The organism is Salinisphaera sp. C84B14 (genome assembly GCF_040361435.1).
GTDB lineage: Bacteria > Pseudomonadota > Gammaproteobacteria > Nevskiales > Salinisphaeraceae > Salinisphaera.
Genome location: NZ_APNL01000003.1, coordinates 115,344 through 173,014, shown reverse-complemented (window position 1 = coordinate 173,014; position 57,671 = coordinate 115,344). Strand labels below are relative to the sequence as shown.

The 57,671-nt window shown below is 63.3% G+C and carries 43 protein-coding genes and 1 pseudogene (2 of these 44 cut by a window edge); 28 read left to right on the top strand and 16 right to left on the bottom strand.

Translation table 11 applies throughout. The annotated features are described in order from the left end of the window. From C84B14_RS03640 to pelG, 8 genes are all read left to right on the top strand, one after another. Positions 1 to 455, top strand: partial view of an MraY family glycosyltransferase gene (locus tag C84B14_RS03640; protein WP_353221923.1) — the 3' portion only. 598 nt of this gene lie to the left of the window's left edge; 455 of the gene's 1,053 nt are visible here — the last part of the coding sequence; its start codon lies beyond the left edge, outside the window; its stop codon occupies positions 453 to 455. 589 nt (positions 456 to 1,044) lie between these two features. After that, positions 1,045 to 3,900, top strand: a complete 2,856-nt coding sequence (locus C84B14_RS03635) for a bifunctional glycoside hydrolase/polysaccharide deacetylase family protein (RefSeq protein ID WP_353221921.1) — start codon at positions 1,045 to 1,047, stop codon at positions 3,898 to 3,900. Next, on the top strand, positions 3,893 to 7,543 hold the full coding sequence (locus C84B14_RS03630) for a tetratricopeptide repeat protein (RefSeq protein WP_353221919.1): 3,651 nt from the start codon (positions 3,893 to 3,895) through the stop codon (positions 7,541 to 7,543). The genes C84B14_RS03635 and C84B14_RS03630 overlap by 8 nt, the downstream gene beginning before the upstream one ends. 56 nt (positions 7,544 to 7,599) lie before the next feature. Continuing rightward, a complete protein-coding gene (locus C84B14_RS03625; protein ID WP_348766084.1) occupies positions 7,600 to 8,124 on the top strand; it encodes a hypothetical protein in 525 nt (174 codons plus the stop codon). 44 nt (positions 8,125 to 8,168) lie between these two features. After that, a complete protein-coding gene (locus C84B14_RS03620; protein WP_353221917.1) occupies positions 8,169 to 9,533 on the top strand; it encodes a PelD GGDEF domain-containing protein in 1,365 nt (454 codons plus the stop codon). After that, entirely contained in the window at positions 9,520 to 10,512 is a 993-nt protein-coding gene (locus C84B14_RS03615) for a tetratricopeptide repeat protein (RefSeq protein ID WP_353221915.1), read from the top strand. Before C84B14_RS03620 ends, C84B14_RS03615 begins: the two co-directional genes overlap by 14 nt. Next, positions 10,509 to 12,092: a GT4 family glycosyltransferase PelF gene (gene pelF, locus C84B14_RS03610; protein WP_353221913.1), complete on the top strand. Its 1,584-nt coding sequence runs from the start codon at positions 10,509 to 10,511 to the stop codon at positions 12,090 to 12,092. Before C84B14_RS03615 ends, pelF begins: the two co-directional genes overlap by 4 nt. Before the next feature lie 4 nt (positions 12,093 to 12,096). After that, entirely contained in the window at positions 12,097 to 13,479 is a 1,383-nt protein-coding gene (gene pelG, locus C84B14_RS03605) for an exopolysaccharide Pel transporter PelG (RefSeq protein ID WP_353221911.1), read from the top strand. Positions 13,480 to 13,556: 77 nt separating this feature from the next. On the opposite strand, the gene C84B14_RS03600 is transcribed toward pelG, so the two are convergent. The 9 genes and pseudogenes from C84B14_RS03600 to C84B14_RS03560 form a co-directional block, all read right to left on the bottom strand. Further along, positions 13,557 to 13,700 carry a hypothetical protein gene (locus C84B14_RS03600; protein ID WP_353221910.1) on the bottom strand — a complete coding sequence of 48 codons (144 nt, stop codon included), beginning with the start codon at positions 13,698 to 13,700 and terminating at the stop codon, positions 13,557 to 13,559. Further along, positions 13,701 to 13,886 (bottom strand): annotated as a pseudogene (locus C84B14_RS03595) (transposase); the annotation flags it as partial. 3 nt (positions 13,887 to 13,889) lie between these two features. Beyond that, on the bottom strand, positions 13,890 to 14,546 hold the full coding sequence (locus C84B14_RS03590; protein ID WP_353221908.1) for an IS110 family transposase: 657 nt from the start codon (positions 14,544 to 14,546) through the stop codon (positions 13,890 to 13,892). Positions 14,547 to 14,959: 413 nt separating this feature from the next. Next, positions 14,960 to 15,505 carry a pilin gene (locus C84B14_RS03585; protein WP_353221906.1) on the bottom strand — a complete coding sequence of 182 codons (546 nt, stop codon included), beginning with the start codon at positions 15,503 to 15,505 and terminating at the stop codon, positions 14,960 to 14,962. Positions 15,506 to 15,898: 393 nt separating this feature from the next. Next, complete coding sequence (locus C84B14_RS03580; RefSeq protein ID WP_353221904.1) at positions 15,899 to 16,363, bottom strand: pilin; 465 nt, start codon at positions 16,361 to 16,363, stop codon at positions 15,899 to 15,901. Positions 16,364 to 16,524: 161 nt separating this feature from the next. Continuing rightward, positions 16,525 to 16,743 (bottom strand): translation initiation factor IF-1, encoded by a 219-nt coding sequence (gene infA / locus C84B14_RS03575; RefSeq protein ID WP_293625426.1) that lies wholly within the window; start codon positions 16,741 to 16,743, stop codon positions 16,525 to 16,527. Positions 16,744 to 16,831: 88 nt separating this feature from the next. Further along, entirely contained in the window at positions 16,832 to 17,572 is a 741-nt protein-coding gene (gene aat, locus C84B14_RS03570; protein WP_353221902.1) for a leucyl/phenylalanyl-tRNA--protein transferase, read from the bottom strand. Beyond that, positions 17,569 to 18,711, bottom strand: a complete 1,143-nt coding sequence (locus C84B14_RS03565; protein ID WP_353221901.1) for a GNAT family N-acetyltransferase — start codon at positions 18,709 to 18,711, stop codon at positions 17,569 to 17,571. Before C84B14_RS03565 ends, aat begins: the two co-directional genes overlap by 4 nt. A 940-nt stretch (positions 18,712 to 19,651) precedes the next feature. After that, positions 19,652 to 19,987, bottom strand: a complete 336-nt coding sequence (locus tag C84B14_RS03560) for a hypothetical protein (protein WP_348766907.1) — start codon at positions 19,985 to 19,987, stop codon at positions 19,652 to 19,654. A 221-nt stretch (positions 19,988 to 20,208) separates the two neighbouring features. On the opposite strand from C84B14_RS03560, the gene C84B14_RS03555 reads away from it, so the two are divergent. The 5 genes from C84B14_RS03555 (at position 20,209) to C84B14_RS03535 (ending at position 26,947) form a co-directional block, all read left to right on the top strand. Further along, on the top strand, positions 20,209 to 22,653 hold the full coding sequence (locus C84B14_RS03555) for a DNA translocase FtsK (protein WP_353221899.1): 2,445 nt from the start codon (positions 20,209 to 20,211) through the stop codon (positions 22,651 to 22,653). 132 nt (positions 22,654 to 22,785) lie between these two features. Then, positions 22,786 to 23,427 (top strand): outer membrane lipoprotein periplasmic chaperone LolA, encoded by a 642-nt coding sequence (gene lolA / locus C84B14_RS03550; RefSeq protein WP_353221897.1) that lies wholly within the window; start codon positions 22,786 to 22,788, stop codon positions 23,425 to 23,427. A gap of 89 nt (positions 23,428 to 23,516) precedes the next feature. Then, positions 23,517 to 23,831 carry a VanZ family protein gene (locus C84B14_RS03545; protein WP_353221895.1) on the top strand — a complete coding sequence of 105 codons (315 nt, stop codon included), beginning with the start codon at positions 23,517 to 23,519 and terminating at the stop codon, positions 23,829 to 23,831. Beyond that, a complete protein-coding gene (locus tag C84B14_RS03540; RefSeq protein ID WP_353221893.1) occupies positions 23,800 to 25,197 on the top strand; it encodes a replication-associated recombination protein A in 1,398 nt (465 codons plus the stop codon). The genes C84B14_RS03545 and C84B14_RS03540 overlap by 32 nt, the downstream gene beginning before the upstream one ends. A gap of 505 nt (positions 25,198 to 25,702) precedes the next feature. Then, a complete protein-coding gene (locus C84B14_RS03535; protein WP_353221891.1) occupies positions 25,703 to 26,947 on the top strand; it encodes an EAL and HDOD domain-containing protein in 1,245 nt (414 codons plus the stop codon). A gap of 432 nt (positions 26,948 to 27,379) precedes the next feature. On the opposite strand, the gene C84B14_RS03530 is transcribed toward C84B14_RS03535, so the two are convergent. Beyond that, positions 27,380 to 28,051 (bottom strand): haloacid dehalogenase type II, encoded by a 672-nt coding sequence (locus C84B14_RS03530; RefSeq protein WP_353221890.1) that lies wholly within the window; start codon positions 28,049 to 28,051, stop codon positions 27,380 to 27,382. A 288-nt stretch (positions 28,052 to 28,339) separates the two neighbouring features. Here C84B14_RS03530 and C84B14_RS03525 point away from each other — a divergent pair, with 288 nt between their 5' ends. Continuing rightward, positions 28,340 to 29,011: a response regulator gene (locus C84B14_RS03525; protein WP_353221888.1), complete on the top strand. Its 672-nt coding sequence runs from the start codon at positions 28,340 to 28,342 to the stop codon at positions 29,009 to 29,011. A gap of 9 nt (positions 29,012 to 29,020) precedes the next feature. Here C84B14_RS03525 and C84B14_RS03520 read toward each other — a convergent pair whose 3' ends face one another. After that, positions 29,021 to 32,461 (bottom strand): PAS domain-containing hybrid sensor histidine kinase/response regulator, encoded by a 3,441-nt coding sequence (locus C84B14_RS03520; protein ID WP_353221886.1) that lies wholly within the window; start codon positions 32,459 to 32,461, stop codon positions 29,021 to 29,023. Between the two features lie 266 nt (positions 32,462 to 32,727). Between C84B14_RS03520 and serS the strand changes: the two genes are divergently transcribed. Then, positions 32,728 to 34,002, top strand: a complete 1,275-nt coding sequence (serS, locus tag C84B14_RS03515; protein ID WP_353221884.1) for a serine--tRNA ligase — start codon at positions 32,728 to 32,730, stop codon at positions 34,000 to 34,002. Between the two features lie 354 nt (positions 34,003 to 34,356). On the opposite strand, the gene cysB is transcribed toward serS, so the two are convergent. After that, on the bottom strand, positions 34,357 to 35,337 hold the full coding sequence (gene cysB / locus C84B14_RS03510; RefSeq protein ID WP_348766917.1) for an HTH-type transcriptional regulator CysB: 981 nt from the start codon (positions 35,335 to 35,337) through the stop codon (positions 34,357 to 34,359). Between the two features lie 125 nt (positions 35,338 to 35,462). On the opposite strand from cysB, the gene C84B14_RS03505 reads away from it, so the two are divergent. Next, positions 35,463 to 36,275 carry a sulfite exporter TauE/SafE family protein gene (locus C84B14_RS03505; protein WP_348766918.1) on the top strand — a complete coding sequence of 271 codons (813 nt, stop codon included), beginning with the start codon at positions 35,463 to 35,465 and terminating at the stop codon, positions 36,273 to 36,275. Between the two features lie 44 nt (positions 36,276 to 36,319). After that, complete coding sequence (gene cysG, locus C84B14_RS03500; protein WP_502949885.1) at positions 36,320 to 37,699, top strand: siroheme synthase CysG; 1,380 nt, start codon at positions 36,320 to 36,322, stop codon at positions 37,697 to 37,699. Between the two features lie 298 nt (positions 37,700 to 37,997). Here the strand turns inward: cysG and C84B14_RS03495 are convergent, their stop codons facing one another. Beyond that, a complete protein-coding gene (locus C84B14_RS03495) occupies positions 37,998 to 38,669 on the bottom strand; it encodes a Bax inhibitor-1/YccA family protein (protein WP_348766920.1) in 672 nt (223 codons plus the stop codon). A gap of 71 nt (positions 38,670 to 38,740) precedes the next feature. On the opposite strand from C84B14_RS03495, the gene C84B14_RS03490 reads away from it, so the two are divergent. The 5 genes from C84B14_RS03490 to C84B14_RS03470 all read left to right on the top strand — a co-directional run bounded on the left by C84B14_RS03490 (position 38,741) and on the right by C84B14_RS03470 (position 45,902). After that, positions 38,741 to 39,682: a DNA/RNA non-specific endonuclease gene (locus C84B14_RS03490; protein WP_353221879.1), complete on the top strand. Its 942-nt coding sequence runs from the start codon at positions 38,741 to 38,743 to the stop codon at positions 39,680 to 39,682. Positions 39,683 to 39,860: 178 nt separating this feature from the next. Next, a complete protein-coding gene (locus C84B14_RS03485) occupies positions 39,861 to 43,376 on the top strand; it encodes a response regulator (RefSeq protein ID WP_353221877.1) in 3,516 nt (1,171 codons plus the stop codon). A gap of 3 nt (positions 43,377 to 43,379) precedes the next feature. Beyond that, complete coding sequence (locus tag C84B14_RS03480) at positions 43,380 to 44,243, top strand: CheR family methyltransferase (protein ID WP_353221875.1); 864 nt, start codon at positions 43,380 to 43,382, stop codon at positions 44,241 to 44,243. Beyond that, a complete protein-coding gene (locus C84B14_RS03475; RefSeq protein WP_353221873.1) occupies positions 44,240 to 44,821 on the top strand; it encodes a chemotaxis protein CheB in 582 nt (193 codons plus the stop codon). Before C84B14_RS03480 ends, C84B14_RS03475 begins: the two co-directional genes overlap by 4 nt. 4 nt (positions 44,822 to 44,825) lie before the next feature. Next, positions 44,826 to 45,902, top strand: coding sequence for a two-component system response regulator (locus C84B14_RS03470; protein ID WP_353221871.1), 1,077 nt, complete (start codon positions 44,826 to 44,828; stop codon positions 45,900 to 45,902). Between the two features lie 133 nt (positions 45,903 to 46,035). On the opposite strand, the gene C84B14_RS03465 is transcribed toward C84B14_RS03470, so the two are convergent. Then, positions 46,036 to 46,323 carry an exodeoxyribonuclease VII small subunit gene (locus C84B14_RS03465; protein ID WP_348767970.1) on the bottom strand — a complete coding sequence of 96 codons (288 nt, stop codon included), beginning with the start codon at positions 46,321 to 46,323 and terminating at the stop codon, positions 46,036 to 46,038. 182 nt (positions 46,324 to 46,505) lie between these two features. On the opposite strand from C84B14_RS03465, the gene parE reads away from it, so the two are divergent. From parE to htpX, 4 genes are all read left to right on the top strand, one after another. Then, entirely contained in the window at positions 46,506 to 48,413 is a 1,908-nt protein-coding gene (parE, locus tag C84B14_RS03460) for a DNA topoisomerase IV subunit B (RefSeq protein WP_353221869.1), read from the top strand. Between the two features lie 457 nt (positions 48,414 to 48,870). Further along, positions 48,871 to 51,093: a DNA topoisomerase IV subunit A gene (gene parC / locus C84B14_RS03455; protein WP_353221868.1), complete on the top strand. Its 2,223-nt coding sequence runs from the start codon at positions 48,871 to 48,873 to the stop codon at positions 51,091 to 51,093. A gap of 150 nt (positions 51,094 to 51,243) precedes the next feature. Continuing rightward, positions 51,244 to 51,462 (top strand): hypothetical protein, encoded by a 219-nt coding sequence (locus tag C84B14_RS03450; RefSeq protein ID WP_353221866.1) that lies wholly within the window; start codon positions 51,244 to 51,246, stop codon positions 51,460 to 51,462. Positions 51,463 to 51,616: 154 nt separating this feature from the next. Further along, on the top strand, positions 51,617 to 52,513 hold the full coding sequence (gene htpX, locus C84B14_RS03445; RefSeq protein ID WP_353221864.1) for a protease HtpX: 897 nt from the start codon (positions 51,617 to 51,619) through the stop codon (positions 52,511 to 52,513). Positions 52,514 to 52,882: 369 nt separating this feature from the next. Here the strand turns inward: htpX and C84B14_RS03440 are convergent, their stop codons facing one another. Continuing rightward, positions 52,883 to 54,979 carry an EAL domain-containing protein gene (locus C84B14_RS03440; protein ID WP_353221862.1) on the bottom strand — a complete coding sequence of 699 codons (2,097 nt, stop codon included), beginning with the start codon at positions 54,977 to 54,979 and terminating at the stop codon, positions 52,883 to 52,885. A gap of 16 nt (positions 54,980 to 54,995) precedes the next feature. Next, entirely contained in the window at positions 54,996 to 56,072 is a 1,077-nt protein-coding gene (gene epmB, locus C84B14_RS03435) for an EF-P beta-lysylation protein EpmB (RefSeq protein WP_353221860.1), read from the bottom strand. 87 nt (positions 56,073 to 56,159) lie between these two features. Here epmB and efp point away from each other — a divergent pair, with 87 nt between their 5' ends. After that, positions 56,160 to 56,732, top strand: a complete 573-nt coding sequence (gene efp, locus C84B14_RS03430; protein WP_348767925.1) for an elongation factor P — start codon at positions 56,160 to 56,162, stop codon at positions 56,730 to 56,732. A gap of 33 nt (positions 56,733 to 56,765) precedes the next feature. Next, positions 56,766 to 57,671, top strand: partial view of an EF-P lysine aminoacylase EpmA gene (epmA, locus tag C84B14_RS03425; protein WP_353221858.1) — the 5' portion only. 39 nt of this gene lie beyond the right edge of the window; 906 of the gene's 945 nt are visible here — the first part of the coding sequence; its start codon is at positions 56,766 to 56,768; its stop codon lies off the right edge, out of view.

The following is a 57,671-nucleotide window of genomic DNA, read 5'->3' as shown; positions in this document are numbered from 1 at the left end:
TTCGTATGCCCTGGCAAAAGCATGCCCGCATTTTCCTGGGCGACGCGGGGTCTCTGGTGCTCGGCTTCATTCTGACCTGGTTCACTATCCAGGCAGCCCAGGGCCCGCATGCGGTCATCGAACCCATTACGGCTGTGTGGTTGTTCGGGCTGCCGCTGGCCGACACGGTGTATCTGATGGTTTCGCGGGTGATGCGCGGCAAAAGCCCGCTGGCAGCGGACAGCTACCATTTTCACCATCTGCTACAGCGCCTGGGGCTGAGCCCCGGCTGGGCGCTTTATGCGTGGCTCGCCGTGGCTGGCGCGTTCATGGGCACGGGACTGGTAACCCAGGGGCTCGGCGTGAGCGAGTCGGCGCGATGCGCCGTGTTTATGGTGGTCTTTGCCTGCTATTGCCTTGCCACGAACGCGCTCTGGGCGCGCGTGCGCCAGCGCGTTGCGGCGCCCGCCGTCTAAGGGTTAATACTGACGACAAGAATCGTCAGTTTTATGACCGAAACTGTCACTTTGGCGTCAATCGTGGGTGCTGCCTAGCTCGCCCACGGGGTTTAGCCCCGATCCCGTCCTAGAAAAGTCATATTTTCTTTTTCTGCAGTGCGTTTCCGTTTGGGTTTCGTGCTAGATTGTTGGCGTTGGGTATCAGCAATACCCGACGGTTTGGGGGACATCACAGAAGAGGCAATGATGGCGGACGGCTTTGATCTGGCTGGGTCGCGAGGTTGCACGTCGGTGGGTGGCAATAACTCGCAGGCTGGGCGGTGCGACGTTAATCGTTCGTGGCTCTCGCTTGATTTGTCGATCCATCCCGCTGGTTCTGGCTCCGTGCTTATTCCCGTGAGCAGCGGCAGGAAATCACGGTGACTATCGCTGTGGCGATGACATCGAATGCACGTGGTGATCGGGCAAGGCGGGGCGCCTCTGCTGAAAGTTTTTCGTGCGCGCGATCCTTTGTTTTCGCGCCGAGGTTGAGAGCGCGGTACACGCGCGTATCGCTGGCGCTGGGCGGATGTGTTGCCGGGCGCGGTTTTTGTGACGGAGTTCGTGCGTGAGCACTTTTCGCCCGTTCTTAGACGAAACGTGTGCCGACGCCCACCGTGCTCGCACATGGCAGCGCATGGGGCGGGCCCTGTTCGTTGCCCTGGTGGCGATGCTTGTGGTGACCAACGCGCACGCCGATGTCGACGACCAGCCGAGTGTGGCGATTTACTACGGCAACGATGTGCCCGTGGATATGCTCGCGCAGTACGACTGGGCCGTGGTCGAGTCGGAGCATATGGCTGAAGGCCAGCTCGACGAACTCGAGAAGTACGGTACCCAAGCGTTCGCCTATGTAAGCCTCGGCGAAGCCGAGCACTGGCGGGCTGGCGAGAGCCTGCCCAGTGAGGCGCTCAAGGCACGCAATGAGGGCTGGAACAGCCAGGCCGCGGATCTTACCCAGAAGAAGTGGGGCGACTACATCGTTAATGAGCGCATTCGCCCGCTCTGGAACCAAGGCTACCGCGCGCTGTTTCTGGATACGCTCGACAGCTACCGGCTCTTTGCCACTGACGAAAAGTCGGCGGCCGAGCAGCAGCAGGCGCTGGTCGCGCTGATCAAACGTATTCGTTCAGAATTTCCGGGTATCAAGCTGCTGCTCAACCGCGGCTTCGAGGTTCTGGATCGGGTGCGCGGCGATATCGTCGGTGTGGCAGCCGAATCGCTGTACCAGTCGTGGGACGTGCGTACGCAAAGCTATCGCGACGTCAAACCGGAAGACACGCAGTACGTGCTCGACCGCCTGCGCGAGGTGCGAAACGACTACGGCCTGCCGGCAATCGCAATCGACTATGTCGCCCCGGCCGACCGCGAGCTCGCCCGACAGACCGCGCGCCGTATCGCCGACGATGGCATCGTGCCCTGGGTGAGCAATGGTGCGCTCAACCAGGTAGGTGTGGGCTCGATCGAGCCGATGCCGCGCAAGGTGCTCGTGCTCTTCGATGCTTCGGAAGTCGAGTACAACGAGGTCGCGTATTCGAACGCGCACCTTAATATCGCCATGCCGCTCGAGTACCTTGGGTACGGCGCAGTCTATAAGGATGTGGACGGCCCGCTGCCGGAAGATACATTGCGCGGCCGCTACGTCGGTGTGGTGAGTTGGCTCAACGGGCGCGTGGGCGCGCAGTCGGCCTACCGCGACTGGCTTCTCAAGCAGATGCGCGATGGTGTGCAGGTGGCCATGTTCGGCTCGCCCGGCATCCCGGTGACCGGCGAACTGTCTGACCTGACCGGTTTGCAGGTGGTGCCGTCGATTTCCGACGAGGGGCTCGAGGTCGTCGACCATGACGACATGCTCGGCTTCGAGGGCATGCCGAGTACGCCGGCCACCAATGAAACGGGCTATGAGCTGGTCGGCGACGGTCTTACGGCGCATCTGTCCATGCGCGACGGCAACGGTGCGAACTTCGTGCCGATCGCCACCGGCAGCTGGGGCGGCGTGGCGCTCTCGCCGTGGCTCGTCCAGCAAGGCATGGCCGATCAGGCGCGCTGGATTCTCGACCCGTTCGCATTCTTGAAGCGGGCCCTGGCGCTGCCGGATATGCCCGTTGCGGATGCGACCACCGAAAACGGTTCCCGCTACTGGATGACCGAGGTGGACGGCGACGCGTTCATGAACCGGGCCGCGTTTCCGGGCAACCCGTTCACCAGCCAGGTCATGCTCGATCGCATATTCAAGCAATATCGCGTGCCGACGACGGTATCGGTGATCGAGGGCGAGCTGTCGCCGGAAGGGCTGTATCCGGAACTGTCCAGCCAGCTGGAACCCATTGCGCGCGAGATCTTCAAGCTGCCCTGGGTCGAGATTGCATCGCATACCTTCAGCCACCCGTTCGACTGGCCTGCCTTGGAAGAAGGCGACCTCGCCGGCGAGGGGCGGACCGCGGCCGGGTTTGCCTACAATCTGCCGATCAAGGGTTACCGCTTCTCGTTGGAGAAAGAAGTCGCCGGCTCGACGCGTTACATCAATGAAAACCTGGCGCCGCCCGGGAAGCGGGTCACGACGGTGCTGTGGAGCGGCAACGCACTGCCGCCGGAAAAGGCGCTCGCGATCGCGGACCGTCTGGGGCTCGAAAATCTCAACGGCGGCAATACGCACATCATGTCGGATAACCCGACGCTGCTCGACGTCACCCCCATGTTGCGGCCGCAGGGCAAGCACATGCAGGTGTATGCCCCTGTAATCAACGAAAACGTCTATACCAACGACATGACCGGGCCCTACTGGGGTTTTCGGCGCGTAATCGAGACGTTCAAGCTCACCGACGAGCCGCGGCGCCTCAAGCCCATCGATATCTATTACCATTTTTACTCCGCCGGCCGCCCGGCCTCGCTGAATGCGCTCAAGGATGTCTATGCCTATGCGCGCAGTCAGCGCACGCTGCCGCTGTTTGCCAGCGAATACAGTCGTATCGCACGCAACTGGTATGACGCCGGGGTTGCCCGACGCCTCGACGGCGGCTGGCAGATCACCGGTGCCACGCATATGCGTACCCTCAGGCTGCCCGCATCTCTGGGTTGGCCGGATATGGCGGCCTCCAGTGGCGTTGTCGGTGTGAGCGATCTGCGCCCCGGGCGCTATGTGTCGCTTTCGGGCGAGCCGCGGGTGACGTTGCAGCTGCAGCAACGCGAGCCGTCGACACCGTATGTGCGGCGCTCGAACGGACGCATCACGCAATGGCGTAACGCCGGCGGCGACGTAACCCTGGAGATGGCCGCGGAGCACGTGCCACTGGAGATCGAGTTGGCCGGCACCACGGGGTGTCGGGTCTCGGCAGACGGCGCATCGCGTCGGGGTGGGGGCAATACGGTAACGCTGCGCTATACAGGCAGCACGTCGGGACCTGTAAGGATCGACTGTGGCTGAACACAATCAAGAACAAGAGCCGACAAAACGCACCCGGTTTGTCCGGCCGCTGACGCTGCTGATCATCACGGCGGTGCTGGTGGTGGCGCTGGTGCTGCTGTTTCCGGCCCGACGCTTCCTGTCGCTCAGTCAGGACGACACGGGCAAGGATGATCCCTCCAGCGTTTCGATCACCTATCTCGAAGCGCTGCTGGAAGCCAACCCCGGCGACGACCAGCTGCGCCTGAAGCTGGCGCGCCAGCTCGCCGCCGCCGGCAACATTCCGAAGGCGATGGAAGTGATGCAGCCGTTGGCGGATAGCACCGACGCGAACGCACGCTGGCTGTATCACCAGATTTCCTGGCAGGCATTCAACGCGCTGCAGGCCGACGACCCGCGCCGTGACGCCCAGCAGGGCGAACTGATCGCCCAGATGAACGCCCTCGAGCGCAGCGAGTCGCTGACCGCCGACCAGCTGGAAGTGCTTGCCGCGCGCTGGCTGGAACTCGGGCGCCCGGCACGAGCGGCCGATCTTTATGAGCGCCTGGCCGCACAGGATCCGGCTCGTGCCTACGACTGGTATGGCGAAGCCGCGCGCTGGTGGCTGGCCGCCGACGCGCCCATGCGGGCCGCGCAGGCCTGGCAGTCCGCCTTTGCGGCGACCGACGATGAATCCATGCGCCGCGACGCGGCGCTGGCCGCGCTCGATGCCGCGCAGCAGACCAACGACGGCAGCGGTCTGCGTATGGCGGGCGAGTTCATCGACGCTTACCCGGACGATCCCACTTTCCTCGATATCGGCATCGAGATGGCGCTGGCGAACAATCGCCTGGCCCAGGCTCAGGCCTGGTCGCGTCGCTATGTGAAGCTGCGCCCGGACGACGAGCAGGGCCTGGAGCGCGACGCGCAGATTGCCCTGGCGAACAATCAGCTCGATGAAGCGCTTGCCGGGCTACAACGACTGGTCAATCGTAACCCGGACAACGTCAGCCTGCGTGCCCAGCTCGCCCAGGTGCAGCTCTGGGCCGGGCAGCCGGCGGCGGCCCTGGCCAACTACAAGTGGCTGGCGCAGCGCAGCAGCTCCGACGAGTACGATAATCAGATCATCGATCTCGGCACTGACCTCAACGACACCGCCGCGGTACTGGCCGCATTGCAGCGTATCCAGTCGCGCCACCCCCTGAGCACCAGCCAGCGCCGGCTGCTTGTGGACGTGCTCAACAGCGAGGGCGATCCGGATCGCGCCATTTCGATGTTGTCGAACTGGGTGAACGAGGGTTCGCCCGACGAGGATCTCTGGGTGCGGTTGGCCCGCTTGCAGGAGCTCAACGGCGACCTGCCGGGCGCGCTTGCCACCTGGAACGAAATCGCGTCGCGCTTTGGTCGTGGCCTGGAAGAAAGCCAGGCGCGCGGTCGCCTGTTGACCCGCCAGTGGCAGGTCGACGAGGCGCTGGCGGTGATGACGTCGCTGCCTAACAAGCCCGGCACCGCCACCGATGAGGAAGTTTTCTACTGGGAAACCGTTGGCGAGCTGGCGTGGAACCAGAACCGTCCGGCGGTCGCCCGCGATGCTTACTACCAGCTTTATCTCGGGCGCAAGCTCGACGAGACGGGCTATCTGCGTCTGGCACAGGCGGCCGTGGTGACGGGGCGCATGGATATGGCCATGGAAGTGGCCCGTACCGACTGGCGCGAGAACCAGCACGGCGACATGATCGTGACCATGCTGGCCGCGGCACAGCGCGAAAATCGGCCCGACCTCACCCGCGAACTCATCGCCATGGCACAGACGCGGCCGGCCGTGTTCGAGCAGTCGGCCGACTACTGGCAGCTCTACGGCGATTACCAGTACCAGCAGCGCGATCTCGCTCGCGCGCGGCGCGCCTATCTCAAGTCGCTGTCACTGGCGCCCGACGACGCCGGTACCCGGTCGGCCCTGCTGGCGACGCTGGCAGACGGCGGCTATACCGAGGAGCTGGCGCGCTACGTCAATGCCTGGTCGGACGATGCCAAGAACGACTCGCGGCAGTGGCCGGTGTTCGCCATGGCCTACAGCCGGTTGGGCCAGACGCGTACGGCCCTGCCGTGGTACGACCGCGCGGTACAGCGCGACCCCGATAATTACCTGCTCGTGCTCGACTATGCCGATGCGCTCGAGCGCGGTCGGCGCTTCGACTCGGCGCGGCGCATGCGCGAATATGCGCTCACCGAACTGCGCCCGCGGCTGATGAACCACCTGCAGGCGCAGGGTAAGCTCACCCGCGAACAGCGCGAGCAGGATGGCCGCATTCTGTCGGTGCAGGCGACCATGCTGGGGGCCGACGAAGGCCGCGACTGGCTGCGTCGGGCCCTGGATGGGCGCAGCGGTGACGAACTCACGCCGACCGATGTCGAAATGCTGTTCGGCTACTATCTCAGTGAAGAAGAGCCGGCCTATTCGCGCTACTGGCTGCTGCAGGCGCATCGCCGCCGTATCGCCACCGAAGACTGGCAGGAACTCGCGGTTGCCTTGCAGGCCAACGACCAGGTTGCGATGCAGCGCATCCTCGAAGGCTCGCGTCCGGATGGCGGTATCGGCATTGCCGATCGCATCACGGCGTTGCGCCAGCTCGATTACCGGGCCCGCGCGCTGGTGCTGGCGCTTGAGCACGAACGCCCGGACGAACCCTATGTGACGGGTATCGACGTGGTGCCGCGATATGCGGCCGAGCTCTACCAGACCATGCCGCAGAATTTCGGCACGGAACTGATCGTGCGCAGCATCAGCGATCTGGACATCAACTCCGAAAGCGTATTCCTGCGCTTGAGCGGCGAGAAGCTGTCCACGCGCGTCGAGCTGGGCGCGCGTCAGCTCTCGGCCGACGACGATCTGGTTGATCTCGACGGTCTGGAAGACGAGCAATTCGCCAACGTTGTGCTCAACTGGCGCGAGCGTCGCGGCTTGACCACCGTGCGTGTGGGGGCGGTTTCCACCGACGCCAAGGACATCGCCCAGCTGGGCCTGCGTCAGGACTGGCAGCTCACCAGCAACGTCGGCGCTTCGGTGTTCCTGGACATCAATACGCTGGCGGACGATACCGCCCAGTTGCGCGCGCTCGGACTGCGCGACGATCTGGGCGTGGGCCTGGAATGGGTGCTCAACCCGCGTGACAGTCTTTCGCTGACCGCGACCTACTCGCAGTACCACTCGCGCGAGGATCGTAACGACCTCGGCGATGGCTACGGTGTGGAAGCATCGTTCGCGCACTCGTTGATGGTGGGGCCGACGCATCAGGTCCAGGCACGCATTTTCGCGGACACGTCGCAGAACTTCCTGGAAGACGATCTGCCGTCCGACATGGCGGCGCGCCTGCCGGCCGGCACCAACCTCAACGACGTCGTACCCACGCGATACACCTTTCTTGGCGCGGGCCTGTCGTTCGCACGCGGCATTCCGGGCGAGGAATATCCGCTGGTGGCGTCGCCGCGTTATCAGTTGAATATCGATACCGGCTATGTGCTGCCCGACAACGAGTTCGGCATCAGCGCGAACGTCGCGATCGGCAGCCGCGTATTCGGCAGCGACGAGTTGAGCTTGAACTTTGGCGTCGATCAGACCGGCAGTCAGACCCAGGACAATTCGTACAGCGGTTCCATCAAGTATCAGTATTTCCTCGGCCGTTAACGCGCCGAAAAAGAACGCTCAACAACGTCACTCGTAGGCAGGGAGAAACCACCACCATGAAACGCTCTACTCTTATCGCAGGCCTGTTCGCGCTTGCCGTCGCCATGCTTTCCGGCTGTGCGGTCACCGATGTGCATCGCAGCCAGCAGCTCGATGGCTCGGCGCGGTGGGCATTGCTGCCGATCGCTAACTATGCGGAAACGCCGCAGGCAGGCCAGCGCGCCGAATCCATCCTTACCACGCTGCTGCACCAGCGCGGCGTGGGCACGCTTACGCCGGCCCCGCGCAGCGATAACGGCGGTCTGCCGGAATTCGACCAGAACGCGGCACTCGACCAGGCGCTGAGCTGGGCGCGCAGCCAGGGCTATCAGTACGGCGTGACCGGCGCGGTCGAGGAATGGCAGTACAAGACCGGCCTCGACGGCGAGCCGGCCGTGGGTATCAGCCTGCGCGTGATCGACATCAATACCGGTGCCACGGTGTGGAGTGCGTCCGGTTCCAAGGCGGGCTGGGGTTATGCCACGGTCAGTGGTACCGCGCAGAAGCTGATGAGCGATCTCGTCGGCGACATGCCGCTTTAAGTCAGATCCGCTTCTAGCCGGCCCGAAAGTACGAAAGGTTGCCTATGGTCACCCAAATAGAAGACGTGAACTACCAGGTGCCGCCCATCTGGGTGCGCATGCTGGAAACGGCGGTGCTCACGCTGCTGGTGCCGGTGGCCGGCTGGCTGTTTAATGCCGACGACCCGCTGTTCTATACCAGCGCGTTCGCCTGGCTGATCCTCGGGCCGCTGCTCGCGGGCCTGCGCTATGGCTTTCTGTTCGGCTTTGCGTCGGCGCTGCTCACGGTGGCGCTGATGATGATTGCCGCGGGCGCCGGCTGGGAAGAGGGCAATCTGCCGATCGAGTACGCCATCGGGGTACTGCTCACCGGCATGGTGGCCGGTGAGTTCACCGACATCTGGCGGCGCCGTATCACCCAGATGAAGATCATCAACGACTATCAGGGCACGCGCCTTGAAGAGTTCGTGCGCAACTTTCATGTGTTGCGCGTTTCGCATGATCAGCTCGCCGAGCGTCTGGCGGCCAATCCGCACAACCTGCGCGATGTGCTGCTTGCCCTGGCCGAGCGTTTCGACGTGGTGGAGCCCGGCGACGATATTCTCACCGAGCGGGCCAGCGACCTGTTGAGCTTCATCTCGCACGAGGGGCGCGTGGAGCAGGGCGCGCTCTATCGCGTCGACGAACGCGAACGCGTCGAGCGGGAGCCGCTGGCGTTTATCGGCGGCCGGCCGGTCGATCGGGATATCGCCAGCGATCCGATGGTGCAGGCCTGTATCGAACAGCGCTGCATGATCAGCCTGAAGAGCGAGATGGAAGTCGAATTGCAGAACCGCGCCCAGCCGCTGCTGGCCGTGATTCCTCTGATCGACGTCAACGACAAGATCTGGGCGATCGTGACGGTTTCGGAAATGCCGTTCGTCGAGTTTGAACGCGGCAACCTGCATCTGCTGTCCGTGCTGGGCGGCAATCTGGGCGACATCATCACCGAGGCCTATGCCCGCACCCCGGCGGATGCCGAGCTGGCCCGCTTCCAGTTCGAGCAGCGGCTCAAGCGTTGGTCGCGTTATGCGGCGCGCTACAAACTGAGCTCGCTACTGGTGGCGTTCGAGGTGCCGGGGCATATTGACGACGTCAGCAGTGCGACGCTGGCCGATCTCATCTACGAGCAGCTGCGCGCGCTCGACTATGCCTGGACCACCGATCTGGGCCACGACTCGAAGCTGATTTACGTGCTCATGCCGCTCACGCCCGAGCGTGGCTCGGCGGCGTATCGCGAGCGCATGACGCTGTTGCTCAACGAGCGTTTCGGTGTGGACGTGGCAGAAAGCGGTCTGGTGTTCCACCAGCGCAACGTCGATGGCAAACAATCGGCCGCCAATCTGGTCGCCGGTATCCGTCGTCAGGCCGAGCAAAATGCGCCTGCTTAGCCTGATTTTAATCCCGCTGGGGCTGCTGATCGAGGCATTGGCGACCTGGGCCTTCGTCATCGGCTGGCATGAGCCGGTGGCGCTGCTCACGATCTTGCTGGTGCATCTCATTGGCTGTGCTGTGCTGATCGTGGGGCTGTATCTGGCGCTGCCGCCCAACTACAAGCGCCCGGTGGCGGGCGGTTTCGCCTTTCTGGCCACCGCGAGCGTGTTCACGCCGCCGTTGGGCGCCATCGGACTGACTCTGGGCATGCTGTCCGGACTGTATTTTGCCTACCGCGAAAAGCCCAAGGCCTGGGACGCGCTGGCGATTCCGGACTTGCCGTTCCAGCCGGTCACGGTGGACCCGAATGATGTCTTCATGCGCGACGGGCTGGCGTCGGTACTGACCCATTTCGACGACCGTAACCGTCGCCAGCAGGCGATCATGGCCTGTCGTCATCTGCCGCGCCGCGACGCGGTGCCCATTCTGCGCTCGGCATTGAGTGATTCGGCTGACGAAGTGCGCTTGCTCGCGTATGCCATGCTCAACTCGATCGAACGCGATCTGGAGGGGCAGCTCAACGAGGTGCGCGACGCCATCGCCGCCAGCGGCGATCCGGACGGCGAGTTGCACGAAGAGCGGGCGCTGCTGTTCTGGGAGTTTTCCTATCTGGAGCTGGCCAAGGGCAGCGTCAAGCAGCTCATGCTGACCAAGGCGCGCGATGCGCTGGATACCGCGATCGAGCGCAACGATTCGGCCCAGCGCTCCCTGTTGCGGGCACGAATCTGCATGGAACTTCGTGATTACGACGACGCCGAGGACTCGCTGCGTCGCGCCGAGCGTCTGGGCTTGTCGAGCGACGATGCCGCACCGCGTTGGGCGGAACTGGCGTTCGTGCGCGGCGACTACAACGAAGTGGCCCCGGCACTGGCGCGCATGAGCCCACGCGCGTCCAACAATCCTGTTATGCGGCCGGTGATGGAGTACTGGTTATGAAATGGCCCACCCTGCGCCCGAACGACCCGCCGGCGGACGTCACGCTGTTGCTCGAGGGTACCTATCCCATGGTGCGTGGCGGCGTCGCCAGCTGGGTTGAACAGATGATCCGCGGCCTGCCGCATCGTCGTTTCGCCATCGTGTTCATGGGCGGCAGTGAGGCCGCCTATAACGGCATTCTTTACGACAAGCCCGACAACGTCGTGCATCTGGAATGCCATTATCTGATGGACGCCGGCCAGAGCGTCGACGAGCCGCGCCAGTTCGAAGGCAACCGCAAGGCCTTCAAGGCCAGCGACGACTTGCACCAGTACTTCAAGGATCCGCGTAGCTCGGACCCGAACAGCCAGCTGTGCGAAGTCGCGCAGCTGCTGGGCAAGAAGGGCGGCCTGTCGCATGAGGACTTTCTGTACAGCCGCCAGGCCTGGGAACAGATCGTCGATTACTATCGCAAGTACTGCACCGACCCGTCGTTTCTCGATTATTTCTGGTCGGTGCGCAACATGCACTCGCCGTTGTTCATGCTCGCGCGCATCGCCCGCAACCTGCCGCCGAGCCGGTGTCTGCATTCGATCTCGACCGGTTATGCGGGCTTTCTGGGCGCGCTGGCGCGGCATATGCACGATATACCGTTCATCGTGACCGAGCACGGCATCTATACCAAGGAACGCCAGATCGACCTCACCGAGGCCGATTGGATCCGGACCTACGACGACGTGCTCACCCACGGCTTTCGCCATGACGTGAGCTATATCCGGCGGCTCTGGATCCGGTTTTTTGACGGCATTGGCCGGTTGACGTATGCCGCGGCCAACCCGATCACCACGCTCTACGAGGGCAACCGGGAACGTCAGATCATCGACGGCGCGCCGGCGGAACATACCCGGGTAATCCCCAACGGCATCAACATCAGCCGTTTTTCGCCGCTGCGCGAACAGACCCACAAGAACACCGCACCCATCATCGCCCTGATCGGGCGCGTGGCGCCGATCAAGGAAATCAAGACGTTCGTGCGCGCGATGCGTATCGTCGCGTCGCGCCTGCCGGGCGCGCAGGGCTGGATCGTGGGCCCGGAATCGGAAGATCCGGAATACGCCCAGGAATGCCGCGATCTGGCGGCCCAGCTGGATCTGGGCGGTATCGTGCAGTTCCGCGGTTTCCAGAAGGCGGAAGACGTGTTCGCGCGTATTCGTGTGGCCACGCTGACCTCCATTAGTGAAGCCCAGCCGCTGGTGGCGCTCGAGGCGATGGCCTCGGGTATTCCGGTGGTGTGTACCGACGTGGGTTCCTGCTACGAATTGGTGCACGGCCATCCGAAAGACCGCGCGACGTCGCTGACCACGCCGGCCGATTCCAAACATGCGGCCGGTCGTATCGTGCCGATCGCCGATCCGGGCGAAACGGCGGCCGCGATCCTGGATCTGCTCAACGACCGTGAGGCCTGGGAGTCGGCCCGCGAGGTGGGCATCAAGCGCGTCGACGAGCACTATTCCGAGCAGCTTATGCTCGAACGTTACGAACATCTATACGCGGAAGCGACCGATCAGCGGGCGCGACCGGTAGCTGCCGCAGGGGAGTAGGGGCATGGCCGGTATCGGTTTCGAGCTGCGCAAGCTGCTACGCAAGGACAGTTATTTCGGACTGCTGCGTGCCTATGGTTACGCGGGCATCATCAGCTCGGGGCCGTGGGTACTGTCGATTCTCGTGATCATGGCCATCGGCCTGCTCACCCTCGGTCTGCTGCCGGATCGCTCGCAGCAGATCTGGCAGTTCCTGGTATCGGTGACCTATCTGGTCGCCGCGTCGCTGAGCCTGTCGGGTATTGCCCAGCTTTTGTTTACCCGATTTGTGGCCGATCGACTGTTCGAGAAGAAGGATGGGACCATTCTGCCCAACCTGATCGGCCTGCTCACCATGATGAACGTGCTGGCCGCGGCCATAGGGTTCGCGGTGCTGTACGCGCTGTTCGATGGGACCCCGCTGCTCTACCGCGTGGAGATGTTCGTCGGCTTTGTGCTGTTGACCAATATCTGGTGCATCACCGTATTCATCACGGGGATGAAAGCCTATCGGCAGGTGCTTTGGGCCTTCTTCATCGGCTACGCGATTACTTTCGTGCTCGGCATGGCGCTGCGCCGCTACGATCTCGTCGGGCTGCTCGGCGGCTTCGTCGTCGGCCAGGGCATTCTCTTCTACATCCTGCTGTTTCTGGTACTGCGCTATTACCCGGGCGACAACATCGCCGCCTTCGATATTCGTCATGCCAAGATGACGTATCGCTCGCTGGCCTTTACCGGGCTGTTCTATAACCTGGGCCTCTGGGCCGACAAATTCCTGTTCTGGTACAACCCGGCCACCTCCGAGCAGGTCATCGGCCCGCTACGGGCCTCGCCGATCTACGATTTCCCGATCTTTCTGGCCTATCTGTCGATCGTGCCGGGCATGGCCGTGTTCCTGATCCGCCTGGAAACCGACTTCGCCGAACGCTACGACGCCTACTACAACGCCGTACGCGGCGGCGATACCCTCAGCCATATCGAGCTACGGCTCGACCGCATGGTCGAGACGGTGCAGCAGGGCGTTTACGATATCTTCAAGATTCAGGGTATTACCGTGGTCGCGCTGTTGTTGATCGCGCCGTCGCTGATCGACTGGCTGGGCTTTTCGCCTTACTACGTGCCCCTGTTCAATATCGATATCGTTGCCGTGGGCATGCAGGTGCTTTTCATGGCGATCCTCAACGTGATCTTCTATCTGGACAAGCTCAAGATCGCGCTCGGTCTGTGTCTGCTGTTCCTCGTGAGCAACGTGTTACTCACACTGCTGAGCATGTACCTCGGCGCGATCTTCTACGGCTACGGCTTCGCCATCTCGCTGATGATCTCGTCGCTCGCCGGGCTGGCCTTCCTCGACCGCGAGTTCCAGAAGCTGACGTATCAGACGTTCATGCTGCAGCGTCAGGGCTGACGGATACCGGCGCGGGTGGGCAATCGTCCCCCCGCGCACCGGATAGCTCGCCCCAACCGTAGATACCGTCTCAACCATCAAGCGATTTGAGAGGCAATGGCCGGGTCATAAGGTGTTTTATGTTTGAACACGCCGAATGCGATATGAACGAGCTTTCGCATGACGGCGCCCAGCGCTGACAACGCAGGTTTACCGCGCTGTCGCAGGCGTTCGTAGAACATCTTCAAAGCGCGGTTATGTCGCAAGGACGCCACGGCCGCCATGTATAGAACGGCCCGTAGTTTGGACGACCCTTGTTTGGATAGATGAGGCTTGCCACGCACACTCGAACCCGACTCGAAATGCACCACGGCCAGACCGGCAAAGGCCGCGGCCTGACGGACGCTGGTAAAGTCCCGGTCAGCCAGCAGTCACAGCAGATGTCGAGCCGAGGTCTGGCCGATGCCTGGAATGGAGGCCAGTAGCGCCTTGTCGCGCTTGAGATCCGGATGCTGATCGAAATGATCGTCGATCTGATCCTTGATTCGCCGAATCTCTTCGTTGAGCGATGCAATACAGCGGTCGATGGACTCGAGCACCGGGGCGGCCATTCGGCCGGCCTGCGCTTTTTCGCGCCGGTTGGTCTCTCGGCCGAGCTCGTTTTCGAGCACGGATAACCGGTTGATCAGCGCGCGCAGCGTCGCGACCTCCGGCGGGGGCGGCGTCCACGCCGATAGCTTGGCCTGGCCGCCGAACAAACACAGTGCGCGCGCATCGGCGCGATCGGTTTTGTTGAGCAGCCCCATGGCCTTGGCGAAATCGCGTACCCGTTTGGGGTTGGCGACACAGGGCGTACAGTCGAGTTCATACAGCCAGTGCGCGGCTTTTTCGTGATACGGGCCGGTGGCCTCCATGACCACGCGAAGCTGATCGGGCGTGGCGTCGAGCTTGTCACATAGCCGCTCGACCAGTTCGTGTACGCCGGCCTTGCTGTGGGCGACTTTGCGGTCGTACCACTTGTCCGTGCCGGGGCGTTTGACCGCCGCATCCAGGCGGTTTTTGGAGACATCCAGACCGATAACGATCATAGGCACTCCTGCGTTGCATCAAAGCGCGATCCTGTATCGATGCGTGTCGACTTGCCTTGTTCATTCAGACTCTCGGCCACGGCGGGCCGTGTCTTGGCATACCGTCCAGTCTCGACAGCGCGAAGCGCGCCGGGCAAGTCTGATCTACAGAGCAGGCTTTTATGCCTCAGGTCGGCTTCAGTCTGCTTGCCCGGCGCATAGCGCCTGGTCGCGTATCAGGCGCTGGGTATCAACATACAAGGTCGGCTTAGGCCGCAGGCCGTAAGCCGACACGAGCGCAGGCTCGCAGCTGGAGTGAGGCCGACACTGCCTTCGTTCCAGTGTTGGATTACGCTCCGCTAATCCAACCTACGCGATGGCGCGCAATCGGGTTGCGTCGGGTTCGACTACACAAGCGACATACTTTCCGGCTCTCACGGCGTGCCGTCGTCGATCGGTATCTCGTCAGAGTTCAGCTGATCCGGCGTTTTGCTGCGACAACTGGCGGGCGCCTTCGAGAACTCGGCGGTGGTCGTGCAGCGCCAGGCGAGGGCACCGTTGGTTTCGGTCGGAATCAGCGTCACGCTTTTGTTTGCCAGTGCGCTGTCGCTTGCGAACCGGGCGGTAATAACGCCGTCCCTCACCACGACCGCGGAGACGTAAGTACCCTGCGAAGTCACCGCTGCCGGGACCGACTCCACACCATTGTCGATACCGGTTAGCTTTTTGCGATTCTGGTAGGCGTTTGCTACTGCGGTTTTCATTCCGCTGGTAAGGCTGAGGCCTTCGGAAAACTGGGCGCGTGCGACGTAGCCGTAGTACGACGGCACAGCAATCGCGACTAAGATTCCGACGATCGCGACCACAACCATTAGCTCGACTAACGTAAAGCCTGATGCGGGGTTTCGACGGAATTTTGAGTGATGTTGATTCATGCCGTGCACATCATTTGAAAGGTAAGTACCGATCTGTAGGTGCATTGCTCAAGTTTAATCTCGAATCAGAAGCAGAAAGGCGGGTAGCCGGAGGCGGGGCATTGTCTAGTTATGCCACTGCGCGCCTAAAGCGCGGTGCGGGTTAACTGCGCTTGGGCTCGTGGTCAGGCCGACCCGACTGCGGACTGAAGCCACAGATATAGGCGCGACCCGTAAATATTACGCAACTATTTGAATTGATCTACGTTGCGACTAACGACGCATATAGGAAAATTGCACGCCATGGTTAACATCTTCCCTATGCCGCCCGCCGCAACGTCACTCCAAAAGCGACGTTTAAAAAAAAGGGGCCCGAAGGCCCCTTATATAGGTTTTTCGCTCAAAGCACGTAGTAGTCGTTACTCAGATCGAGTCGCTTACTAGAGCTATAATCGAAAATTACCGGCAAGACTCGGGCAGGTACTGGGCATCGGCGGTGCTGGTGCAGGTCCACTGAGCGCTGCCGCCGGTGCCAGTACCGGCGTCCGCCGCATTATCGGTCATAGTCAGCGTGAGCGTGTCACCCGCAATATTAGAATTGACGTCGGTGTCGCGCATCTGTGCCTGGATTGTACAGGCGGGTGCAGTGCCGCCCACGGTAACGGTTGCTACGTACGTACCGGCATAGTCGGCCGCGGCACCGATACCGCCGCTGGCTCCACCACCATTGGCCGGGCATGCACCAGTTTCGGAATAGGTCGAAATCACATCGGTCTTGAGACCACTGGTGAGAGTCATCGCTTCGGTCATCTGCGAACGCGCGACGTAATTCTGATACTGCGGAATGGCGATGGCCGCCAGAATGCCGATGATCGCGACGACGATCATCAGTTCGATGAGTGTAAAGCCTTGCTGCTTTTGCATTTGGTTTCCCCGTTTAGCGTGAAGAAGAGCGGCGTCTTTATGACGTGCTGGCTATTCAGCATGGTCCGTGCCAGCTTTATGCCGCTTTATTTTCAATGGCCTCTGGCTGTAGTGACGCTTTTTGTCATTCTGCGCGCGTCAGAAGGTGACGTTTTTTGTCACTAACGGCCGCGGTAGGTGATCCGCCCCTTGCTGAGGTCGTAGGGCGTGATCTGTACCGTGACGGTATCGCCGCGCAGAATGCGAATATAGTGCTTGCGCATCTTGCCGGAAATATGGGCGGTGACGATGTGTCCGTTTTCCAGCTTTACGCGGAAGGTGGTGTTCGGCAACGTCTCGACGACGGTCCCGTCCATCTCGATGTGGTCTTCTTTGGCCATTGACTCCTGATCTCTAATTCTGACGGTTTAACCGCTGGATTATCGGTGATTTGCGGTGGCGGTTCAATCCTACTCGCATGACACCCAGTCATTCGCCGATGTGCTGGGGGCTGGCCGGCACCTCGATATCGAACCGCCAGGGGGCTTGCGGCGCAGGTTTGTCGATCGACTGACGCACGATCTTCAGGAATTTGCTGCGCGGCAGGTCGATCGCGCCCATGCGATAGAGATGGCCGGAGCCCACCTGACCGTCGAGCAGGGGAAAGCCCCAGGCATGCAGTTGCCGGGCAAGCCAGACGAGCGCGATCTTGCTGGCATCGCGCTCGCGCGAGAACATGGATTCGCCGAAGAACATGCGCCCGATGGCCACGCCATACAGCCCGCCGATCAGCATGCCGTCGCGCCATACTTCGATCGAATGCGCGTTGCCCAGTGCGTGCAGCTTGGCATACGCCGCGCGCATTTCGGGGCCGAGCCAGGTGCCGGGGTTGCCGGCGCGAACCGCCGCGCAGTGGCTGATGACGCTGTTGAAGTCTTCATCGAGCGTAACCGCGTAATCGGCCTTGGCGAGGGTGCGTTTGAGGCGCCGCGAGACATGCATGGCGCCGGTGTCGAATACGGTCCGCGGGTCGGGGCACCACCAGAGGATCGATTCGTCCGGGTTGTACCAGGGAAAGATGCCCTGAGCGTACGCACGGCGAAGGCGCGCGGGCGACAGGTCGCCGCCCATGGCGAGCAGGCCGTTCGGCTCGTCGAGCGCGAGTTCGGGATCGGGAAAGGCGCCGTCGGGCGTATTCGGATCCAGCCAGTACACGCGTAGGCCGCTCACGTGTTCGGTGGCGCCTGGCCGGCGAAGTTGCTGCGTTCGCGCTGCTCGTTTTCGAAGGATTCCATCATGGCGGCTTCGCGCAGGCAGAAGTCGTCGATTGCGGCAGCGAGCTGTGGGTGGGCGATGACGTGATAGGACCAGGTCGGTACCGGCTCGAAGCCGCGCCGAATCTTGTGCTCGCCCTGGGCGCCCGCGTCAAAACAGGCCAGACCGTTTTCGATGCAGTATTCGATACCGGCGTAGTAGCAGGTTTCGAAGTGCAGGCTGTGATAATCCGTTTCGCAGCCCCAGTGACGACCGTAGAGCGTATCGTCGCCGAGCATCATGAAGGCCATGCCGACCGGGCGGTCCCGGTGGTAGGCGACGAAAAAGCGGACGCGTTCACCCATGCGGTTGCATAACTCGGTGAAGAACTCCCGGGTAAGGTACGGGGCCTGCCCGCGAATCGCATAGGTTCGGCCATAGAAAGCATAGAGTGTATCCCAGAGTTCGGCGTCGATTTCGTCGGGGCGTAGCACCTGTACCTTCACGCCGGCATCGTGCATGCGTTTGCGCTCGCGCCGTATCTCCTTGCGGCGTTTCGACGTCAGCTGTGCCAGGAAGGCGTCGAAGTCTGCGTAGTCGCGGTTGTACCAGCGATACTGGCAACCGCGCCGCGCGCAGGCCCCGGCCTCGCTGAATTGCCGGGCCGAGTCGGCGTCGACAAACAGGCTATGCAGCGATGATGCACGATGCTCGCCCGGCAGACGGGCCATGGCATGGGCGAGGGCGCGCCGGGCCTCGAGATTCCGACCCAGAATGCGCGGCCCGCTGACCGGCGTGAACGGCACGGCGTTGAGCAGCTTGGGATAGTAGTCGAGTCCGACCTGGGCATAGGCATTGGCCCAGGCGAAGTCGAACACGAACTCGCCGTAGGAATGATGCTTTTCGTAGAGTGGGGCTGCGGCGATGGCTTCGCCGTCGTCGTTTTCAAGCAGGCAGTGGGCGGGCACCCAGCCATGGCTCTCGCCTACGCTACCGCTGGCCTCGAGCGCCGCAAGAAACCCGTGCCGAATGAACGGCTGCCCGCTGCCGCATAAACCGTCCCAGGTGGCCGCGGGCACGTCGAGAATGGAATCGACTTGTATGAGTCGGGCCATGAAAGCATCACATCGAAGAATTGAAACGGTTGCAAGCCGATACGTCGACCGGGGCGGCCGATGATGCACGCCGCCGCGCCAACGCTGAAGTGCAGGGTTAGTGCTTAGGGAACCTCTGATCTATTCATCCACGGTCGCGTTTGAGTCCCAAAAGGCCACGATACAAGGCGCATGGCGCCGCGTCATAGCCACTCTATGACCCAGCCATGCAACGCCGTAGCGCGGCCTTTTGGGCCAAACCGCGTAGCGGCCGGGCTTTTGCGCGCGCCTGAGCGGCGTTGCCGCTCGCTTATTTGCAGTCAGCAAACGGCGCTCGCGGCGTCTTGCCAGACGCGCGCAAAAGACACCGGCGCGACCGTAGATGAATAGATCAGAGGTTCCTTAGGCCTGTTAATGCTAACGAAATCGCCGCGCAGCGGGCGATGCTTATGTAAGGCACTGCGCGGTAAGCGTGGCGTCGCTGTGCGACACGAGCGCGCTGCAATGCCGGATCGCGCACCTTGAATCATTACTCAGGGGCCCCGCGTGCCGACGGGTTGCGTGCGAAAAATTCATCATGCCGCGGTGCGCGTCGTTCATTGGCCTGCCCAATATGTTCGCTCGCGCCTTGCCTGGCGAATTTCCGGACGGCGACGCGACGAGTGACGTGAGTGCTAACAGGCCCTGGGGAAGCTCTGCACAACCTGTCACGGTCGCGCCGGCGTGCTTTGCGCGCGATTGACAAGGAAGTGAGAGCGTAGCGTGCTTGCTGTACGGTAGCGAACACTGACGCCGATCAAGCGCGCGCAAAGCCCCGGCCCGCAAGGGGTTCGGCCTCACAGACGCCGCGGCTGCGTTGCCAGGCTTGACCTGCCAGAAAGGCAGGCGCTGCGCCCGGACGCCTCGCCGCACCGTCTGTGAGGACTCGAACGCGATCCGCGAGAGGTTATGCAGAGCTTCCCTAATTCAGGGCGTAGCGCTGGCCAAGCGTGTCGCGCAGCGCATACTGTACGCAGGCATCGTGCTCGAATGCATCGAGTTTGTCCTGTTCGTTGTCCGCGCTGCCGGCTTCACGCAGACGCCCGGCGTCGTCGAAGCTCACGATGGCGCCCACCGTCTTGACATGAATCTCGCCGTTTTCGTTGGCCTTGTCATCGTAGGCCACCTGAACATAGCGCAGGCGCTTGTCGGCGAACTGGGGCAGTTCGCGGCGGCCCTCGGCCACTTCGGCGGCCTCGTCCTCGCTGAATTCTTCGATCGCGCCATCCTGGGTGAGCAGGAAGTGATGTACGGACATGACGTACTCCGCTGATGGATCGTTACGGCCTCGGGTTGTCTTGCGCATGCGTGCAAGACGACTCCGACAGGCCATATAAGTGGTGCACAAATCGCGCCGATTCAAGACGCTGCGCGCAGGTGTTCGAGATATGCGTCCGCTTGCCGGGCTGGTGTCGGGTACAATCGCGCCTTGTTCGATTGGCAACTTCGTATTCGATAGACGGCCGTGAAGGGCGATTGATGGCAAAGGCAGCCGCCAAGCAAACCAAAGCCAGTAAAGCAGGGCCCAAGCCCAGTGCCAAGGCGCGTGAACAGAATACGCCGCCGGCGCCGCAGAGCCGCTACCGCCAGCGTCTGGGCCGTCTCATGCGCGAAGCGGTGCTGTTTGGTGCGGCTGCGATCACGCTGTTTCTGTTGGCCGCTCTGGTTTCCTACAGCCCGCGCGATCCGGGCTGGTCCGGGCTGGGCGATGGCACCGCCATTCGCAACCTGTTCGGCGCGCCCGGGGCATGGTTCGCCGATGTGTTGCTGAGCCTGTTCGGCTATCTCGGCTTCATCTTTCCCTGGCTGGTGCTTTACGGCGGCTGGCTGGTGTTCGCCAACAGCGAGCGTGAACGAAGCGACGTGTTTTCCCGCAGCATTCGTGCGGGGGCGCTATTGCTATGGCTGGTGTCCGGCTGCGGTCTGGCCTGGCTTGCCCTGGGCGACCAGAACGCGGCCATGCCCCAGGGCAGCGGCGGTATTCTGGGCGCGGCCAGCGCGGGCGCGATCGCCGGGGTGATCAACAAACTCGGCGCGGCCTGGCTGCTGATTACCGTGTTCGTGATCACCCTGTCCGTGGGGCTGGGGTTTTCCTGGCTGGTAGTCACCGAACGCACGGGTCATTTCGTGCTGACGATACTGCAGGGCGGCTTTACCGAAACGCTTGATCGCCTGCGCGCCTGGCAGGCCAACCGCGCCGAGCGCAAGGCCGCCGAACCCGCGAAGCCGGCGGCCAAGGAGAAGAAGAAATCGCGCGTCGCGCCGTCGCTGGATAACGGCGATAGCGCGCAGCACGCGCCCGTGCCGGCGCCGGCGGCGAGCGGAGTCCAGGTCAAGAAGCCGAAGAAGTCGATCAAGGCGAATCAGCTGGATCTGCCGATCGAAGAGCATGTGGACGTACCGACTTACGATCCCGAGCGCGACAGCCCGATTCCGCCGACCGCGCTGCTCGATCCGGCGCGCGAGAGCAAGAACGACCAGGACGAGAGCGTGCTCCAGCGCATGTCGGAGCAGCTCGAACAGCACCTCGCGGACTTCAACGTCCAGGGCAAGGTCGTTGCGGTCGAACCAGGCCCGGTCATTACGCGCTTCGAGCTGGATCCGGCACCGGGCGTGAAGGTCAGCCAGATCTCGAATCTCGCCAAGGATCTGGCGCGGGCGATGTCCACCACCAGCGTGCGCGTGGTCGAGGTCATCCCGGGCAAGTCCGTGGTGGGCCTGGAAATCCCGAACGCCGACCGCGAGATCGTGGCGCTGCGCGAGATTCTGGAATCGCCGCTCTACAGCGGTAACAAATCGCCCCTGACCATGGCGCTGGGCAAGGATATCGGCGGCAATCCGGTCACGGCCGACCTGGGCAAGATGCCGCATCTGCTCGTCGCCGGTACCACGGGCTCGGGCAAGTCGGTGGCGGTCAACGCCATGATCTTGTCGATCCTGCACAAGGCCACCGCCGAGCAGGTTCGCCTGATCATGATCGACCCCAAGATGCTCGAGCTGTCGGTCTACGAGGGGATTCCGCATCTGCTCGCCCCCGTGGTCACCGACATGAAGGACGCGGCCAACGCGTTGCGCTGGTGCGTGGGCGAGATGGAGCGCCGCTATAAGCTCATGGCCGCGCTGGGCGTGCGGAACGTGGCCGGCTACAACACCAAGGTACGCAAGGCGATCGAGGCCGGCACGCCCATCGAGGACCCGATTCTCAAGAACGCGCAGTCCAACGATCAGGCCGAGGCCGGTGACGAGGTGCCCACCCTCGAACCCATGCCCGCGATCGTGATCATCGTCGACGAGCTGGCCGACATGATGATGGTGGTCGGCAAGAAGGTCGAAGAGCTGATCGCCCGTATCGCCCAGAAGGCGCGTGCCGCGGGCCTGCACATGATTCTGGCCACGCAGCGACCGTCGGTGGACGTCATCACCGGCCTGATCAAGGCCAATATCCCCACGCGTATCGGCTTTCAGGTGGCCTCCAAGATCGACTCCCGCACCATTCTCGACCAGCAGGGTGCCGAAAGCCTGCTCGGCCACGGCGATATGCTCTATCTGCCGCCGGGTACGGGCTTCTCCACCCGTGTCCATGGTGCATTCGTGGACGACCACGAAGTCCACAAGGTGGTGGAATATCTCAAGCAGGTGGGCGCGCCGGACTATATCGACGAGATTCTGGAAGGCGGTGGTGCCGACGGCGAGGGCGGCGGCGACGACGAGGAAGATGCCGAGGCCGATCCGCTTTACGATCAGGCGGTGGCGATCGTCACCAAGACGCGCAAGGCCTCTATTTCCTATGTGCAGAGACGCCTGCGGGTCGGCTACAACCGCTCCGCGCGGCTCATCGAACAGATGGAGAACGCGGGCATCGTCAGCGCGGCCGAGGGCAGTGGCGGCCGGGAAGTACTGGCACCGCCGCCGCCGGAGGACTGAATTTTCGCGGACGTCGGTCGATCTGTTCCGCAATCGGCACGGGGCGCAGAGTTCAGGCTTGATTCATGGCTGCGGCCTAGCATGCTCTAAACATCCTTCGCCTCTTACATATCCATCAAGGAGAGCGCTGCAATGCCTGTGCGCCGAATTCTCGTTGCCTTCGTCCTGCTTTGTGCCGCGGTAAGCGCGCACGCCGACGGCGTGGGCGATCTCGAAGCCTTCTATAACAACGTCGACAGCCTGTCCGCCCAGTTCGAGCAGGAGCAGAAGGACGACAGCGGGCAGATGCTGCAACAGGCCAGCGGTACGTTCCTGCTGTCGCGTCCGGATCGTTTTCGCTGGGAATACACCGCGCCCTACAAGCAGGTGATCGTCAGTGACGGCGAAACGTTCCGCTTCTACGACGTGGATCTGGCTCAGGTCACTATTCGCAGTATCGATGCCACCCTGCAGGCCACGCCGGCGCTGTTGCTCACCGGCGGCGCGGCACTCGAAGACGCATTCAATATCGCCTCGGCTGGCCAGCGCGACGGCATGAGCTGGGTGCGTCTGACCCCGCGCGCCGACGATACCGATTTTCAGGAAGTGCGCCTCGGCCTCAAGAATCAGGTACCCAGCGTCATGGAGCTGGACGATAACCTGGGCCAGACCACACATATCCGGTTTACCGATATAGAACTCAATCCGAAGCTCGATGCATCGCGATTCACGCTCGATATTCCCGATGACGTGGAAGTGGTCGACGGCCGCGGCATGAACGGGCAGGGCCGGTAGTGCCCATCCTGCGCCAGGACTATGCGTTGGGTCGGCTCTGGCTCGCGCTCGGGCTGTTCGGCTGCGGCGTACTCGTCTACGCCTGCCTGATGCCGAACCCGCCGCAGGCCCAGGTGCAGCATTTCGACAAGTTCGAGCATTTCGCTGCATTTGCACTGCTGTCGGGCTGGTTCGCCAACCTCCTGGCGCCGCACTATCTGCGCGTCATCGTGACCATGGTTTTGTTTGGCGCATTCATTGAAGTCGCGCAGTCATTCACGCCCTATCGAAGCGCGGATTGGCACGATCTGATGGCCGATGCCTTTGGCGTGGTCGCGGGTGTAACACTTGCACGCCTTGGGGCAATGCGCTGGCTGGGGTATCTTGACGCGCGTGTCGCAGCAAAAACAGATCAACCTCGATAGCCCTGGAGCCAGCGCGGGCCGCCCGCTGGCGGACCGCATGCGTCCGGCGCGTTTGTCGGACTATGTCGGCCAGACGCATATCCTGGGGCCGGACAAGCCGCTTGCCCGTGCGCTGGCGGCCGGGCGTATCCATTCCATGATCCTCTGGGGCCCGCCGGGCACCGGCAAAACCACGCTCGCACGCCTGCTCGCCGCCGAAGTCGATATCCGCTTCGTGCAGATATCGGCGGTGATGGCCGGGGTGAAGGATATTCGCGCTGCGGTGGCGGAAGCCCGCAAGGCGCGCGAAGTCGAAGGCCGCGGTACGTTGTTGTTCGTCGACGAAGTGCACCGCTTCAACAAGGCCCAGCAGGACGGGCTGCTGCCCTATGTGGAGGACGGCACCGTGGTGCTCGTGGGCGCGACCACCGAAAATCCCTCGTTCGAGGTCAACAACGCGCTGTTGTCGCGTACGCGCACCTACGTGCTGCGCGCACTCGAGCCGGGCGTGGTGCGCGAACTTATCGACCGTGCGCTCGCCGATGGCGAACACGGCCTGGGCGAACGCGAACTGGACATGTCGGCGGAACTGCGCGACCAGCTGGCCGCCCGTGCCGACGGCGATGCCCGCCGGGCATTGAACCTGCTCGAGCTGGCCGCGGATATTGCGGCCGGACGCGACGATGGGCGCGGCGAAATCACCCAGGCCGATCTCGACGAGGTGCTGCGTGAAGGGCTGCGCCGCTTCGACAAGGGCGGCGACTATTTCTACGACCAGATGTCGGCCTTGCACAAGAGCGTGCGTGGCAGCGACCCCGACGCCACACTCTACTGGCTGTCGCGCATGCTCGAGGCCGGCTGCGACCCGCGCTACGTGGCACGGCGGGTCACCCGCATGGCCAGCGAAGACATCGGCAACGCCGACCCGCGCGCGCTGCGACTCACGCTCGATGCCTGGGACACCTACGAACGCCTGGGCTCGCCGGAGGGCGAGCTCGCCATCGCCCAGGCCGCGGTCTATCTAGCCTGTGCGCCCAAGTCGAACGCGGTGTACATGGCGTTCAACGCCGCCTGGCGCGATGCGCGCGAGCACGGCACGCTGGAAGTGCCGATGCACATCCGTAACGCGCCCACGAAGCTCATGAAAGACCTCGGCTATGCCGAGGGCTATCGCTATGCCCATAACGAGGCGGACGGCTATGCCGCCGGCGACAGCTATCTACCCGAAGAATTGGCCGGCACGCGCTACTACGAGCCGGTGGCCCGCGGCCTGGAAATCAAGATCGGCGAAAAGCTGGCGCGCCTGCGCGCGCAGGATGCCCAGGCACCGCAACGCGTAAGCCGCAGCCATGCGCAGGGCACGTCGGACCCTGGCGAAAACCGCTAGCCAGGATCTGATTATTCTCCCGGCCCACGAATAGATCCTTGAATGAATCATTCTTGAGTTGATAGCGCGCGTATGCGAGGGCACGCGCGCCCCGGCCGGCGCCGTTAAGCCACTCTAAGAGAAGACGGACACATGCCGGCGTTTCTTTCGATGGCGTTGAAAACAGCTGCCGCAGCCAGCCGTTCTGCTGCGGATTGATACGCCCTGTATCGGCTCGATTTCGCAGTCTTCCCGGAACGTTTGGGCCGCGCCTGGCCGCAGTTGCCGACCATCGAGGCTTCGCCGAGCACCGCGCGATTCAAAAGCGACTAGATTAATTTTCGCTTTGGCCGATACAGGAATCAACGTACGTCGCCTGCCGGTCGCGCATTGATTCGCAACCACCGTACCCAGCACCGCCCGCGCCTCGCGGGCAGCGGGGCGCCGCGATTTTTGCGCAAAACGTTCGTCCGGCGGTGCCGATATGTCGTATCTACAGGTTCCGATATCCAAGGATTGCGTTTTAATGTCGGCAGACCCAAGCAACGCCACCGATATTCTCTTCGCGCGACAGCCGATCTACGATCGCGATGCGACGCGCCGCGGCTTCGAGCTACTGTTTCGCCAAAGCGCCAGCGCCTTGAGGGCGCCCGTCGTTTTCGACGGCGAAGCGGCGACCCGCAGCGTTCTGATCAATGCCTTTTCGGATGCCGATATCGATGTCGTCTGCGAGGGCAATCCGGCGTTCGTGAACTTCACCGAACAGACGATCGCCGAGGATCTGCCATTCGACCCCGCGTTTCTGGTGGTGGAAGTGCTCGAAAGCGTCAACGCCACGCCTGTGGTGTTCGAGGCGCTGACGAACCTGCGCCGTTTGGGCTTCAAGATCGCGCTCGACGACTATACCCGGCCCGACGCGGACCATCCGCTGTTGTCTTATGCCGATATCGTCAAGCTCGAATATCCGGCCTACTCGACCGCGTCGCTCGCGCAGGCTATCGAGGCGCTGCGCACGCAATATCCGCAGCTCACGCTTCTCGCCGAAAAAATCGAGACGCATGAAGACTTCGAGCAGTGCCGCCAACTCGGCTGCGATCTGTTTCAGGGCTATTTTCTGGCGCGCCCCGAGGCCGTTTTCGGCCGGCCATTACCTGCCGCGCATGTCCGAATTCTCAAGCTGCTCGCCCGCCTGAATGATCCGAATGCCGGTATCGACCAGATCGGGCGTACCGTAAGCGAGGACCCCTATCTGAGCCTGCGGGTGCTCAAGCTCGTCAACTCATCGCTGTTCGGTATGGCACGGGAGATCACCTCGCTCGACCGGGCGATTCTTGCCCTGGGTCTGAATCGACTGCGTGCCTTCGCAAGCCTGCTGGCCTTGTCCGGTCTTCAGCGCAAACCACTGGCCCTGCAATACATTGCCATCAGCCGCAGCTTTATCTGTCAGACGCTCTGCGAGCATCGGGCCGGCTGCGACGGCCCGATGGGGTTCATGATCGGGCTGTTGTCGTGTCTGGACGCATTCACCGATCGGCCACTCGCCGAGGTGCTGGCCCAGGCGCCTTTCGACCCCAAGATCGTGACGGCATTGCTCGATCGCCAGGGCCCGCTGGGCGTCATTCTGGATGCCACACTCGCACACGAACGCGGCGAACTGGAGCAGGTGCCCTGGGCTCGGCTCCAGGCCTTGGGTATCGAGCCCGAAACGTTCATGGCCGCGTTCCGGCAATCGGTAGCCACCGCGCATCAACAAATGCAAATGTTTCATTAGGGCGTGTCGTCATAAGATATGACGTCGCATTGCCCGCGCCGGGCGTGTCGGGCAAGGCGCGGGCCGCCGAGCGTGGCGGGCCACGGTAATGCTCGCAACGCGGCATGGCGCGTCCGCCGCGGGCAACCCCAACGAATAACGATCGGTCGACGGCCAAGCCCCGGCAATCCTGCGTTATCGCTCGCTTACGTGGAACGACCACGCGACGCTCGCGATGCCTTGTCTTGCCGCGGCTTGGCCGCCGATGCGCCGCCTTATCTTATGACGACACGCCTTGGCACCTGTTAACGCCAATGAAGTCGTCGCGCCGCGCTCTTATCCGTCGTTTCTTTCAATAGCGTCACGACCGTTGGCCGTGGCGCGCGTGCTGGCGTACACGCGCGTTATCAACCCGAACGACCATAGATTTCCATGTCGGGCTCACAACATGGGTTATTGCGTATCTTGCTCGATAATACGCCGGGCGACTTCGTTGAGGTCGGCGCCGACTATATCCGGTGCTTCGCCCACCGGGTTGATGGTCTGACCGTTGCGGGCGACGAATGCACCGGCACAGCCGGCACGTATCGCGCCGGTTATATCCCAGTCGTGCGCGGCGATCATGCGTAGAGAAAACAGGTCGCAGTCCAGCGCCTGCGCGGCGACCGCATAGGCGGCCGGGTGCGGCTTGTATTTGCGCGCATGGTCGACCGACAACACGTGGTCGAATAACGATGCGAGCCCGGCGTTCGCAAACTGCTGATCGACGGTTTTCTGGGCGGAGTTGGTCAGGGCGACGAGTTTGAATCCGTGGTCGCGAAGGGTTGCGAGCGCTTCGGGTACTTCCGGGCAGGGCGCCAGCTGGGCGATGGTGTCGAACACCCGTTGCTTGTCTTCGCTGACGAGTTCCTCGGTTCCGGTCATGGCATCCAGACAGGCATCGGCGAGTTGGCTGAAGTCGCGATATTCGCCGGTCAGCGTCGTAACGGTGGACCAGTGCAACAGGTTTGCGAACCAGCGCTCGCGCGCATCGGCGCGGCCGAACAGCGATTCAAAGACCGGATCCAGCGGTGCCAGATCAAGCAGGGTTTCGTTTACGTCGAAAACGAGATGGCGGTATGGCATGGGGATCATTAGCGAAGCATTATATTGCGCGCAATAGTACGGGCACTACTGCGACATTGCGAGATGAAACGCTAAAAGCGCCGTAATCGCATTGGACGGTTTGAAAAGACATATTTTCCTGCGCGCGTCTCCGGGTCGGCGAGGCCCTGCCAGCCTAAGGCGAGATACGGCTGGCGACGGTTTTCTCTTCTTTACGGCGTAGGTATGAAGCGCGTATGTCGTTTATGATCACGACATCGATCGTCGCCGACCGGTGCGGGGTATGGCGGCCTACTCTTCAGAGGCGCGATGAAAGTTCTAATTGCAGATGACCATCCCTTGTTTCGTTCTGCGCTGAGCCAGGCGGTCAAGCAATGCCTGGACTCGCCGGTGCTCGAAACCGTGGGTTCGTTCGACGAACTCAGCGATATGTTGAAACACAACAGCGATCTGGATCTGCTGCTGCTGGATCTGAACATGCCGGGCGCACGCGGTTATTCGGCCCTGGTGCATGCGCGCAGCGTGGCGCCGGCATTGCCGGTGATCGTGGTCTCGGCTTACGAGGATGCGGGTGTCGCCCGCGCAGCGCTGGATCATGGTGCGGCCGGCTTCATCCCGAAATCGGCATCGCCAGAGACGATGGCGCACGCGATCGATACCGTACTGGCCGGCGATCGCTGGGCGCCGGAGGCGGTCGATGAAGTACCCAACAGCGATAACGAATTCACCGATAAACTGGCGCTGCTCACGCCGCAGCAGCAGCGGGTACTGGTCATGCTGACCGACGGCCTGCTCAACAAGCAGATTGCGATCGATCTGGATATTTCCGAGGCAACGGTGAAAGCGCATATCACCGCGATTTTGCGCAAGCTGGGTGTGCATACCCGCACCCAGGCCGTTATCGCCGCGCGCAGCCTGGAAATCGACTGGGCAAGCTACGGTCGAAGCGCGCCGGGGGCACCGAGCAACGGCGAGGCCTGAGCCCGGGCCTCAAGCACGGGCAAGCATGGCCAGCGTGGCCCGCAGCTTCGCCGGTTCCAGCGGCTTGTAAAGCACGCTTACGCCCATGGCCCGGGCGCGGTCGACGATCGCGCGATCGCGGTTGGCGGTAATCAGAAGACAGCGCAGATCGCGCACCTCGAGCAGGCGCGCGGCCAGCTCCAGGCCGTTCGGGGTGTTGCTGCCCAGATCGAAATCCAGCACCGCGATCTCGATATCCAGGTCGGTGGCCACCGCGGCCGCGTCCTCGGCGGGCGCGCTGATGCATTCGGCCTGCCAGCGTTCGAGCAGGCCGGTGAGCGCATCGAGTGATGCGTTGTCGTCATCCACGCATAGAATCTGACAGCCAGCCAGCGCCTGGGCTTCGTCGGCAGGATTGAGCACACGGCTTTGGGTATCGGTATCGTCGCCCGGCGCCACGCGTTCCACCTCCAGACAGAACAGGGTGCCGTGGCCGAGCTTCGAGCGTACCTCGATACGATGGCCAAGCAAACGCGCCATGCGATCGGCCAGCGACAGGCCCAGGCCGAGGCCACGATCGCCCGAGACGGCGGTCGAAGCGCCGCGCGAGAATTCTTCGAAGATCGTGCCCAGTTGTTCGTCCGCGATCCCGGGGCCGGTATCCCAGATCTGTATGCGCACGTGATCGCGGCTGCGACGTACGCCCAGCAGCACGCGGCCCTGCGGGGTATAGCGTACGGCGTTGGAGAGAAAGTTCTGCAGAATACGGCGTAGCAGGGCGGGGTCGGAGCGCACCCAGCAACTCGACGTCACGCTGTGCAGATCCAGGCCTGCCTCCTGTGCCAGTACGGAGAACTCGGCGGTGAGCGGGTCGAGCACGCGCGTCAGCGCAAAGGCGCGCGGGCTGACATCCCATGCGCCGGCATCGATCTTGGATATATCCAGTAGCGGCTCGAGCAGCGACTGCGCCGCCTCCAGTGATGTCTGGATATGGGTCAGTGCCTCGTTCTGGTCGGCATGACCGCGTTCTCGAGCCGTGGCGGCGAACAAGCGCGCGGCATTGAGCGGCTGCAGCAGATCGTGGCTGGCAGCGGCCAGAAAGCGGGTCTTGCTCAGGTTGGCGCGTTCGGCCTCGCGGCGTGCCTGCTGGGCTGCCTGTTGGGCCGCGGCGCGTTGATCGTTTTCCCGGCGTAGCCCTTCGTTGGCGCGGCTGAGGGCCGCGGTGCGTTCGGTCACGCGGGCTTCGAGCTGTTCGTTGGCCCGGGTCAGCGCGGCCTCGGTGCGCTTGAAGGCGGTGATGTCGTTGAAGGTGGTGACAAAGCCGCCGCCAGGCATGGGGCTGCCGGTCATCTGCAGCACGGTGTCGTTATGTCGGTGCCGTTCGAAGCGATGCGCGCGGCCTTCGCGCATATGGGCAAGGCGCTTGCGCACATGTTCTTCGACCGGACCCGGGCCGCATTCCCCGCGCATGGCATTGAAGCGAATCAGATCGGCCACCGGGCGGCCGGTGCGTACCAGCCCGGGCGGATATTCGAACAGCTCGAGATACCGCGTATTCCAGGCCACCAGCCGCAGATCCTGATCGATCACGGAAATGCCCTGTTCGATATTTTCCAGGGCGGCCTGCAATACGCTGCGGTTGAACTGTACCGCGTCGGCGGTACGGTCGATCAGACGCACCATGTCCTCGATCGCCAGATCGCGCTGGCGTAGCCCGGAGGCGAGCATGAGCCGTGCCGAGGCGCTACCCACCACGCCGGCGAGCCGGCGTTCGGCGAACTGAAGCAAATGCGCGTCCACGAGCTGATTCGACAGAATTTCGCGGTCGTGGTTGCCGGCATATTCGTTGAGCGCGGCATGCGCGGCCTGCACGCCGAGAAAGCGCTGCAACAGCACTTCCAGCTCGGCGACGCGGATCGCCGGCTGGCGGGTCTCCGTACGCCGACGCTGGGCCCGCTGCAGGCCGAGATCGACGAAGGCGATGGCCTGGGCGCGTTCGATGAGGCTGGTCGAGCTGTTGAGCGATACGCCGGTCATGACGACGATATCGACCAGCAGGATCCAGAACACGCCGTGGGTGAGCGTATCGCCGAAGTCGTAGCCGAAAAGCGCATGCGGCGTGAGCCAGCTGATATGGAACGGCCCGGTGGCCACCCAGCCGGCATCCAGCCAGCCCACCGCGGCCAGGTTGGGCAGTACCAGCGTATAGATCCAGACGCCCAACCCCGCGGCCAGCCCTGCGACGACCCCGCGCCGACCGATGGCGCGGATGTACAGCCCGCCGATCAGCGGCGGCAGAAACAGCGCGACGCCGGCGAAGGACAGCAACCCGATGGATGCAAGGGCCTCCGAGTTGCCGAACAGGCGGTAGCAGCACCAGGCCAGAAACAGAATCAGCACGATCAGCCCGCGCCGGATATGCAGCAGCGCGTTGCCGATATCGCGGCGACCGATGAAGCCTAGGCGCGGAATACGCAGTATCAGCGGAACCACGACTTCGTTGCAGAGCATGGTCGCCAGCGTCACCGTGGCCATGATCACCATGCTGGTGCCCGCCGATACACCGCCGATATAGGCGGCCAGGGCCACGCCGGGCGCGTCGGCCGCCAGCGGCAGGGCGAGCACGAAACGATCGGGATTGACCTGGCCCGGTTCGAACAGCACCAGGCCGGCAGCGGCCAGTGGAATCACGAACAGCGACATCAGCAGCAGATACAGCGGAAACAGCCAGCGCGCCGTATTCAGGTCGCGAGTGTCGGTGTTTTCCACCACGCCGACGTGGAACTGGCGCGGCAGGCACAGCGTGGCGCCGACGGCGAGGATGCAGGTGGTTGCAAAGCGGGCATCCAGCAGCGGCGCGTCGAACAACTGGTTGAACTTGTCGATTTGCCCGGCTTGAGCGAACAGGTCGCCCAGGCCGTTGAACATGCCGTAGACCACGAACAGGCCCACGAACAGAAAGGCAGCGAGTTTGACCACCGACTCGAAGGCAATCGCCAGGATCAGGCCCTGATGCGACTCGCGCGGGTTCACGTGCCGGGTGCCGAAGAAAATGGTGAACACGGCCATCAACACCGCAACATACAGCCCGGTATCCACCCAGGGCACATGCGGCTTGGCGTCGGCGTTGGCTATCTGTGCGCCCTGCGTGAGGGTATAGAACGACATGGTCAGCGCTTTGAGCTGCAAGGCGATATAGGGCAGCACCACGAACAGGGCGATGCCCGACACCAGCGCCGCCAGCCCCTGGGACTTGCCATAGCGCGCGGCGATGAAGTCGGCGATCGATGTCGTGTTCTGTTGCTTGGCGATGAGCAACATCTTGCGCAGGATCGGTGACAGCACCAGCAACGCGAACATCGGCCCGACATAGATGGGCAGATAGGTCCAGCCGTGCGTTGCCGCGCTGCCGACGTTGCCGAAAAACGTCCACGACGTGCAGTAGACCGCCAGCGACAGCGCATACACCACCGGGCGTGAGCCCGGGCGCTTGTTCGCCCGGCCGCGGCGGTCGCCGAAGTGGGCGATCGCGAACAGGATGCCGATATAGACGATCGAGCTGGTAACCAGTATCCAGGCGCTTATGATGACGAATTCCCCCGCGGCCGCTGGCGGCCGTCTCTATTCGGATCGGTTGGGGCTACGGTGGCCCATGCAGCTTGCCGCCGACGGCTGTCAGGCTGCAGGCGGCGGCTGTGCCCCATATAATGCCGCGCAAATCCAATGACGACGACGTTATGCTCGACTCCCGTCTGCTTCGCAACGATCCACAGGCCGTCGCGGCGGCGCTGAAAAAGCGCGGCTTCGATTTCGACGCCGCGGCCTATGCCGATCTCGATGCGCGCCGCAAGACGCTGCAAACGCGCACCGAAGAACTGCAGGGCGAGCGTAATCGGCGATCCAAGGCGATCGGCAAGGCCAAGGCTGCCGGCGAGGATATCGAACCGCTCAAGGCCGAGGTGGGCGATCTGGGCGACCAGCTCGATGCGGCCAAGGCCGAACTGGAAACCATCCAGGACGAACAGGATGCCATTCGGGCTGGGCTGCCCAATCTCGTCGCCGACGACGTGCCGGTGGGCGCAAGCGAGGACGACAACGTCGAAACCCGTCGCTGGGGCGAACCGCGCGCCTTCGATTTCGAAGTGCGCGATCATGTCGAGATCGGTGAAATGCTCGACGGCCTGGATGCAGCCACGGCCGCCACGCTCACCGGCGCGCGCTTTACCGTGCTCCAGGGCGGCGTGGCTCGGCTGCACCGGGCGTTGATCGCCTACATGCTCGCCACCCATACCGCCAACGGCTATACCGAGTTGAACGTGCCCTACATCGTGAACTCGAAATCGCTGTATGGCACGGGGCAGCTGCCGAAGTTCGGGGACGATCTGTTTCGTCTGGCCGAGCCCGAGGACTATTACCTGATTCCCACCGCCGAAGTGCCGATGACCAATATCGTGGCCGACGAGATCGTCGAGCACGATCGGCTGCCGTTGAAGTTCGTCACCCATTCGCCGTGCTTTCGCGCCGAAGCGGGCGCGGCCGGGCGCGACGTACGCGGCATGATTCGTCAGCACCAGTTCGAAAAGGTGGAAATGGTCAACGTGGTCGCACCGAGTGAATCGGCCGCGGCGCTGGAAGCGCTGACCGCCAGCGCCGAGTCCATTCTGCAGGGGCTTGCGCTGCCGTATCGCGTGGTCACGCTCTGCACCGGCGATATCGGCTTTGCCGCGGCCAAAACCTACGATCTGGAAGTGTGGCTGCCGAGCCAGAACACCTATCGCGAGATTTCCTCGTGCAGCAACTGCACCGATTTTCAGGCCCGGCGCATGGGCGCACGCTATCGCGACCCGGAAACCGGCAAGCCGGTGCTGTTGCATACGCTCAACGGTTCGGGGCTTGCCATCGGGCGCACGCTCGTGGCCGTGCTGGAGAACTACCAGAACGCGGACGGCAGCGTGGATATTCCGACCGCGTTGCAGCCCTTCATGGGCGGGGTAACGCGTATCGAAGCCTGATTCGTCATGGATGGCGTGCGCGCCTGCACCCGCTTCCGGGTGCGGGCAGGCGTGTCGGTCGACTACAGACCGACTCGGCTATGTGTGAAACGCGGCTGGCTGAATTCAAGCAAGCCGGTGGTCCGCACATGACCGCGAAGACACGGCCCTTGGGCCTGTCGTCGCGAGATAGGCCACCGCATCGGCGACCAGGCCGCGGCAGGACAAGGCATCGCGAGTGCCGCGTGGTTGTGCCACGTCATGTGCCACGTCAGCGAGCCAGCCCATGAACCATAACGCCGGATTGCCTCCGACCGATCATTATTCGTTGGGGATTGCGATCGCATATCCCGTGACGACAGGCCGAAGGCAACACTACAGTTCGGGCAGTTCGGCCCAGAGCTGCTTGACCAGCGCGTCGTAGCGGGCACCCGGGTATTCGGCCAGGGCCTCGTCGAGCACCGCGCTGGTCAGATGCGGCGCGAAGATCTCGATGAAGCGGCGCATATAGCCGCGCAGGAACAGGTTGTGCCGAAAGCCGATATGCGTGGTGCTGGAGGCGAACAGGTGGCTGGCGTCCAGACGTACAAGGTCGGCGTCGGCGACCGGGTCGTAGGCCATGTTCGCGATCACGCCCACGCCGAGCCCCAGGCGTACATAGGTCTTGATTACGTCCGCGTCCACCGCGGTGAGCACCACGTTGGGGGTGCGGCCCTCGGCTTCGAACGCGGCGTCCAGATGCGAACGTCCGGTAAAACCGAAGGTGTAGGTCACGATCGGCTGCTCGGCGAGCCGGGCCAGTTCCAGCCTGGGCGTATCGGCCAGCGGATGATCGCGGGGCACGAGCACGCAGCGGTTCCAGTGATAGCAGGGCAGCATCACCAGTTCGTCGTAGTGCTCGAGCGCTTCGGTGGCGATGGCGAAGTCGGCATCCCCGGCGGCGGCCCAGCCGGCGATCTGGGGCGGCGCGCCCTGGTTGAGATGCAGCGACACCTGAGGATATTCGCGACGAAAGGCGTCGACCACGGGCGGCAGGGCATAGCGGGCCTGGGTATGGGTGGTGGCTACGCACAGCGATCCGCGATCCGCGTCGGCGAACTCGCTGGCCGTCCGGGTGATGTTCTCGACCTCGGAGAGAATACGGCGGGTGGTCTCCAGAATCCGTGCGCCCGCGGGCGTGATGCGATCCAGATGCTTGCCGTTGCGTTCGAACACGAGCACGCCGAGCTCTTCTTCGAGCAGCCGGATCTGCTTGCTTACCCCGGGCTGGGAGGTATGCAGCGCTTCTGCCGCGGCGGTGATGTTGAGTCGACGCTTGGCGACTTCGTTGATATAGACGAGCTGGCGCAATTTCATGGCAGGAAAGGGTCGATCACGTTATGCCGTTATCTTATTAAAGCATGAATATATAGTTCTATCCGATTTGACAGCCACCTGATAGCCTGCGCGCTTTCTTGCTTGCTCCGAGAGTAGCGCAGACGATGATTGCGTTCAGCCTAGCCGGGTTGCTGGTCGGCGTAGCCGTCGGCGTGACCGGTGTCGGCGGTGGTTCCCTGATGACGCCGCTGTTGATTCTGATCTTTGGCTTTGCCCCCTCCGCGGCGGTGGGCACCGACCTGCTGTATGCCGCCGGAACCAAGGGGTTCGGAACCTGGCTGCACGGCCGCCAGCAGACCGTGGACTGGTCGGTGGTGGGGCTGATGGCCAGCGGCAGCCTGCCGGCTGCGGTACTCACGATTTTCTGGCTGCACTATGTCGGGCTCGACCCCTGGGTCGAGCACCTGATGACGATCACTTTGTGTGTCGCGATCATCGCGACCGCGGTTCTTACCCTGGTACGCAAGCGCATCATGGCCCGTATCGGCGAGGAGAACCTGGGCGAATCCGGCCTGCCGCCGCGTCTGTTGGCGCTACGCCCGGCGATCACGGTCGTGGGCGGGGTGGTGCTGGGTGTACTGGTCACCCTGTCGTCGGTCGGCGCGGGCGTGCTCGGTACCACGCTGTTGCTGCTGCTCTATCCGCGCCGGGCGGCGATACGGATCGTGGGAACCGATATCGCCCATGCCGTGCCGCTGACCCTGGTGGCCGGCATGGGCCATCTGAGCCTCGGCACCACGGATCTACCGGTACTCGGGTTTCTGCTACTCGGGTCGATACCGGGTATCTATCTGGGTACGCGGCTGGGTTCGCGCTTGCCCGATGGCCTGCTGCGGCCGATCATATCGGTTCTGCTGTTGGTGATTGGCGCGAGCATGCTGTTTGATAGCGTCGTGTCGCTCACCTCATCAGGCTGAGGCTTGCCCCCCTGACTGCTATTTTGTCGAAAAACGTTTCCAGTTTGCCGATTTTCGTTCGCCTTGCCGGGCGCCCCGTTCTGGTGGTCGGCGCAGGGCCTGTGGCCACGCGCCGTATCGAGCGCCTGCTCGATAGCGGCGCCGCTGTGACGGTGATTGCGCCCTCGGTTGGCGAGGCGGTGCGAGCATGGGCGGATTCAAATCGGCTACGCCTGATCGAGCGGGCGTTCGAAGCGGCTGACGTCGACGGTATCGCGCTCGTGTTCGCCTGTACCGATGAGCCCGCGATCAATAGCGCCGTGGCCACGGCCGCGCACGAGGCCGGGTCGCTGGTTCAGCGCGCCGACGATGCCGGCGCATCGGATTTTCTGGTGCCGGCGGTCGTACGCCGCGGCGTGTTGCAGATCGCCATCTCCAGCGACGGCCAGGCGCCCACGCTCGCCCGTATTCTGCGTAGCCGCCTCGATGCCTGGCTGCCGCGCGCCTATGGCGATCTCGCCGGGCTGGCGGCGGATTTTCGCGACGTGGTCAAGCAGAAGCTGCCGCGGCATCATCGCGCCCGTTTCTGGTCGCGGGTACTGGATGGGCCGATCGCCGAAAAGGTGTTTACCGGCCGACTCGCGCAGGCGCGTGAGGAACTCGATCAGCTCCTGGGCGAAGACAGCCCGGCGGTGCCGACCCGGGGCGAGGCCTATCTCGTGGGTGCCGGGCCGGGCGATCCGGACTTGTTGACCTCGCGCGCGCTGCGGCTCATGCAACGCGCCGATGTTGTGCTATTCGATAGCCTTATACCGGCTGCGATCGTCGAGCTGGCTAACCCGAAGGCCGAACGTATTCATGTCGGCAAGCGGGCCTCGCGCCATACCTTGCCCCAGGAAGACATCAATGCGCTGATGGTACGGCTGGCCGGCGAAGGCAAGCGCGTACTGCGCCTGAAAGGCGGGGACCCCTTCGTATTCGGTCGTGGTGGCGAGGAAATCGCCCAGCTCGCCGATGCCGGTATTCCGTTCCAGGTCGTGCCCGGAATAACCGCGGCGAGCGGCTGTGCGGCCTATGCCGGTATTCCACTCACCCATCGCGACCATGCCCAGTCGGTGACGTTCGTTACCGGTCATCTGAAGGAGGGCGAGCTGGAACTGCCGTGGCCGCAGCTGGCACGGATCGGTCAGACGGTCGTGTTCTTCATGGCAGTCAAGAGCTTGCCGGTCATCTGTGAGGCGCTGCGTGAGCACGGCCTCGCCGAAGATTGGCCGGCGGCGTTGGTGATTGAAGGCACGACGGTGCGCCAGCGGCTCGTGGTCGGCACGTTGGCCGACCTGCCGGCACGGGTTGCCCGCGAAACGATCGAGGGCCCCGCGCTGCTGATTGTGGGCGAGGTGGTCCGGCTCAACGAAACGCTTGGCTGGTTCCGCCCCGATCGTTGACGTGCCGGCGCGTGCTTCGCGAGTACGCACAAGAACGTCTAATTGACGCGAATGATCCTTGCTTGGCGCCGCGCGCCTAGCGCGTCGAACTACGCTCTGGGCCGGTGCGCCGGGCGGTTATCGCCGGCCCAAGCCGACAAACCCGGCCGGTTTGATTCGGGGGGTATGGCTGTTCGCCATTGTCGTGACCCGATATGCGGCTGAATGAACCGCCCGGCAATAAAAAAACCCGGAGCGCGGGACGCGCTCCGGGTTGTGAGGCAGTCTGGTTACTGCCCGCCTTTCAAGGCGTTAGGCGCTACTCCTCGCCCATGAACACGCCGAGCAGCTGCAGCAGGCTCAGGAAGAGGTTGTAGATGGTCACGAACAGGGTGACGGTCGCCGTGATGTAGTTGGTTTCGCCGCCGTGCACGATTTCGCCGGTCTGATAGACGATCAGGCCCGACATCAGCAGCACGAACAGGGCCGAGACCGCCATCGACAGAGCCGGGATCGAGAACACGACCGCGATGATGCTCATTACGAAGGCAACCAGAATGCCCATGAACAACATGCCGGCCCACTGATTGAAGCGCTTGCCGGAGGCCAGCGCATAGGCCGACATGCCCAGAAAGATCGTGCCGGTGCCGCCCAGCGCCAGCATGACGATTTCGGTGCCGTTGGAGAAATTGTTGATGTAGAGATTGAGAATCGGGCCGATGGTATAGCCCATGAAACCGGTCAGAGCGAAAACGCTGACCAGCCCCATGCCGCTGTTCTTGGTCTTCTCCACCGCGAACAGCAAACCGAAATAGCCCACCAGGGTGATGATCAGCCCCGGGTGCGGCGCGTTGAGCGCCATCGCCGTGCCGGCAACCAGAGCTGAGAACAGCAGCGTCAGCGACAGCAGCATGTAGGTGTTGCGCAGTACGCTGTTGGTGGCCAGCGCTGTCTGCGCGCGCGAAGTTCGAAGAGTGCGTTCCGCGTTCATTTGTCGATCTCGAATTGAGTATGGTTGAGAGGCTATCACGCTTTATTCGCAAAGAAATCTTTGCCTGAACAATGCATATAAACCGCTTTCTACGACGTCATCCGTGCTTGAATCATAGACTCTTTGCGCATTCAATCGTTCCCGCGATTACCGTACTCTGCCTGTTTACGAGCGTCGCGCTCGCGCCGACCGCGCGGGCCGACGCGTCATGGCCGGCAGAGCTGGGTTTGCCGCGTTCATCTGATCTGGATATACGGCTTATCGAAAACGATGGATTCGTGATTGGCTACGACGCAGCGCGTGGACGAGCGGCATGGGTGGCATATCGACTGACGGCGGTCGTGGACTACGTCAATCGGCCACGCCCGCCGTTCATCGACGACCCGCGCATTAATACGGTCACGGATACGCATGTCTATGCCGGGCCGGCCTACGATCGGGGTCATCTGGCGCCCAACTACGCCATGAGCCAGCTTTATGGGGAAAAAGCCCAGCGCCAGAGCTCCTATTACAGCAACGTCGTGCCGCAGCGCCCACGCTTGAACCAGCTTCTCTGGCAACGCCTGGAGGAGGTCGAGATCGACGACGTGGCGCCGGCGCATTCGCCGCTGTGGGTGCTGGTCGGTCCGATCGCGGCCGATAACGAGCGCAGCACAGACCCCTGGGGTGAGCAGGACAAGGCCTCTCGTACGCCGGCGGCTTTCTTTCGTATCTGGGTGGCGCGCGACGACCACGGCCGCTGGCAGGCCATGGCATTTGTGGTGCCCCAGGCCGTACGCGGCGACGAGCCGCTCGATGAGTTCGTCGTCGCCATCGCCACCATCGAAGCGCGCACCGGTCTGGAATTGTTCCCGGCCCTGGCGGCGACCGCTCGGGCGCGCATGGAAAGCAGTCCGGCGCCGCGCTCTCGCTTCGGTTTGCAGGCGCTGGCATGCAATCCGGCGCGCTATGCGGCACGCTGGCGGGATCGTGGCCCGATACGGCTGAACTTCGATCGCTGCGAAGTCCACTGATGACGACACGTTTTTCGCGCGTGCGCACGCGCGTGTATGAGTAGAACAATCAATGCCTAACACGGAAAAAATGGCGAAAAGCTCGGAGGCTTTTTGGCGTCAGCTGTCGATACGACAGGGCCTGATCGGCTCGGTCGTATGCCTGCTTCTCCTGTTCGGCACGGCTTGTGTAGTCAGTTTGTTTTCTGCCGAAAACGTGCGCTCTGCGCGGGCTCTGTCCGACGACGTGGCCAGTACGCTTACCCGCACCGCAGAGCTCGACGAAGCCGTGACCCAGAGTCAGAGTGCGCTACGTGGCTATGCGCTTTCCGGCGACCGCCAGTTCGTGGAAACCATCGAACGGATGACCGCCCAGTTCGAAGTGGCCTTGGACAGCCTTTACGCCTATAGCGACGAGTCGGCGCTCCAGCGACGCCGCCTCAGTGCCATCGAGCGTCTGCAGCAGCAATGGCATGCCGATGTGATCGTGCCGGTGGTCGACGAAGTGGCCGCGGGTAACCTGGCCACGGCACGGCGAGAGCTCAGCCAGGGACGCGGCATCGAACTGACCGACGCACTGCGCCACAACCTCAATCAGTTTCGGTTCCAGGTGCAAAACGAACTCGATCGCAGCGTGGCGTTGATCGATTACCGCCAGGAGCGCGCACGCTGGCTGTTGTTCGGCGTGCTGTTGTTCGGCCTGCTGACCGGGCTGTTCATGGTCCGTGCAATCGTGCGGCGCGTGACCCGGCCGTTGAGCGTACTCGCCAAGATGACCACCCGGCTTGCCGAGGGCGAGCGCACCCTGCACGTGCACTTTCGTGAACGCAAAGACGAAATCGGCGAAGTCGCGAACGCGCTCGAAAAGTTCCGCCAGATCATCATCGAACAGGATAGCCAGGCCTGGATTCGCGATCATCGTTCGCAAATCACCGTGGCGTTGCAGAAATGCAAGTCCGAGCAGGAAGTGGGCAAACGTCTTCTCGAAGAACTGGCCCCGCTGTTCGGGGCCGGCTATGCGGCGCTGTTCACGCCGGTCGCCGGCAATGACCGGGACGATGTTTTCGCGCTGGCCGCGAGCTATGGCTACAGCCGCGACGTAGCCCAGACCTTCGAAGCCGGCGAGGGGCTGGTAGGGCAGGTGATCGACAGCGGCGAGCAGATACTGCTCACCGATGTGCCGACTAACTATCTAAGCGTACGTTCCGGGCTGGGTGAGCTCACGCCGGAGGTGTTGTTGATCGCGCCTGCGAAAGCGGGCGGCGGTATCCTCGGTGTGCTCGAGCTGGGCATGCTCAAGACGCCGACCGAAGCCCAGCAGGAGCTTCTGAATACGCTTATGCCGAGCGTTGGGCTCGGCCTGCTTTCCCTGGCGCGCACGCGGCGCGCGGTCGAGCTGCTCGAACAGAGCCGGGCACAGACCGAGGCGCTGAAAGAGTCCGAACAGCGCCTGCGCGATCGCCAGGAAGAGCTCAAGAACGCGAACAGCGAACTGCGCATGCAAAGCGAGGAGCTCAATGCCCAGTCCGAGGAGCTGCGCGCCTCGGAAGAAGAGCTCAAGGTTCAATCCGACGAACTCCAGGCCACCAACGAGGAACTTCGCCAGCGTCAGGAGCTCATGCGCAAACAGCAGCAGGAACTGGCGCGGCTGCACTCGGAAACCAAGCGCCGTGCCGAGGCGCTCGCCCGAACCAGCCAATACAAGTCGGATTTTCTGGCCAACATGTCCCACGAGCTGCGTACGCCGCTCAACAGCCTTCTTATTCTTTCGCGCAGCCTGGCGGATAACAGCGCGGGGCATCTCGATGAAGAAGAGGCCGAGGCCGCTGCGATCATCCACGAGTCCGGTACCGGCTTGCTGCGTCTGATCAACGATATTCTCGATCTGTCGAAGATCGAGGCCGGCAAGATGGCGGTCACGCCGGAACGTACGGAAGTGGACGGCGTCGTGCGCCGTATCGAGCGCGATTTTGGCCATGTCGCCCAGAACAAGGGGATTGCCTTCGAGGTGCATGTCGGTGTGGGCGTGCCCGATACCCTGGTGACCGATGCCGGCAAGCTCGATCAGGTGATACGCAACCTGGTGAGTAATGCCATCAAGTTCACCGAACGGGGCACGGTGCGGGTGGAGGTCGTTGTCCCCGCGGACGATACCGTGTTCCGGACCGAGGGGCTCACCCACGAGAATGCGCTCGCCGTTCATATTATCGACGAGGGCATTGGCATTCCGGAAAATCGTCTCGAACAGATATTCCAGGCCTTCGAACAGGTGGACGCGAGTACCAGTCGCACCTACGGCGGTACGGGCCTGGGCCTGTCGATATCGCGCGAACTCGCACGTCTGCTGGGCGGCGAAATCGACGTACAAAGCGAGCTGGGTGCGGGCAGTCGTTTCTCGATCTATGTCCGGCGCGTGCTGGATGCCGATATCGAGATATCGCCCAGGGTCAGCGACAAGCCGCTCACCCGACGTGTGGACGAACAGACCAACTTGACCGCGGCCCGGGCGCTGTCCAGCAGCGCGAGTCCGCGTTCGGGGCGCCCGCATGTGTTGATCATCGACGACGACGCGACCTTTGCCAGAATCGTGGCCCAGGCCGCGCAGGCACGCGGTTTCGAATGCAGCATCGCGCCCAATGGCGAGCAGGGGCTGGACATGGTGCGCCAGCAGTTGCCCGATGCCATCGTGCTGGATCTGGGCCTGCCCGGCGGGCTCGACGGCTGGGCGGTACTGGATCGGCTCAAGGCGAACGAGCGTACCCGCGATATTCCCGTGCATATCGTGTCGGCGGCCGACGACACCGGCTATTCGCAAAAAGCGGGGGCGGTGGGCTATCTGCGCAAACCCGTGTCCAAGGAGGATCTGGAAACCCTTTTCGCCCGCGCCGAGGTACTCATCGGGCGGGAGGCGCGGCGCGTGCTTGTCATCGACGACGATCGCGATGCGCATACCGCGATCTCGCATCTGTTGCGCGCCGAGAGCGTCGATATCAGCGCCGTGGTCAACGGCGCCGAGGCGATCGAGCGCCTGGATGCCGAGGAATTCGACTGTGTGGTGCTCGATCTGAGCCTGCCGGACATCAGCGGCTTCGAGCTGCTCGAGCAGATCGCGCAGCGCGACGAGGCCCCGCCTGTCGTTGTCTATTCGGCGCGCGAGCTTTCCGAAGAGGAAACCCGGCGCCTGCGGGTACATACCGACAGCATCGTAATCAAGGGCTCACGGGCCCAGGAGCGATTGCTCGACGAAGTGTCGCTATTCTTCCATCAGTTGCGTGAACGTCGCAGTACCACCGCGCCCGCCGTGCTCGAAGCCGCCGCCGAAGAGCAAAGCGCCGTGTCCTCGGATCTGGCCGGTCAGACCGCGCTGCTGGTCGACGACGATATGCGCAACACCTTCGCTCTGTCGCGTGCGCTGCGCGAAAAGGGGTTGAAGGTGCTCATGGCCAGCGACGGGTTCAAGGCACTCGACCAGCTGTCGGCGAACCCGCAAATCAGCATCGTACTCATGGATATCATGATGCCCGGCATGGACGGCTATGAAACGATCCGCCGTATTCGTGCCATGGACGAATACGAAACCCTGCCGATTATTGCGCTCACGGCCAAGGCGATGCCGGGCGATCGCGAACGTTGTATCGAGGCCGGTGCCACCGAGTATCTTCCCAAACCGCTCGACATTCAGGCCCTGCTGGCCCTTATGGGGCAAGTGCTGTAGCTCATGGTCAAACCCAGGGATTCCGAAGCCGAACAGGCACTCGAAGCAGAAGACATAGCGCTCGAAGCGTTTATCCACGCGCTGAAACTACGGCACGGCTACGACTTCTCGGAGTACTCGCGGGCTTCGCTCAAACGGCGCGCCCAAGAACTGGCACGCAAGCTCGGCGTGGAGCGGGTGGGCGATCTGATTCCGAGCACGCTCTACGAGCCGGCGCTGGTACGCGAGATCGTGTCGCATCTGTCGGTGCCGGTTTCGTCGCTGTTTCGCGACCCGGAGGTGTTTCAGGCCATGCGCAGCGAGGTGTTGCCCATGCTTGCGTCCTGGCCGCGGATCAATATCTGGCTGGCCGGCTGTGCCTACGGTGAAGAGGTCTATTCGCTTGCCATCATGCTCGCCGAGGCGGGGTTGACCCAGCGTTCCCAGATTTATGCCACGGATTTCAACGATTATGCGCTCGAGCGCGCTGCCGAAGGCATCTTCAACCGTCAGAATCTGGGCGAATATCGCAGCAATTATCTGGCCTCGGGCGGCACGGCGCGGCTGTCGGACTACTACCATGCTCGCTACAACCTCATTCGAATGCGGCGAGAGCTGCTGGAAAAGGTGGTATTCGCCCATCACAACCTGGTCACCGACGGCGTATTCGCCGAAGCCCAGCTGATCATGTGTCGCAATGTGCTTATCTATTTCACGCAGCCGCTCAAGGACCGGGTTCTGACGCTGTTCGCGGACAGCCTGGTGCGTGGCGGCTTCCTGGTGCTGGGTAACAAGGAGGCCTTGAGTCCGAGCTCTCCCGCGGCCGAGCGTTTCGAGCTGGTCAGCGCCAACGAACGAATCTACCGACTCAAGCGGGACTGGGCATGAGCGATGCCGATTACGCGGCCCTGGTGATTGGCGGCTCGGCGGGCAGTCTCGAAGTGGTCTGCCGGCTGCTCGAAGGGCTGGAAGCATCCACGCGCCTGGCGGTCGTGATTTGTCTGCACACCGCCAGCCGCGACCTGGACGAGCTCTGCGAGGTGCTCGGGCGACATACCACGTTGCCGGTGGTCGAAGCCGGCGAGGGCACGGCCGTGGCCGCGAACCGGGTACACGTCGCCAGCGGCGGCTATCATCTGCTGGTTGAACGCACGGCCACGTTCGCACTGTGTGCCGGCCCGAGAATTCAGTATGCACGGCCGAGTATCGATGTATTATTCGAAGCGATGGCCGATACATATCGGCGGCATCTGGTCGGCATACTGCTTTCTGGGGCCAACGCCGACGGGGCGGCGGGCCTGAGGGCGATTCATCGCCTGGGCGGGCTGACCATCGTCCAGAGCCCCGATACGGCGAGCGCGCCTGATATGCCGCGTGCCGCGCTCAGGCTGTTCGAGCCCGATCGACAGCACACGCCCAGCCAGCTCATAGAGGCAGTGCGGGTAATTTCACGGCTTGCACGGTAATAGCATGATGCCGATTGTCGATAGTCCACCCGAGCAACCACGCCCGCGCATCCTGGTTGTGGATGATCTGTACGCCAATCGCTTGGCCATGCGCCGGGTGCTGGCGACGCTCGATGTCGACGTTGTCGAAGCCGACAGCGGTAATGGCGCGCTGGCCGCCTGTATCGAAACCGAGTTCGCGCTGATTCTGCTCGATGTACAAATGCCGGGCATGGACGGCATGGAAGTCGCCGAGCTGCTGCACGGCGAAGAGTCGACCCAGCACACGCCGATCATTTTCGTCACCGCAGGCGCGACCGACGACATGGACCGGCTCAAGGGCTACGACGTGGGCGCGGTCGATTACATCACCAAACCGCTCAACCCGTCGCTGTTGTCGGCCAAGGTGCGCAACTTCATCGAGCTCTATGAAAGCCGGCGCGCGCTCAAGAAAGCCCTGGCCGAACTCGACGAGCGCAACAGCCAGCTCGAACGCGAAATCGAAGAACGGCGACGCGCCGAGGATCGCGCCCAGCAGCTGGCAACACACGATGCCTTGACCGGTTTGCCGAACCGGCTGCTGTTTCTCGATCGCCTGGCCACCAGCATGCAGCGCGCGCGGCGTAACGGCGGCATGTTCGCGCTCGGATACATGGATCTGGACGGGTTCAAACCCGTCAACGACGAGTTCGGCCACGGCGTGGGCGATATCACCCTGCAAACGATCGCCGATCGGCTCAGCGAAAACACCCGTCAGACCGACACGGTGGCACGCTTTGGCGGCGACGAGTTCGCGCTCATCCTCGAAGACATCGATAATCAGGATGCCTGTATCGCCATCTGCGAGGCGTTGCAAGCGCAGCTGAGCGGGCCCATCTCCTTGCCCTGTGCCGGCGGCTCCGGCGATATCCGCGTGGGTGTGAGTATTGGCCTGGCGTTCTATCCGGCGCACGGCAAGAACGCCGACCGCCTGATGCACAACGCGGATCGCGCGCTGTATTCGGTCAAGCTCAGCGGCAAGGGCGCCGTGCATGTTTTCAGTGCCCAGGACGATGACGAAACCGAAGTGCACGGCGCACAGATACACGCGCGCATGCGTTAGGCAAGGACGGTTTACCAGGGCCTATCGTCGCGAGATAGGCCGCCGACCGATCGTTATTCGTTGGGGGTTGCCCGTGCCGGTCGTGTCGAGCAAGCCACGGGCAATGCGATGGAATATCCCGTGACGACAGGCCCTAATCGCTGGTATCGGTGTCGGCCGGCGGGTCGAAGTCGGCGACGTCTGCGTTATCGCCTTCGGCCAGCAGTTGATCGACGCGCAGTTCGGCATGCTTGAGCGTGTGCTGGCATTGGCGTGCCAGAACGACCCCGCGTTCGAACTTCGCCAGCGCCTGCTCGAGCGATACGTCGCCGCTTTCCAATGCTTCGACCAAGCCTTCGAGCTCGGTTACCGATTCTTCGAACGCGGCCAGCCGGGGCTGGCTGTCGTCGTTTTCGGTTGCGGGCGCATCGGTTTTTGCCATGACGTCTGCCTGGGCTGAAGTTGGAGTAGCGGTCAATCCGACAGTCTAGCGCCAGAAGTCGGCGGCGTCAGTGTCTATTGCCAGCGTGCCCGCCTTGGCTTAACGTGCCGCGCATTCGCTGAACGCGGTTCATGCCCCAGCCGGGCGCCACGAACCGCCCATCTCAAGCAAGACGAGGGCTCATGGCCAGCCGCTACGACGCTGCCGATATCGAAGTACTGTCCGGGCTGGATCCGGTGCGCAAACGTCCGGGCATGTTCACGGATACCGCCCGGCCGAATCACCTGGCCCAGGAAGTCATTGACAACAGCGTGGACGAGGCGCTGGCCGGGCATGCCACCGAAATTGATGTGGTTCTGCATGCCGACGGGTCCTTGTCGGTGACCGACAACGGTCGCGGCATGCCGGTCGACGTGCACCCCGAACAGGGTGTGCCGGGCATCGAGCTGATTCTCACCCGCCTGCATGCGGGCGGAAAGTTCTCGAACAAGCAGTATCAGTTCTCGGGCGGCCTGCACGGCGTGGGTGTATCGGTGGTCAATGCGCTGTCGACCTCGCTGGTGGCCCAGGTCTGGCGCGGCGGCACCCACTACGAGATGCGGTTTGCCGGCGGCGAGCTGGAAAGCCCGCTCACCGAAATCGGCTCCTGTGCCAAGAACAAGACCGGCACCAAGCTGCATTTCGATCCCGACCCGCAGTATTTCGACAGCCCACGCTTTGCCACCGCGCGCCTGAAGCATTTGCTGCGGGCCAAGGCAGTGCTGTGCCCGAACCTCAAGGTGCATTTTGTCGACGAGGCAGCCCAGGAAGACATCACCTGGCAGTACGCCGACGGGCTGGCCGATTACATGGCCGATGCGCTGCAGGATATCGACTGCGTGATCACGCCGGCGTTTACCGGCGGCGAAGACGGCGGCAGCCAGACCGTCGACTGGGCGCTGACCTGGCTCGCGCCCGACCAGCCCGGCGTGGACGGCGTGGCCGAAAGCTATGTCAACCTCATTCCCACGGCCTCGGGCGGCACCCACGTCAACGGTCTGCGCACCGGCCTGACCGAAGCGGTGCGCGAGTTCTGCGAGTTTCGAAATCTCTTGCCGCGCGGGGTCAAGATCGCACCGGAGGACGTCTGGTCCGGCTGTACCTACGTGCTGTCGGTGAAGATGAACGAGCCGCAGTTTTCGGGCCAGACCAAGGAACGGCTGTCCTCGCGCGATATCAGCGGCTTCGTGTCCAACGCGGTCAAGGACGCGTTTTCGCTGTGGCTCAATCGACACGCGGAAACCGGCGAACTGCTGGCGGCCCAGATCATCGGCAACGCCCAGGCCCGTGCGCGCAGCGCCAAGAAGGTCAAACGCAAGCGGGTAACGGCCGGGCCGGCCTTGCCGGGCAAGCTTACCGACTGTGTGACCGACGATCCGTCGCGATCCGAACTGTTTCTGGTGGAAGGCGATTCCGCCGGCGGCAGCGCCAAGCAGGCGCGCGACCGCAACTTTCAGGCAGTGATGCCGCTACGCGGCAAGATTCTCAATTCCTGGGAAGTCGAGCCGGCGGATATCATGGCCTCGAACGAAATCCACGATATTTCGGTAGCGCTGGGGCTGGATCCGTCCAGCGACAACTTCGACCGCCTGCGCTATCACAAGGTCTGCATCCTCGCCGATGCCGATTCAGACGGGCTGCATATCGCAACGCTGCTGTGTGCGTTGTTCGTCAAGCATTTCCGCCCGCTGGTCGAGCATGGTCATGTATTCGTGGCCATGCCGCCGCTGTTTCGGATCGATGCGGGAAAGGAAGTGTTCTATGCGCTGGATCGCGATGAGCGAGACGTGATCCTGCGTCGCCTGGAAAACGAAAAGAAGAAACGCAAGATCAGCGTCACCCGCTTCAAGGGCCTGGGTGAGATGAGCGCGCTGCAGCTGCGCGAAACCACCATGGCGCCGGATACGCGCCGGCTGGTACAGCTGTCGATCGACGAAGACGGCATGCCGGATACCGAAGTCGACGAACTCATGGATATGCTGCTGGCCAAAAAGCGCGCCGCCGACCGCCGTGGCTGGCTCGAAGCCCGCGGCCACGAGGCCGAGGTTTAGTGGTGCGCTCGCCGCGTTCAAGACAGTTAAGGAAGCTCTGCATAAACCTCTCGCGGATCGCGTTCGAGTCCTCACAGGCGGTGCGGCAAGGCGTCCGGGCGCAGCGCCTGCCTTTCTGGCAGGTCAAGCTCGGCAACGCAGCCGCGGCGTCTGTGAGGCCGAACCCCTTGCGGGCCGGGGCTTTGCGCGCGCTTGATCGGCGTCAGTGTTCGCTACCGTGCAACGAGCACGCTACGCTCTCACTTCCTTGTCAATCACGCGCAAAGCACGCCGGCGCGACCGTGACAGGTTATGCAGAGTTTCCTTAAACGCAGTACGGGCGCCGGCGTTCATTTTTCAACGGCATCAGAACGGCTGACATAGTCGGCTGTTTTGATGCCGGATTGATAATCCCGTCCGCGCAATCTGCGTAATCTGCGGATCGCTTTTCTTCCTGATCTGAATAGCACGACAACCGATGGCCACGACTCTAGAACACGAAAGCGAGCGCCAGCCGCTGCGCACCTTCGCCGAGAAGGCGTATCTCGACTATGCGATGTACGTCATTCTCGACCGGGCGTTGCCGCATGTGGGCGACGGCCTCAAGCCGGTACAGCGGCGTATCGTCTATGCCATGTCCGAGCTGGGCCTGTCGGCGGCTTCGAAGCCGAAGAAGGCCGCACGTACGGTCGGCGACGTCATCGGCAAGTTCCACCCGCACGGCGATTCGGCCTGCTACGAAGCCATGGTGATCATGGCCCAGCCGTTTTCCTACCGGTATCCGCTGGTTGATGGCCACGGCAACTGGGGCACCGCGGACGATCCGAAATCGTTCGCGGCCATGCGCTATACCGAATCCCGGCTGACCGGCTATGCGGCCACGCTGCTCTCCGAACTGGGGCAGGGCACCGTCGACTGGCAGCCCAACTTCGACGGCACCCTCAACGAGCCGGTAACCCTGCCGGCGCGCCTGCCCAATGTGCTGTTGAACGGCGGCACCGGCATTGCCGTGGGTATGGCCACCGATATTCCGCCGCACAACCTGCGCGAGGTGGCCGAGGCCACGGTTCACCTGCTGCATAACCCCGAGGCCGATCTCGACGCGCTATGTGAATATCTGCCGGCGCCCGATTTCCCCACCGGGGCCGAGATCATCACCCCCGCCGAGGAAATTCGCGAGCTCTATGCGAAGGGCAACGGCATCGTGCGCCTGCGCGCGACCTATACCCTCGAAAACGGCGAGATCGTGATCGATGCCTTGCCCTACCAGACCTCCGGCGCGCGCGTGCTCGAACAGATCGCCGGCCAGATGGCGGCCAAGAAGCTGCCGATGGTGTCGGATCTGCGCGACGAGTCCGACCACGAGAACCCGACCCGCCTGATCATCGTGCCGCGCAGCAACCGGGTGGATACCGAAGCGCTCATGGCGCATCTGTTTGCCACCACCGGGCTGGAAAAGGGCATTCGCGTCAATCTCAACGTCATCGGGCTGGATGGCGCGCCGCGGGTCAAGAATCTGCAGGAAATTCTTACCGAGTGGCTGACCTATCGGCGCCAGACGGTTACGCGCCGGCTGGAACATCGCCTCGATGCGGTGCTCGATCGGCTGCATATCCTGGAAGGCCTGCTCACGGCCTACCTGAACATCGACGAAGTCATTCATATCATTCGCACCGAGGACGAGCCCAAGCCGGTGATGATGGAGCGCTTCGGGCTCACCGGCACCCAGACCGATGCGGTTCTGGATCTGCGCCTGCGTCATCTCATGAAGCTCGAAGAGTTCAAGATCCGCGGCGAGCAGGAAGAACTCGAAGCCGAGCGCCAGTCCCTGGAGGCGATCCTGGGATCGCGCAAGAAGCTGGATAAGCTCATCGGCGACGAGATCATGGCCGACGCCGAGAAGTACGGCGACGCGCGGCGCAGCCGCCTGGTCGAACGCGACCAGGCCAAGGCCCTGTCCGAAGCCGACCTGCTGCCCAGCGAGCCGATCACCGTGGTGCTGTCGCGTCAGGGCTGGATTCGTGCCGCCAAGGGGCACGACGTGGATGCCGCGGGTCTGAGCTTTCGCAGCGGCGACGACTACCTTACCCATGCGCCCGGGCGCAGTAATCAGACCTTGATCGTGCTCGATTCCACCGGGCGCAGCTATACGCTGGCCGCGCACCGCTTGCCCTCGGCACGCGGGCAGGGCGAACCGCTGACGGGCAGTCTCAATCCGGCCGACGGCGCGCGCTTTGTCGGCGTGATCCTGGGCGACGAAGACACGCGCTGTGTGCTGGCCAGCTCGGCGGGCAATGCCTTCGCAACCACGCTCGGCGAGATCAGCAGCCGCAACAAGAGCGGCAAGGCGGCGCTGTCGGTGGGCAAGAGCGCCGATGCGCTGGCCCCGGCGCCGGTTTGGGGCGACGACCCCGAGGTGTGCGTTGTCACCAGTTCCGGGCAGCTGCTGTGCCTGCCGGTCGGCGAACTGCCGGCGCTGGCCAAGGGCAAGGGCAACAAGCTGATCTCGCTCAACAAGGATGAGACGGTGGTAGCGGTCGCGGCATTGCCCGCCAGCGCCGCGCTCACCATCTACAGCGGCAAGCGTCACATGACGCTCAAGGGCGGCGAGCGGGATACCTATCGCGGTCCACGGGCCTCGCGCGGCAAACGCCTGCCGCGAGGCTTCACCCAGGTACAGGCGGTGAAGGTGGAAGACTGAGCCGGCGCCCGGCCGTTGTCGGCTACCGGTGAGACGATTCAGGCCGCAAATGACGCGAATAATCGCGAATGAAGGAGCGCGGGGCGATATAGGCGAGTCCGACATGGCGCACCGCTCCGACGCACTTCCGGCGACGCCGTTTGGGCTGCCATGGCTTCACGCGATAGTCTGCGTTCTTTCAAGAAGGGGCCGCAGATCGACGCGGATTCACGCAGATTAAAAGCGGCGAGCGAAGTCGGCGCTCGCGCACGGCTCGGACACCGCGCAAACCCGCCGCCGTTCGATACCCTGTCCAGATCTGTGTTGATCTGCGGACAGTTGCCCTATGAGCGTGTCTTTGCGTTCATCGGCGACAAGCTGCTTGCTTGAGCGCAGCCAGCCGAGTTTCGTACACCATCGAGTCCGGCCTCGACGACCGCACAGGATGCGCTCGACCGATGAGAAATAAACGCGCGGGCCTGTCTTGAAACCAATTCGCGACTACGCCATCTAAACCGATATACCCGCAACCGTAGATTGATCGATGAAACGTATCGCGCTGTTTTTACTGACCAACATCGCCATCATGCTGGTGCTGACGGTCATTCTTCAGCTGTTTGGCGTTACCAGTCTGCTTGCTGCCAACGGCGTCGACCTCGATATTCCGTCGCTGCTGATCTTTGCTGCCGTGTTCGGCATGGGCGGTTCCCTCATTTCGCTGGCCATGTCGAAGTTCATGGCCAAGCGCATGACCGGCGCCCAGGTGATCGAGCAGCCGTCGAACGCGATGGAAAGCTGGCTTGTAGCCACGGTGACCCGTCAGGCCCGCCAAGCAGGGATCGGCATGCCGGAAGTTGCCATCTACGACTCGCCGGACATGAACGCTTTCGCAACCGGCATGAGTCGCAATAGCGCGCTGGTGGCCGTCTCGACCGGCCTGCTGCGGCAGATGAGCCAGGACGAGGCCGAGGCCGTGATCGGCCACGAGGTCAGCCATATCGCCAACGGCGACATGGTCACGCTGTCGCTGATCCAGGGCGTGGTCAACACGTTCGTGTTCTTCTTCGCCCATGTGATCGGACATATTGTCGACCGTATGGTGCTGCGCAACGAACGCGGCCACGGAATTGGTTATTTCGTGACCGTGATCTTTGCGGAAATGGTGCTGGGCGTGCTCGCCAGCATGATCGTGTTCTGGTTTTCGCGTCGGCGAGAATTCGCCGCCGACGCCGGCGGTGCCCATCTGGCCGGCCGCACGAAGATGATCGGCGCGCTGCGCCGGTTGCAGGCCGGCAGCATTGCCACCGAGCTACCCGATCAGATGCAGGCGCTGGGTATCTCGGGCAAGAAGGCGCTCGGCATCAAGCGCTATTTCATGACCCATCCGCCGCTGGAAGAGCGTATTGCCGCGCTCGAAGGGGCAAAGGCACAGCGCGCCTGAGCCAGCTCGAAGCCCCGAGCTGGGTGATGCCGCGCACGCCCGGCGGCTGAAACGGCGCGCCATGCGCCCGGGTGTCGCGTGGCGCGTCGGTTCTATGGAACCTCTGATCTATTCATCTACGGTCGCGCCGGTGTCTTTTGCGCGCGTCTGGCAAGACGCCGCGAGCGTCGTTTGCTGAATGCAAATAAGCGAGCGGCAACGCCGCTCAGGCGCGCGCAAAAGCCCGGCCGCTAAGCGGTTTGGCCCAAAAGGCCGCGCTACGGCGTTGCATGGCTGGGTCATAGATTGGCTATGACGCGGCGCCATGCGCCTTGTATCGCGGCCTTTTGGGACTCAAACGCGGCCGTGGATGAATAGATCAGAGGTTCCCTACAGCGTGGGCGCGGCCGTGTCGTCGGCCAGCGCCTCGGTGTCGGGCTCCTGGATAAAGTGGCCCTGCACGTAGTTGATACCGGCTTGCCAGAGGCGCGCCATGCTGTTGGCGTCCTCGATCTGTTCGGCGATCAGCGGGATTCCGCGCTCGCGCGCACTGGCAATGATATGGGCAAGCCGCTCGTCCTGTTCGCGGCCGAGAATCTGGCGCGCGAAGTCCGGCGCAAGCTTGATGAAGTGGGCCGGCATCCGGTCGAGTATCTGGACGGCTTTCGGCGTGCTGCCGTAGTGGGTCAGCGCGACCCGATAACCGGCGTCGGCCAGGGCCTGTGCGAGCTGCCCGCTTGCCCGGCTATTGCTGCGGACGTCGTCTTCGCGAAAGCTGAAAATCAGCGCACTCGGGTCAATCGGCCGCTGCTCGATCGCCTGCGCCAGCCACTGGGTGAAGGTGTCGCCGGCTTCGATCGTGGCGGGCGAGAGTTTCACGAACAGGATGATTTCGGTGTTCTTGGCTTTTTGCTGCCAGATAACGTCGATGGCCCGCTGTACGACCCAGCGGTCGATATCCGGCATCATTTGCGCGTGCTCGGCGGCGGGCAGGAATTCGCCCGGGCGCACGAGCGCGCCGCGGTCGTCCACATAGCGCAGCAGCACGTCGAAGTAAGGCTGGCTATCGCCTGCAAGGCTGGTGACACCCTGATAGGCAAGGCTGAAGCGATCCTGGTCGAGCCCGTCGCGCAGGCGCTGTACCCAGACGTCATGCGCGCCGGCGCTGGCATCCGCGGGGCTGTCGACCGTGCATTTGCGGCAGGCGTTGCCACCTTGCTCGCGTAGTTCGTAGGCGGCGTTCATAAGCCGCTGCAGATGGGCGTCGTTCTGCGAGGAGCCGCCGGATAGCACACAGTAGGCCAGACTCGCGGTCAGCGCAGCGCTCTGATGTTCGTCGCCGAAGGCTTCCTCGGCCAACGCGCCTTGCAGGCTCTGGGCGAATTCCTCGATTTCGTTTGCGGAATGCCGTTCGACGATCATTACGTATTCGCCGGCAGCAAACCGGAATACGCGATCTTCGCCGCGCAGGGCCTGGATGAGGTAGAGCCCGACTTCCTGCAGCAGCAGATCGCTTTCGGCGAGGCCGTACTGATCCTGCAGCCCGGCCACCTCGTCGACGGCCACAAAAACCATACCCAGCACGTATTCCTTGGCTCGGCTGACGGTCTGCGACAGCACCGAGTGCAGGGCCATGCGCCCGTCGAGCGCCGGCCCGCGGCTGCCGTCGCCGGCGCCGTTTTCACTGTCGACGAGTTGCAGCACCACGTTGGTTCGCCGCTCGTCGCTTTTTTCGGCGACGCCCGGGGTCAGCAAGGCGCGTACGCTCTGGCGATGATTGAGGTGGGTGGTCAGGTCGAATACCAGCGATGCATCCGACTGCTGGGTGGCGACCTGGTCGAGTGCCTCGGAGAAGCGGCTGCGATCGTGTGGCGCCACGCGATCGAGCAGGTCGATGCCGCGCGCGCTTTCGATATCCTTGACGCCGATCAGGCGCGCGAAGGCTGGGCTGGGCTCGGCCACGCGCTGGCCGACGAGGGTCGCGCGGGCGTCCTGCCCGTGGCTGAGCAGCACGTCGAGGCGGCGCTGCGTCTGGTTCAGGCGCTGTGCGGCGTCTTGCAGCTCGACACGCACACGTCCGACTTCCAGGGCCTGGCGCAGGCGCAGGCGCAGCAGCTCGCGATCGGCCGTCGCGACCATATCCCAGGCGCCGTCCTCGCGCGCGGTGCTGGCGTCGACGCCCGCATCGGCGTTGTCGAGCACCAGGATCGGCGCGACGCCTGCCAGGCCGTGTACGAGCCCAAGCTCGCGGCGTGCGCGCGAATCATCGGCATGGCAGTGCAGGGCAACCACGGCAACGCCGGATATGGCGTCTTGCTCGCCCAGCTGTGTCGGGTCCTCGGCGCGAACCAGGTCTACCGGATCGTCGCTGTCTTCGAGCACGTCACGCACGCGCTCGAAGACGGTGTCGTCCGCCGTGACCGCGAGGATCGCCAGGGTCTTGCCAACCCCGGTACCGGGCTGTGAGGCCGTTGTGTGCTGGTTCAATCCTTCCCCCTTGAGATCATCGCCTATGCGCGCTGCTCGCGCCGGCATCGTGGCCCAATACCTGCTTGGCCGCATCGCCAGCACTCTCTCGTGCCAACCGGGGCACCAGATAACCGGGCAGGCGCGCGGCCACACGGTTGATGAGCGCGCGTGCCTGCGCATCGGCCACTTCGAAATGGGCGCTGCCGGCAACTCGATCGAGCATGTGCAGATAGTACGGCATTACGCCCAGTGCAAAGAGCCGTTCACTGAGTTCTATCAATGTATCGACATCATCGTTGACGTTCTTGAGCAGAACCGCTTGATTGAGCAGCGTCGCGCCGGCCTCGCGCAGCGCTGCCAGGCGCGCGGCGACATCGTCGTCGAGCTCCTGGGCATGGTTGGCATGGATGACGATCACGCATTGCTGGCGGCGTCGGGCCACCCAGTCGATCAGGCCGGCATCGATGCGTTCGGGCAATACCACCGCGGTGCGGGTATGAATACGAATCCGGCTGACATGTTCGATCGCGTCCAGCGATTCGCCCAGCGCCTCGAGCCGGGCATTGCTCAGCGATAGCGGATCGCCGCCGGACAGAATGACTTCGTTGATGCTCGGGTCGGCTGCGACATGGGCCAGCGCGGCGTCGCCCTGACGGGCGCCTGCGTGCTGGTTCGCATAGTCGAAATGGCGTCGGAAGCAGTAGCGACAGTGGACCGCGCAGGCGCCCGTGGTCACCAGCAGCGCACGGCCGTGGTATTTATGCAGTACGCCATCGCCCAGAGCGCTGGCGTGATCGCCCACGGCGTCCATGGAGAAACCGGCGACATCGGCGTTCTCGGCCTCGACGGGCAGAACCTGGCGTAGCAGCGGGTCGTTGATATCGCCACGGCGCATGCGCGCGATATAACTGCGAGGCACACGCAGCGGGAAGCCGGTGCGTACGTGGGCGAACGCGGCGCGTGCGGTGTCGTCGAGCGCGAGCAGATCGAGCAGGGTATGGATATCGGTGACCGACTCGCGCATGGCCTGCTGCCAGCCATGACCGGTTTGCGATAGACTGGCGCGCTTTCGGGCAGGCGCGCGCAGGGGCTCGACGCTGGCGTGATGCATGGCAGTCAGTGTAGAACGCCGTCCGCGCCGCGCCAACCGGGCGCGCCTTTTTTGGCGTGCGGTTTTCAACCAACCAGACAAGCTTTTATGGCGACCTTTAATACCAACCAGTTCAAGGGCGGGCTCAAGATCATTCTCGATGGCGATCCCTGTGCCATCGTCGAGAACGAGTTCGTCAAACCCGGCAAGGGCCAGGCGTTCAACCGCGTCAAGATCCGCAACCTCAAGACCAACCGCGTGATCGAACGCACCTTCAAGTCGGGCGACAGCGTCGAAGCCGCCGACGTCATGGACGTGGATTTGCAGTATCTCTACCACGACGGCGAGTTCTGGCACTTCATGGAGCCGAACACCTTCGAACAGTATCAGGCCGGCGAAGCCGCGGTGGGCGACGCGACCAAGTGGCTCAAGGCACAGGACACCTGCAGCGTGACGCTCTGGAACGGCACGCCGTTGCAGGTCGAGCCGCCGAACTTCGTCACCCTGACCGTGACCGAAACCGATCCTGGCGTACGCGGTGACACCTCCGGCGGCGGCGGCAAGCCGGCCACCCTGGAAACCGGGGCCGTGGTACGCGTGCCGCTGTTCATCGAAGAAGGCGAGACGCTCAAGGTCGACACCCGCAAGGGCGAATACGTCTCCCGCGCCAACGAAGGCTGACGACCGCGCACGGCCCGAGCAAACCGGCCCCGCATGAACGATTGGCGCCCAAGCGCGAGCGGGGCGACGCTGGCACGCCGTGCGCGGCTGCTGGGCGATATTCGGGCGTTCATGGCCGAGCGTGGCGTGCTCGAAGTGAACACGCCGCTGCTTGCCAGTGCCGCGCCCGCCGAGCGCGGGCTGGCGAGCATGCAGGTCGATGATGGCGGGTATCTCGTGCCGTCGCCCGAGCACGGGCTCAAACGTCTGCTCGCGGCCGGCATGGGCCCGATCTATCAGCTCGGGCCGGTGTTCCGGGCCGGTGAAGCCGGGCGCTGGCACAACCCCGAATTCTGGATGCTCGAGTGGTATCGGCCCGAGGCAAGCATGGCCGATCTGGTTGCCGAGACCGGCGCCCTGATCGAGACGGTGGCCGGCGTGCGCTGCATGCAGCGCTGTGAATATCGGGTCGTATTCGAAGCCGTGACCGGCCTGGACCCGATTGCCTGCGACACGACCGCGCTTGCCGACTGGGCACGCCAGCAGCGGCTTGCGCCGGTCGAGGCGGCGGCCGATCACGACCGCGCCTTCTGGCTCGACCTGATCATGAGCCTCGCGGTCCAGCCGACGCTGGGCGAGCACGGGCCTCAGTGCGTGATCGATTTCCCCGCCGAAGATGCCGTACTGGTGGCCACCGATGCCGAACGCCCCGGCGTGGCCCGTCGCTTCGAATGGTTCTGGCAGGGCGTGGAACTTGCCAACGGCGCCCAGGAACTCACCGACGCTGATATCGCGCGCGAACGCATGCAGCGGGAACAGCGCCTGCGCCGCGAGGCCGGCGCGGTCGAAACCGCGTTGGACGAGCGGCTGTTGGGCGCGATGGCGGCCGGGCTGCCGCCCAGTGCCGGCGTGGCTCTGGGCGTGGATCGCTTGCTGGCGCTGATCTGTGGCTTTGCATCG

Bases quoted from the DNA above. Each gene is read 5' to 3' on its own strand.
- C84B14_RS03625 (WP_348766084.1), top strand. From the start codon at position 7,600: ATGAAACGCTCTACTCTTATCGCAGGCCTGTTCGCGCTTGCCGTCGCC.
- C84B14_RS03620 (WP_353221917.1), top strand. From the start codon at position 8,169: ATGGTCACCCAAATAGAAGACGTGAACTACCAGGTGCCGCCCATCTGG.
- C84B14_RS03615 (WP_353221915.1), top strand. From the start codon at position 9,520: ATGCGCCTGCTTAGCCTGATTTTAATCCCGCTGGGGCTGCTGATCGAG.
- pelF (WP_353221913.1), top strand. From the start codon at position 10,509: ATGAAATGGCCCACCCTGCGCCCGAACGACCCGCCGGCGGACGTCACG.
- pelG (WP_353221911.1), top strand. From the start codon at position 12,097: ATGGCCGGTATCGGTTTCGAGCTGCGCAAGCTGCTACGCAAGGACAGT.
- C84B14_RS03600 (WP_353221910.1), bottom strand. From the start codon at position 13,700: ATGTTCTACGAACGCCTGCGACAGCGCGGTAAACCTGCGTTGTCAGCG.
- C84B14_RS03590 (WP_353221908.1), bottom strand. From the start codon at position 14,546: ATGATCGTTATCGGTCTGGATGTCTCCAAAAACCGCCTGGATGCGGCG.
- C84B14_RS03585 (WP_353221906.1), bottom strand. From the start codon at position 15,505: ATGCACCTACAGATCGGTACTTACCTTTCAAATGATGTGCACGGCATG.
- C84B14_RS03580 (WP_353221904.1), bottom strand. From the start codon at position 16,363: ATGCAAAAGCAGCAAGGCTTTACACTCATCGAACTGATGATCGTCGTC.
- infA (WP_293625426.1), bottom strand. From the start codon at position 16,743: ATGGCCAAAGAAGACCACATCGAGATGGACGGGACCGTCGTCGAGACG.
- C84B14_RS03565 (WP_353221901.1), bottom strand. From the start codon at position 18,711: ATGGCCCGACTCATACAAGTCGATTCCATTCTCGACGTGCCCGCGGCC.
- C84B14_RS03560 (WP_348766907.1), bottom strand. From the start codon at position 19,987: ATGTCCGTACATCACTTCCTGCTCACCCAGGATGGCGCGATCGAAGAA.
- C84B14_RS03555 (WP_353221899.1), top strand. From the start codon at position 20,209: ATGGCAAAGGCAGCCGCCAAGCAAACCAAAGCCAGTAAAGCAGGGCCC.
- lolA (WP_353221897.1), top strand. From the start codon at position 22,786: ATGCCTGTGCGCCGAATTCTCGTTGCCTTCGTCCTGCTTTGTGCCGCG.
- C84B14_RS03545 (WP_353221895.1), top strand. From the start codon at position 23,517: ATGCCGAACCCGCCGCAGGCCCAGGTGCAGCATTTCGACAAGTTCGAG.
- C84B14_RS03535 (WP_353221891.1), top strand. From the start codon at position 25,703: ATGTCGGCAGACCCAAGCAACGCCACCGATATTCTCTTCGCGCGACAG.
- C84B14_RS03530 (WP_353221890.1), bottom strand. From the start codon at position 28,051: ATGCCATACCGCCATCTCGTTTTCGACGTAAACGAAACCCTGCTTGAT.
- C84B14_RS03525 (WP_353221888.1), top strand. From the start codon at position 28,340: ATGAAAGTTCTAATTGCAGATGACCATCCCTTGTTTCGTTCTGCGCTG.
- serS (WP_353221884.1), top strand. From the start codon at position 32,728: ATGCTCGACTCCCGTCTGCTTCGCAACGATCCACAGGCCGTCGCGGCG.
- cysB (WP_348766917.1), bottom strand. From the start codon at position 35,337: ATGAAATTGCGCCAGCTCGTCTATATCAACGAAGTCGCCAAGCGTCGA.
- C84B14_RS03505 (WP_348766918.1), top strand. From the start codon at position 35,463: ATGATTGCGTTCAGCCTAGCCGGGTTGCTGGTCGGCGTAGCCGTCGGC.
- C84B14_RS03495 (WP_348766920.1), bottom strand. From the start codon at position 38,669: ATGAACGCGGAACGCACTCTTCGAACTTCGCGCGCGCAGACAGCGCTG.
- C84B14_RS03490 (WP_353221879.1), top strand. From the start codon at position 38,741: ATGCATATAAACCGCTTTCTACGACGTCATCCGTGCTTGAATCATAGA.
- C84B14_RS03480 (WP_353221875.1), top strand. From the start codon at position 43,380: ATGGTCAAACCCAGGGATTCCGAAGCCGAACAGGCACTCGAAGCAGAA.
- C84B14_RS03475 (WP_353221873.1), top strand. From the start codon at position 44,240: ATGAGCGATGCCGATTACGCGGCCCTGGTGATTGGCGGCTCGGCGGGC.
- C84B14_RS03470 (WP_353221871.1), top strand. From the start codon at position 44,826: ATGATGCCGATTGTCGATAGTCCACCCGAGCAACCACGCCCGCGCATC.
- C84B14_RS03465 (WP_348767970.1), bottom strand. From the start codon at position 46,323: ATGGCAAAAACCGATGCGCCCGCAACCGAAAACGACGACAGCCAGCCC.
- parE (WP_353221869.1), top strand. From the start codon at position 46,506: ATGGCCAGCCGCTACGACGCTGCCGATATCGAAGTACTGTCCGGGCTG.
- parC (WP_353221868.1), top strand. From the start codon at position 48,871: ATGGCCACGACTCTAGAACACGAAAGCGAGCGCCAGCCGCTGCGCACC.
- C84B14_RS03450 (WP_353221866.1), top strand. From the start codon at position 51,244: ATGGCTTCACGCGATAGTCTGCGTTCTTTCAAGAAGGGGCCGCAGATC.
- htpX (WP_353221864.1), top strand. From the start codon at position 51,617: ATGAAACGTATCGCGCTGTTTTTACTGACCAACATCGCCATCATGCTG.
- epmB (WP_353221860.1), bottom strand. From the start codon at position 56,072: ATGCATCACGCCAGCGTCGAGCCCCTGCGCGCGCCTGCCCGAAAGCGC.
- efp (WP_348767925.1), top strand. From the start codon at position 56,160: ATGGCGACCTTTAATACCAACCAGTTCAAGGGCGGGCTCAAGATCATT.